This is a genomic window from Chryseomicrobium palamuruense (assembly GCF_042649045.1).
Lineage (GTDB): Bacteria > Bacillota > Bacilli > Bacillales_A > Planococcaceae > Chryseomicrobium > Chryseomicrobium palamuruense.
In genome coordinates, this window is the sequence record NZ_JBHSEF010000009.1 from 452,189 (window position 1) to 498,903 (window position 46,715).

34 protein-coding genes (1 of these 34 cut by a window edge) are annotated in these 46,715 nt (G+C 38.5%); 31 read left to right on the forward strand and 3 right to left on the reverse strand.

Features of this window, described 5'->3' with window-relative positions:
• The 6 genes from ACFO0S_RS03735 to ACFO0S_RS03760 form a co-directional block, all read left to right on the forward strand.
• Positions 1 to 929: the 3' portion of a nucleotide sugar dehydrogenase gene (locus ACFO0S_RS03735; protein WP_378140319.1), read on the forward strand. 349 nt of this gene lie to the left of the window's left edge; the window shows 929 of its 1,278 coding nt (coding positions 350–1,278); the start codon falls outside the window, past its left edge; the stop codon is at positions 927 to 929.
• Positions 930 to 1,199: 270 nt separating this feature from the next.
• Positions 1,200 to 3,995: an S-layer homology domain-containing protein gene (locus ACFO0S_RS03740; RefSeq protein ID WP_378140321.1), complete on the forward strand. Its 2,796-nt coding sequence runs from the start codon at positions 1,200 to 1,202 to the stop codon at positions 3,993 to 3,995.
• Positions 3,996 to 5,677: 1,682 nt separating this feature from the next.
• On the forward strand, positions 5,678 to 6,064 hold the full coding sequence (locus tag ACFO0S_RS03745) for a hypothetical protein (protein ID WP_378140323.1): 387 nt from the start codon (positions 5,678 to 5,680) through the stop codon (positions 6,062 to 6,064).
• Between the two features lie 37 nt (positions 6,065 to 6,101).
• Positions 6,102 to 6,395 carry a hypothetical protein gene (locus tag ACFO0S_RS03750; RefSeq protein ID WP_378140325.1) on the forward strand — a complete coding sequence of 98 codons (294 nt, stop codon included), beginning with the start codon at positions 6,102 to 6,104 and terminating at the stop codon, positions 6,393 to 6,395.
• Between the two features lie 477 nt (positions 6,396 to 6,872).
• Positions 6,873 to 11,756 carry an endonuclease gene (locus ACFO0S_RS03755; RefSeq protein WP_378140409.1) on the forward strand — a complete coding sequence of 1,628 codons (4,884 nt, stop codon included), beginning with the start codon at positions 6,873 to 6,875 and terminating at the stop codon, positions 11,754 to 11,756.
• Positions 11,757 to 12,345: 589 nt separating this feature from the next.
• Complete coding sequence (locus ACFO0S_RS03760) at positions 12,346 to 13,317, forward strand: nuclease-related domain-containing protein (protein ID WP_378140327.1); 972 nt, start codon at positions 12,346 to 12,348, stop codon at positions 13,315 to 13,317.
• 394 nt (positions 13,318 to 13,711) lie between these two features.
• Here the strand turns inward: ACFO0S_RS03760 and ACFO0S_RS03765 are convergent, their stop codons facing one another.
• Positions 13,712 to 14,743, reverse strand: a complete 1,032-nt coding sequence (locus tag ACFO0S_RS03765; RefSeq protein ID WP_378140329.1) for an HD-GYP domain-containing protein — start codon at positions 14,741 to 14,743, stop codon at positions 13,712 to 13,714.
• A gap of 239 nt (positions 14,744 to 14,982) precedes the next feature.
• Between ACFO0S_RS03765 and ACFO0S_RS03770 the strand changes: the two genes are divergently transcribed.
• Positions 14,983 to 15,195, forward strand: a complete 213-nt coding sequence (locus ACFO0S_RS03770; protein WP_378140331.1) for a nucleotidyl cyclase domain-containing protein — start codon at positions 14,983 to 14,985, stop codon at positions 15,193 to 15,195.
• Between the two features lie 229 nt (positions 15,196 to 15,424).
• Positions 15,425 to 17,098, forward strand: coding sequence for an S-layer homology domain-containing protein (locus ACFO0S_RS03775; protein WP_378140333.1), 1,674 nt, complete (start codon positions 15,425 to 15,427; stop codon positions 17,096 to 17,098).
• Between the two features lie 650 nt (positions 17,099 to 17,748).
• Here ACFO0S_RS03775 and ACFO0S_RS03780 read toward each other — a convergent pair.
• Positions 17,749 to 18,651, reverse strand: coding sequence for a C40 family peptidase (locus tag ACFO0S_RS03780; protein WP_378140335.1), 903 nt, complete (start codon positions 18,649 to 18,651; stop codon positions 17,749 to 17,751).
• Between the two features lie 223 nt (positions 18,652 to 18,874).
• Between ACFO0S_RS03780 and ACFO0S_RS03785 the strand changes: the two genes are divergently transcribed.
• From ACFO0S_RS03785 to ACFO0S_RS03895, 23 genes are all read left to right on the forward strand, one after another.
• On the forward strand, positions 18,875 to 20,569 hold the full coding sequence (locus ACFO0S_RS03785) for a DUF4855 domain-containing protein (RefSeq protein WP_378140337.1): 1,695 nt from the start codon (positions 18,875 to 18,877) through the stop codon (positions 20,567 to 20,569).
• A gap of 126 nt (positions 20,570 to 20,695) precedes the next feature.
• On the forward strand, positions 20,696 to 21,571 hold the full coding sequence (locus tag ACFO0S_RS03790) for a hypothetical protein (RefSeq protein ID WP_378140339.1): 876 nt from the start codon (positions 20,696 to 20,698) through the stop codon (positions 21,569 to 21,571).
• Between the two features lie 295 nt (positions 21,572 to 21,866).
• Complete coding sequence (locus tag ACFO0S_RS03795) at positions 21,867 to 22,586, forward strand: YveK family protein (RefSeq protein WP_378140341.1); 720 nt, start codon at positions 21,867 to 21,869, stop codon at positions 22,584 to 22,586.
• A gap of 3 nt (positions 22,587 to 22,589) precedes the next feature.
• A complete protein-coding gene (locus ACFO0S_RS03800) occupies positions 22,590 to 23,294 on the forward strand; it encodes a CpsD/CapB family tyrosine-protein kinase (RefSeq protein ID WP_378140344.1) in 705 nt (234 codons plus the stop codon).
• Between the two features lie 266 nt (positions 23,295 to 23,560).
• A complete protein-coding gene (locus ACFO0S_RS03805) occupies positions 23,561 to 24,337 on the forward strand; it encodes a tyrosine-protein phosphatase (protein WP_378140346.1) in 777 nt (258 codons plus the stop codon).
• 195 nt (positions 24,338 to 24,532) lie between these two features.
• A complete protein-coding gene (locus ACFO0S_RS03810) occupies positions 24,533 to 26,392 on the forward strand; it encodes a polysaccharide biosynthesis protein (RefSeq protein ID WP_378140348.1) in 1,860 nt (619 codons plus the stop codon).
• 69 nt (positions 26,393 to 26,461) lie between these two features.
• Positions 26,462 to 27,337, forward strand: coding sequence for a UTP--glucose-1-phosphate uridylyltransferase GalU (gene galU / locus ACFO0S_RS03815; protein WP_378140352.1), 876 nt, complete (start codon positions 26,462 to 26,464; stop codon positions 27,335 to 27,337).
• A gap of 98 nt (positions 27,338 to 27,435) precedes the next feature.
• Positions 27,436 to 27,759, forward strand: a complete 324-nt coding sequence (locus ACFO0S_RS03820) for a type II secretion system protein (RefSeq protein WP_378140354.1) — start codon at positions 27,436 to 27,438, stop codon at positions 27,757 to 27,759.
• Positions 27,760 to 28,469: 710 nt separating this feature from the next.
• Positions 28,470 to 29,480 carry a virulence RhuM family protein gene (locus tag ACFO0S_RS03825; protein ID WP_378140356.1) on the forward strand — a complete coding sequence of 337 codons (1,011 nt, stop codon included), beginning with the start codon at positions 28,470 to 28,472 and terminating at the stop codon, positions 29,478 to 29,480.
• A 583-nt stretch (positions 29,481 to 30,063) separates the two neighbouring features.
• On the forward strand, positions 30,064 to 31,176 hold the full coding sequence (locus tag ACFO0S_RS03830; protein WP_378140411.1) for a DegT/DnrJ/EryC1/StrS family aminotransferase: 1,113 nt from the start codon (positions 30,064 to 30,066) through the stop codon (positions 31,174 to 31,176).
• Between the two features lie 3 nt (positions 31,177 to 31,179).
• A complete protein-coding gene (locus ACFO0S_RS03835) occupies positions 31,180 to 31,788 on the forward strand; it encodes a sugar transferase (protein WP_378140358.1) in 609 nt (202 codons plus the stop codon).
• Positions 31,789 to 31,831: 43 nt separating this feature from the next.
• Positions 31,832 to 32,737 carry a methionyl-tRNA formyltransferase gene (locus ACFO0S_RS03840; RefSeq protein ID WP_378140360.1) on the forward strand — a complete coding sequence of 302 codons (906 nt, stop codon included), beginning with the start codon at positions 31,832 to 31,834 and terminating at the stop codon, positions 32,735 to 32,737.
• Between the two features lie 29 nt (positions 32,738 to 32,766).
• A complete protein-coding gene (locus tag ACFO0S_RS03845) occupies positions 32,767 to 33,417 on the forward strand; it encodes a PIG-L deacetylase family protein (RefSeq protein WP_378140362.1) in 651 nt (216 codons plus the stop codon).
• Between the two features lie 97 nt (positions 33,418 to 33,514).
• Positions 33,515 to 34,027 (forward strand): GNAT family N-acetyltransferase, encoded by a 513-nt coding sequence (locus ACFO0S_RS03850; protein WP_378140365.1) that lies wholly within the window; start codon positions 33,515 to 33,517, stop codon positions 34,025 to 34,027.
• Between the two features lie 66 nt (positions 34,028 to 34,093).
• Positions 34,094 to 35,086 (forward strand): ATP-grasp domain-containing protein, encoded by a 993-nt coding sequence (locus ACFO0S_RS03855; protein ID WP_378140367.1) that lies wholly within the window; start codon positions 34,094 to 34,096, stop codon positions 35,084 to 35,086.
• Complete coding sequence (locus tag ACFO0S_RS03860) at positions 35,073 to 36,317, forward strand: glycosyltransferase family 4 protein (RefSeq protein ID WP_378140369.1); 1,245 nt, start codon at positions 35,073 to 35,075, stop codon at positions 36,315 to 36,317. The genes ACFO0S_RS03855 and ACFO0S_RS03860 overlap by 14 nt, the downstream gene beginning before the upstream one ends.
• Positions 36,318 to 36,335: 18 nt before the next feature.
• Positions 36,336 to 37,373, forward strand: a complete 1,038-nt coding sequence (locus ACFO0S_RS03865; RefSeq protein WP_378140371.1) for a polysaccharide biosynthesis protein — start codon at positions 36,336 to 36,338, stop codon at positions 37,371 to 37,373.
• Between the two features lie 16 nt (positions 37,374 to 37,389).
• On the forward strand, positions 37,390 to 38,499 hold the full coding sequence (locus tag ACFO0S_RS03870) for a capsular polysaccharide biosynthesis protein CapF (protein WP_378140373.1): 1,110 nt from the start codon (positions 37,390 to 37,392) through the stop codon (positions 38,497 to 38,499).
• A gap of 3 nt (positions 38,500 to 38,502) precedes the next feature.
• Entirely contained in the window at positions 38,503 to 39,627 is a 1,125-nt protein-coding gene (wecB, locus tag ACFO0S_RS03875) for a non-hydrolyzing UDP-N-acetylglucosamine 2-epimerase (RefSeq protein WP_378140375.1), read from the forward strand.
• A 2-nt stretch (positions 39,628 to 39,629) separates the two neighbouring features.
• Positions 39,630 to 40,856, forward strand: a complete 1,227-nt coding sequence (locus ACFO0S_RS03880; RefSeq protein ID WP_378140377.1) for a glycosyltransferase — start codon at positions 39,630 to 39,632, stop codon at positions 40,854 to 40,856.
• Positions 40,857 to 41,582: 726 nt separating this feature from the next.
• Positions 41,583 to 42,929, forward strand: coding sequence for an O-antigen polymerase (locus ACFO0S_RS03885; RefSeq protein ID WP_378140379.1), 1,347 nt, complete (start codon positions 41,583 to 41,585; stop codon positions 42,927 to 42,929).
• 46 nt (positions 42,930 to 42,975) lie between these two features.
• Positions 42,976 to 43,929: a glycosyltransferase gene (locus ACFO0S_RS03890; RefSeq protein ID WP_378140381.1), complete on the forward strand. Its 954-nt coding sequence runs from the start codon at positions 42,976 to 42,978 to the stop codon at positions 43,927 to 43,929.
• A gap of 305 nt (positions 43,930 to 44,234) precedes the next feature.
• A complete protein-coding gene (locus ACFO0S_RS03895; RefSeq protein ID WP_378140383.1) occupies positions 44,235 to 45,554 on the forward strand; it encodes a flippase in 1,320 nt (439 codons plus the stop codon).
• A gap of 203 nt (positions 45,555 to 45,757) precedes the next feature.
• Here ACFO0S_RS03895 and ACFO0S_RS03900 read toward each other — a convergent pair whose 3' ends face one another.
• Positions 45,758 to 46,474: a hypothetical protein gene (locus ACFO0S_RS03900; RefSeq protein WP_378140385.1), complete on the reverse strand. Its 717-nt coding sequence runs from the start codon at positions 46,472 to 46,474 to the stop codon at positions 45,758 to 45,760.
• Positions 46,475 to 46,715: the final 241 nt, after the last annotated feature.

Sequence of the window (46,715 nt, forward strand, 5' to 3'; positions counted from 1 at the left end):
TGGAATCGACAGTACCACCACGTACAGTAGAAGATGTCATGATGCCGGAACTGATCAAAGCAGGCCTTGATATTGGAACAGAGCTATTCGTTTCCCATTCTCCAGAACGCGTCATTCCTGGCCGCGTATTTGAAGAACTGGTTTCGAACGACCGTATTATTGGAGGCATCAATTCGGAATCGGCGAAGATGACTGTTGACCTCTATCAATCTTTCGTGCAAGGAACGATGCACGAAACAGATGCAACAACGGCAGAACTCGTGAAAGTGATGGAAAACACCTATCGTGACGTCAATATCGCGTTTGCGAATGAACTAGCAAAAATCGCAAACACATTAGGCGTCAACATCTGGGAGGCAATTCGCTTAGCGAACTTCCATCCACGTGTAAACATTCACCAGCCTGGCCCAGGAGTAGGTGGGCACTGTATCGCGGTTGACCCGTGGTTCCTAGTAGAACTTGACCCTCAAAACGCACAAATGATCCACTTGGCACGTAAAACAAATGACGGCATGCCGAGCTACACGGCGAACTTAACGAGAGATATTCTAAAAGCCAAAGGCATCGAGAAACCGAAAGTGGCAGTTCTAGGCTTAGCGTTTAAAGGAAACATTGATGATATGCGCGAAAGCCCATCGGTAGAAGTCGTCGAACATATTGAAGCACTTGATCTTGACTATGTGGCATATGACCCACACATTAAGCAAAACAATCTAGAGAAGCAGACGCAAGACATAGAAGAGGCGCTTCAAGATGCAGATGCCGTCTTAGTACTAACGGACCATCAGGCATTCCGTGATTACCAACCGGAGCATCTATCAAAATTCATGCGTACAAAAGTGTTAATTGACACAAAAAACGCTTTGTCCCGGGAGAAATGGGAAAAAGCGGGATATTCGGTTTATGTGTTGGGTGACGCGAAAAACTAAATTTAACCAAAAATAAGACAATGGCATTACAAGTTTCTTCGGAAAATACTTGTAATGCCATTTTATTTTGGTAGAATATGAAGAGAGTTTAACTTTATAGCAATACGAGTAGTTGAGAGGTAACATAACCGTAATCTAAGTAATTTGTCGCGATTTTCGCAATCTTCTAGATTATAGTAGCGCTTCCAACTGTTTATTGCTATAATTTAAGCTGAATCTGTGAGAGTACTCGCGGGCTTAAAAAACATCCACATAGGAGGAATTCTACACATGGCTTACCAACCAAAGTCGTACAAGAAATTCGTTGCAACTGCAGCAACGGCTACTTTAGTAGCAACAGCAGTAGCTCCAACAGCATTAGCTGACTTCACTGATGTGAACGCTAACTACAAAAACGCAGTAACTTACTTAGTAGACCAAGGAATCACTAAAGGTCTTACTGAAACAACATTTGGTGTAACTTCACCAATCAAACGTGGAGATGCAGCGATTATGATCGCAACAGCTCTTGGTTTGAACACAACTACTGCTCCTGACGCTGGTTTCACTGATGTGAACGCTCGTGTTGCTGGTGCTGTAAACGCAATCGTAGCAGCTGGAATCGCTTCTGGTAAAACGTCTACAACATTTGCTCCAGATCTTTACATCACTCGTCAAGAAACAGCTAAAATCATTGCAAACGCTTATGGTTTAACTGGTTCTGGTACAACTAAATTTGCTGATGTAAACTCTAACTGGGCTCCTTTCGTTTCTGCTCTTGAGCAAGCTGGAATTGCACAAGGTCTTAACGAAACTACATTCGGTGCTACAAACGACGTAACTCGTGGACAGTTCGCATTGTTCTTATACCGTGCTGAAGGTCAACCTTACGAAGTAGCAGCAGTTGAATCATTAACATTCAACGCTGAAGGTAACCAATTCGTACTTAAGTTCGCTGAAGCTCTTCCAGAAGGCGCTGACTTAAACTACGTATTAGAAAACTACTCAATTCTTCTAAACGGTGTTGCTCCAACTGCTGCACAACTTGAAGCACTTAAACTTTCTGCTACAGTTTCTGCAGACCTCACAACTGTAACGGTTTCTCACACTGACCTTGACGATCTAGCTTCTACTTTAGGTGGAACTTCAGCTACATTATCTGTTGGTGGAAAAGCTGCTACTTACGTGTTCGAAGTAGACGCTAAAGTAACATCTGCATCTATGTTAAGTGCAACTGTAGTTGAAGTAAAATTCAATAAAGCAGTAGATGAAGATTCATTATTTGCAAACAACACAGGTACATTTTTACCAAACACAGTTTCTTTAACTTCACTTGATAATGTATCACCAGGTGCTATCACTGGAGAATTAAGTGCAGATGGAAAAACACTTTGGATTACAACATCTAACCCAATTTCTAAGCGTTATGATTTAGAAGTTAAGAACTTAGAAACTACTTCAGGTATGGGTGTAACAGCATTCAAACAAATGTACACATTTGCTGCTGATACAACTGCTCCAGTTGTTGTTTCAACTACAAAACCAACTGCAGGTACAGTGAAAGTTACTTTCTCTGAGCCATTAAGCACACTTGGTACACCTAACTTCCGTTTAGCTAATGGTACAATTATCACTGGACCGAACGGTGTAACTTATAACTTTAATGCTGGAGACACAGAAGTAATTTTCACCCTTGGTTCTGATGTTCCTGCAAACGGTCAAGTTATCGCTACTTTCATTGGTGCTCAAGATCAAAACCGTAACTTAATTTCTCCAAACCCAACAACTGTTACTTTACAAAAAGGCGCAGCTGATGGCGTTGCACCTACATTTAATTCTGTAACTCAACTTTCAGCTACTACATTTGCTGTTAAGTTCTCTGAAGAATTAAATGGCACGCCACAAATTACAGTTTCTAACTATAATGTAACAAATATTGTTAAAGATTCAGCTGATACTACTCGTTATATTGTAACTGTTGATGGTCCTTTACGTGGAGTACAGAATGTTAATGCTGCTGGATTCACAGACTTAAGCGGTGTAAATGGAGCGTCAACTACGTTGGTTGCTAACTTCACAATTGATACTGTAGCTCCACGTGTAACTTCAACAAATGTAGTTACTGACGTACCTACAGGCAAGCAATACTTAGAATTTACTTTTGATAAAAATGTAAATCTTGCAAGCGCAACTGTATCTGGTAGCGGAACTTACACGAAAGACTTCATTACAACACCAGTAACTGCTGGTCCAACAGCTGTTTCTTACAAAACTGTAGGTAACAAAACTGTTGCTCGTGTTGAATTGGATGCTTTCTTAGGCAATAACGATGTTCGTGATGCAGCTTACAACTTGAACCTTACATTCTCTAATGTAGCAAGTGAGTCTGCAGTTGCTGTAACTAACCCAACTGTAACATTCACACGTGGCCAAGATGTAACTCCAGGTTCTACAGATAAAGTTTCTGTATCTAGCATTGCTCAAAGCCAAACTGATAACGATGTAGTATTGGTAACATTCAACCGTGCTGTAGACGGAGCATCTGCAACAACTGCTTCTAACTACCGCATCGACGGTGCTACTGTACAATCAGTAACACTACGTGCACCACAAACTCTTAACGGTGCAACAACTCAAGTTGCTGAAGTGAAATTAGCTCCAAACTCAAACGGCTTTACTGGTGTTCGTAACATCAACGTTACTGGAGTAAAAGCTCTAGGATCTACAGTAGTAATGGATCCATACTTCACAAACACAGTTTCATTGAACGAGAACGTTGATCCAACTGTAGTTTCTGCACGCTTAACAGCTAACAACGAAATTACAGTTACTTTCTCTGAAGCAATTCAAGATGGTGCTAACTTAGATTTCGAAGTACTAGTTGGTGGTCAATCGCAAGCTTCACCTGTAACTGTTGACGCAACTCCAGTAAATGGATCTGCTAATACAGTAACGCTTTCAATTCCAACTGTAACTGCAGCACAACTTACTTCAGGATTATCTTTAAAAGCGCTTAGCACTTTAGACATCACTGACGCAGTTGGTAACAAGCCAGTATTTACTTCTAACGTTACTGTAACTCAGTAATTTTAAAAGAAACTGTCAAACTCCCTCTACACATAGTAGAGGGAGTTTTTGTCTTTCTATATTAGAATTGGTCACCAGACCTTGTAAACTTTCCATGGTCTGGTTTTTTGTGAAACGGTACCTGTGCACGAAACAATTCAATACAATTTGCATAATTGGGGGAGGAGCCTGCTGTGACGGGATTCCTCTTTCATAGTTATAGAATTGTAGTGAATTGACTGAATAGTTTGGTGCACAGGTACCTGAAAGGGTAATTTTGGAAAATGAAAAGAGCAGCTTTTCCTTGAAAACCGGTACCTGTGCACGAAACAATTCAATACAATTTGCATAATTTGGGGAGGAGCCCTGCTGTGACGGGATTCCTCTTTCATAGTTATAGAATTGTAGTGAATTGACTGAATAGTTTGGTGCACAGGTACCTAAAAGGGTAATTTTGGAAAATAAAAAGAGCAGCTGTTCCTCAAGCTACTCTTATTCCTGAATTGCTATAGCGAAATCTTAAACACCAAACCTCTTCGATTCTCCACAGGTACCTTCTCAATCGCCTGATGAACCTGAAGTGCATACGCCAATTTATGCTCCGCGCGAATCCTTTCTCTTTCCTCCGTGGGAAGTCGATTACCAAAGAAACAGGCTTAGGACCATTCAATACTTTTGCTTGGATTGTCTTCTCTTATAGATTCACATCTCTGATATCAAAAAAAGCGAGAGTGATTCCTAATTCTTTCGAAACTCGCACATATTCTTTAATCCGTAAAGACGAAAGGCAGGCTAATGGATGGTTTCTAGCATTATAAACACCAATTATCATTGTGAATCCTCGCTCGTTTTATAATCTAGTCCGGAGTAGTATGGGACTTACTATTATCATATCAAGCAACAATGAAGAAGGATACGGGATATAGTGGGTGTCGAACTTTTTAGCATGGATGAAACGGTACCTGTGCACGAAACAATTCAATATAATTTGCATAATTGGGGGAGGAGCCCTGCTGTGACGGGATTCCTCTTTCATAGTTATAGAATTGTAGTGAATTGACTGAATAGTTTGGTGCACAGGTACCTGAAAGGGTAATTTTGGAAAATGAAAAGAGCAGCTTCTCCTCAAGCTACTCTTATTCCTGAATTGCTATAGCGAAATCTTTAAAAACCGGTACCTGTGCACGAAACAATTCAATACAATTTGCATTGTGAAACGGTACCTGTGCACGAAACAATTCAATACAATTTGCATGGTACCTAAAAGGGGAATTCTGGAATATTTTTACGCGCATCTTTAAAAAACCGGTACCTGTGCACGGCGCAATTAGTGAAACGGTGTGCACCGCACTGTGAAACGGTACCTGTGCACGAAACAATTCAATACAATTTGCATAATTGGGGGAGGAGCCCTGCTGTGACGGGATTCCTCTTTCATAGTTATAGAATTGTAGTGAATTGACTGAATAGTTTGATGCAAAGGTACCTAAAAATGGATGGTTTCTAGCATTATAAACACCAATTATCATTGTGAATCCTCGCTCGTTTTATAATCTAGTCCGGAGTAGTATGGGACTTACTATTATCATATCAAGCAACAATGAAGAAGGATACGGGATATAGTGGGTGTCGAACTTTTTAGCATAATCTACGTCAGATAAGGGTATAGGACTACGAAGAACTACATAGGAGGTTAAAACATCATGAAAAAATACGCATGGATTTTAGGTGCCAGTACTATTTTACTTCTAGGAGCTTGTGGAGATGAGGATGTCGCACCGGATACACCAACTGAACAAGAAGCTCAGCAGGCGGATGACATCTCAGACAATGCACCAGGTGTAGAACCTGTAGAACAAGATATCTCAACGAAATATAGCGAAATGGACGAAGTCGCGGGTGCACGAGTGGGTGATCGTGATGGCGTGATCGAGGCGCGCATCATGTTCACAGATACCCCATCAGAAGACGAAGCAAAAGCCATTGCAGAAGAGTTTGCGAAGGAACTGAAAGAGCAGTATACAGATCAACCAGTCACTGTGACAGCTGTGCAATCCGGAAAGACACTTAGCACGCTTGAAATGGAATAGAAGAACGAGAGTTCAGCACGATTTGCTGGGCTTTTTTTTGTGTGAATATACTATTCCAGGTCATCTTCAATGGAAAGCCCAAGGGTTGGAGCTTTTAAATGGAACAATCACAGGAACGTATATTTTTAGTGATGCGAAAAAATGGCGTTTCGATATCCAAATGAATGACATAACATCCTTCATTCAAGTAACCAATTCAGATGAAAAAGCACTTTCCGCTGCCTATGATCTCTTTAAAGAGAGCTTCCCTTCCATTAATGAAGGCGAATTCAAAGAAAAACTAAAAATGGCCATCGAGAATCAACACTCGACACTCGACACTCGTCCTTGAAGACATGAAGTTACAGTTAACGCACAGCGCCACATCATTATTTGTTTCTACGGGAAGTTTTTACTACTATTAAACACGAAGTAAAGACATAAAATAATACTCTTTAAAACCATAGCAGATGTTGCGGTTTTTAGTTTAACTTTAATTTTCGAAGGTATCACTGAATGTCAAAATGGTAACTACCCCCACAAATTCCAAGCCCTCTGCGAATAACTATTCCAAATGCATCCCCCTATCTGAATTAAGTACATACTACTACGAATGTCACGCGGAATATAAAATACATAAACTGATCATTCTTATTTACCCAGTCGCCAGACTCATTTTTATTAAAAAGTGTAAGCGTTTACGAAAAATCAACGTATAATTTACAATTTTCAGATATAATAGGGGTTGCATTTAATCAAAATTGAAAGGATGAAGAATTTGAACACAACTTCTTTACATTTACGTGTATTCAGCAAAATTTTACTCGCTATGATGCTCGTAATCTCTGTCATTGTTCCCTATATACCAGCACAGGCAGCGACAACATCAATCACAGTTGCGGAAGCCATTGCCAATAACTCTGGTTCGGCAACAGTAGAAGGTTACATTGTCGGAGCCGCCATTTCTGGTTCGAACTATGACCAGGAGCCTCCTTTTACTATTTCCACAAACATTGGAATCGCTGACTCACCAGATGAAACTGATGCTTCTAAAATTCTCCCTGTACAACTTCCAACAGGAGCTGTACGTGCAGGACTGAACTTAGTAGACAATCCAAATCTATTTAAAACAAAAGTTCAAATTACAGGTTCACTTTCTGCATACTTCTCTGTACCAGGACTTCGCAGTGCTTCAGCTTATACATTAGTTGAGGAAGGTGAAGACAAAGTCGTTCTAGCAGAAGACTTATTCTTCTCTGAGTACATCGAAGGGGGTTCTAATAACAAAGCACTTGAAATCTTTAATGGAACAGGGGCAGCAGTCAACTTAGACGGCTATGTTGTTGAACTTTATTCTAATGGTGGAACAACGGTTCAAAACTCAGAAACATTATCAGGAACAATTGAAAACGGTGATGTATTTGTTCTATATAATAGTGGTTCAGTAGATGCAGTCAAAGCAGTCGGTGACATCGCTTCGACAACTACGTTCTTTAATGGGGATGACACAGTTCTACTTAAAAAAGACGGCGTTGTCATCGACTCTATCGGACAACTTGGCTTCCGTCCTTCAGGTAGCTGGACAGTAGACGGAGTATCAACTCTAGACCAAACACTAGTCCGTAAAGCAACCATCACTACTGGTGACGCAGATCCAACTGACGTATTTAATCCATCACTTGAATGGGATTCATACCCACGCGACACATTCACATACCTCGGCTCTCACACAATGGAAGGCGGCACAACACCACCTCCTCCAGTTGAAACAAAAGTAGCGAATGTCACAGCAACACCAACAGCAGGAAATGTTGTAGCAGGAACAACTGTTGCGCTTTCGACTGCAACGGCTGATGCAACAATCTACTACACAACAGATGGCTCGACGCCTACAACAGCAAGCACGCTGTATACCATGCCGATTGAAATCAATGAAAACACAACAATCCAAGCAATTGCTGTAAAAAATGGTTTAGAAAAAAGTGACGTTCAAACGTTTACGTATGAAGTCTTATCAGCAATGACAGTTGCGGACGTTCGTGCAGCTGCACAAGGTTCTGCCGTGGTAGTAGAAGCTATTGTTACAACGGACATCGCGAAGTTCGGTAATAACGGATTCTATATCCAAGACGACACAGCAGGAATCTATGTCTTCACATCTGCTGACACAGGTGTAAAAGAGGGTGACCGCGTATCGATCCAAGGGAAACTTGGCATCTATCAAGGCGACATTCAAATTACAAACCCAGTCGTTGCAAAACTAACGGCAAACAATCCACTCCCAGCTGTTCAAGTTGTACCAGCTTCAAGCATCAACAATGATACACTAGGCGAGCGTCTTCTTGTCGAAGAAGCAACGATCTCGAATATCCGTGATGCTGGATTTGGTACAATCGAATTTACAGCAACTACTGAAGATGGATCTTCTGTACTTGTTCGTAACGACAACCGTAACGGCTACACGTATGAAGATTTCATCAAACAATATAAGAATGGTGACGTTCTAAATATCTACGGATTTGCAGGCATCTTTAACGGTACATTCCAATTAAAAACGATTGGTGCGGAAAGCTTCGAACTTTCTGTAAAGCCAGCCGTCTTCACAAACATTTTCCCGGGTAGCGTAAGTGAAGGAACACAAATCGAGTTACTCACAGAGTGGGACAATGCAACAATCTACTACACGCTAGATGGTTCCACACCAACAACAGCTAGCACAGTTTACACAGCACCAATCGAATTAACAGCAACAACAACAATCAGAGCAATCGCTGTGACGGCGAATGCAACATCTGACGTGTTCTCATTTAAATACACAGTACTGAAGACAGAAAATGTAACAATTGAAGAGATCCAAGGAGAAGATCATTATTCTCCTTACACAGGCGCACAAGTAACGGGCGTAACAGGAGTCATCACACACTTCTACAACACAGCCAATTTCTTTATCCAGACGTTATCACCAGACAACAACCCAGCAACAGCGGAAGGGATTGCTGTTAACTTAACAAGCGCAGCATCAAGCTATAGCGTAGGGGATGTAGTTACAGTGTCTGGTATTGTCCAAGAACACTTCTACGAAGGCTACTCTGACAACCGCCAGACAGACCTACCGATTACACGAATCGGAAACTCAACTGTAGCGAAATCAGGTATGGCTGCACTTCCGGACCCAGTTCGTATCGGAGTAGACCGTGACATTCCAACGTCGATTATCGACAACGATGAATTGACATCATTTGATCCACAAGAAGACGGCATCGACTTCTGGGAATCTCTTGAAGGAATGCGAGTTTCGGTACCAAATGCACAAGTCGTGGGACCACAAAAGTATGGCGAAGTAATCGTGGTCAACACAGAAGCAACAAACAACGAATTCAACATTCTTGGTGGTATCAACATCTCTGCGGATGATTACAACCCAGAGCGCGTGATCTTTGATATCGACAATGAATCGTATGTAGCGAAATCAGGAGACCGTTTTGCAGAAGCTCCTGTAGGGGTTGTCGGCTATGGTTTCGGAAACTATAAAGTATTTACTTCTGCCGGACAACTTCCGGAATTGATTGAAGTGGATCACCCAAGTGAAGTCACAACAATCGAACAAGCTGAAGAGAAATTAACAGTCGCTACGTACAATATTGAGAACTTCTCAGCGAACGTATCAGAAACATCGAATGCCAAAGCTGCGCGTATTGCTGAATCATTTGTAGTGGATATGAAGTCTCCAGACATTATCGGACTTGTAGAAGTACAAGATAACGACGGGTCGACTCCTTCCAACAACTCAGATGCATCTCAATCGTATGAGCGTCTAATCGCAGCAATCAAAGCAGCGGGCGGACCTACGTACTCGTACACAGATATCGCACCTGTCTATAACCAAGATGGTGGACAACCTGGCGGAAACATCCGTGTTGGTTACCTATACAATGCAGAACGCGTTGACTTAGTTGCAGGAACGAAGGGTGGATCGACGGAAGCCGTTCAGTGGACAGAAGACGGTTCATTGACACTGAACCCAGGTCGTATCCTTGACCTTCCACAACCAAACACACGTAAACCACTGGCTGCTGAATTTATGTTCAATGGCGAAAAAGTAGTCGTCATCACAGCACACTTAAACTCTAAATCAGGTGACCAAGGTCTATTTGGTAAGAACCAACCACCAGTTCTTGGTTCAGAAGAAGAGCGTATCCAATTAGCTGCAATGATCAATAGTTTCATTCAACGTGGACTTGAAAAAGATCCAAATTTAAATGTCGTAGTAGCTGGAGATATGAATGATTTCGAATTCACACCAACATTAACTGCGCTTAAAGGCGATATCTTAGTCAACATGATTGAACAAGTTCCGGTAGAAGATCGTTTCACGTACTACTACCAAGGAAACAACCAAGTTCTTGACCACATCCTAGTCACTAAGAACTTACTTGCGAACACAGTCGTAGACATTCTTCACATCAATGCAAACAAAATGGAAGAGCATGGCCGTGCATCTGACCACGATCCAATTCTTATCCAGATTGACTTTACAAAAGAAGTAGTTCCACCAATTCCACCACTAACCTATGACCGTTATGTGGAATACAGCAATACGAAAACAGGCAAGATTGTCATTGCGACACCTAAAACTCACTTAACAGTTGGAGACAATGTCCGTATTAATAACGGCATTGAAATCAAATCTCAAGTTGCAGGAATCACAGGTTCCGGACTTGCAGATCGCACAGTCCTGCTGAACCCAAATAAACCAAATGCCCAGTATGACTTTGAAGGCACGGTTGTCAAAGAGGTCGTCATCTCAGGCAAACAACAAACTGAAATTCGCAACGCGGAAAATGTAGGGAAGTTCACCTACGCGAAAGGAGCAAGTGAGAAACAAGTCACGTTCCTTACGACGTCTCCAACCGTAGAGCAACCTGAAACTCCGGATGAGCCAGTTGACCCGGAGACACCTGAGGAGCCGACTGAACCGGAAGAGCCAACGAATCCGGAGGAACCAGGTACGCCATCAGGTGACTACAACACAGCAAATGGCTACTATTCCGGCCTGGAAGGTCTTGAAGGAGACGCACTAAAAGCTGCTCTCCATAACATTATCGATGAACAAATCGTTTTATCCTATAATCAAGTATGGACCGCTTTAAAATATACGGATGAAGACCCTAACAACACGAATAACGTGAAATTGTTCTATTCTGGTATTTCTCGTTCGAAAGACTTGAACGGTGGGAACGTGGGGAACTGGAACCGCGAGCACGTGTGGGCGCAATCACATGGGAATTTCGGGACATCAAACGGTCCGGGAACAGACATCCATCACTTGCGTGCAACAGACGTCCAAGTAAATAGCTCACGCGGCAATTTAGATTTTGACTGGGGTGGAAGCTCAGTCGTCAACTGTCCAGACTGTAAGCGCGATAGCGATTCATTTGAGCCACCAACTTCAGTCAAAGGTGACGTCGCTCGCATGTTGTTCTACATGGCCACGCGTTATGAAGCAGAAGACGGTGTGGACTTAGAACTGAATGAAAAAGTAAACAATGGAACGGCCCCGTACCATGGGAAACTATCTGTACTCCTAGAGTGGCACAAACTGGATCCAGTCGATGCAACAGAAATCGAGCGCAATAACCGCATCTACGAAGCACAAGAAAACCGCAACCCATTCATCGACAACCCACAGTGGGCTGAGATGATTTGGAATTAAACGACAGAATCTGAAAGAGCCTGCAGCTGCAGGCTCTTTTTCTGATGATCGGTGGTATCTCAGTTGATATCCTCCATATCACCCTTAAGAGTGACAAACTCACTATCACGCCGCCCTTCCTAGTAAGTGGTTCGCCCATTAATAGATCTTAAAGTGGGGAAGAGCTTTCTAGGAAACCCTTTCCTAGTCTGTCGTAGTACCACCTATTGAAACCAAACGACCCATTGATTGATACCAAACCCTTCGCCAAATGATACCAAACACCCTTAGAACGGCATACCCCGACCCTCCCCGGACCAAACACTCCCTCAAAGTGACCCAAAACCCTAACTCATTGATACCAAACGCCACCCTCATTCAACCCAAAGCCTCAAAAACTATCCGCAAACATCAACCGCATCTATGATTCCCACCCTCATTTAGCACTTCCTAGAAAGTCCTACCCCCATTTAAGCCATTAAATGCTCAACCCCTTTCTAGAAAGAACGCAGGGGGAAACCCTCTATTATAAAAAGATTACTAAAATCAACGTTCATATTTCCCGTTTAATCAATCAAGTAGTAGACTAAAAGAAGAAGGGAGGAAATATATGCCAGACTATATCAAATTGAAAATGAAGGAACGAACCATCCCCATAGAAATAGAGGGACTTCATGAATTGCTTCGCCGAATACCCGCTACAGATGGGAAAGCAAAAGCCTATTTACTTCAACAACTGGCCCGTATGGAAGCGGGACATAGAGGAGAAGTGAAAGTCGATCAGAAATTGATGACATTGCCAATGCCTTATCTGCACGAGGTGATTCCGAATTTCACGACACGAAATAGCTACGGGTCGCATTACCAATTAGACACGGTGCTTGTGACGAATCGGTACGTACTTTATCTGGAAGTGAAAAATATTCGGGGAACCATTGAATTTACGACAAACCCACAGCAACTGAAACGTACTCTAGAAGGAAAAGTCGATTTCATGTCCTGCCCGCTTGTCCAAACAAAACGAAATCACCAGTCGCTGCAGTATCTCATCCGTCAGTACAACTCGAAACTTCCGGTATTTTCAGCAATTGTCTTCACCAGTTCATCCGCCACAGTTATCTCCCAGCAACATGAGGTACAGATTGTGTACCGTCGCCAGCTTGACCATTACCTCGGTAAGCTGAATACCCTCCCAGAGATCCTGGACAAACCATCATTCCAAAAACTTGTGAAGAAACTTAAACAGGTCACACAAAATTTCCATCCAGAAGCCCTAGTCGTGCGCTATAATATGGATCCTGCCTACCTGCGGACAGGCATATTCTGCACATCGTGTGGAGGTCACATGGTCCCGTCAACTCCATCCTACAAGTGCAGTGCGTGTCATAAAGCGGATCCATTGTCTTTACGACGAACGATCAGGGCATTGTTCACCATTTTAGGGCCGCACCAACAGGTCCGGAATTTTAAACACCATATGGCGCTTTCAAACAAAGGTCCCATCATCCGGTCATTGAAGCATTTACCTACCGAGCGAGTTGGTACCACTAAAAATTCAGTATATTCACTAAAACCCAAATAAACAGTCGCCGCATTCTCCCGTAGAGTGCGGCGACTGTTTCACTCTAAAAGCTGAAGTGGGGAAGAGCTTTCTAGGAAACCCTTTCCTAGTCTGTCGTAGTACCACCTATTGCTACCAAACGACCCCTTGATTGATACCAAAGCCTTCGTCAAAAGATACCAAACCTTCACAGAAAAGCTTGCCCCGACCCTCCCCGGACCAAACACTCCCTCAAAGTGACCCTATCGTCCTCCTCATTGATACCAAACGCCACCCCCATTCAACCCAAAGCCCCCAAAAACTACCCGCAAACACCAATCGCCCCCACATTCCCACCGCACCACTAGCAAGCCCTCCCCAAATAAAGCCCTTAAAGTGTTAACCCCTTTCTAAAAAACACACAAAAAAACAGCCCTTATCGGACCGTCTCCATTGCCTTCATTTCTGCTTTCATCTTTTCCGCCTTATACACGGGTACTTCTTTCTTTAAAACCGCAATGAACGCTTTCACTACTTCCGGGTCAAACTGGGTTCCAGCATGAGTCTGAAGGAGTTGCTTGGCTTCATTAGGCGACCGTTGACTCTGATAAATTCGGTGAGTTGTCACGGCATCGTATGTATCCGCAACTGCTAAAATGCGACCGGCAAGCGGAATATCTTTTCCTTTTAAGCCTTTAGGGTACCCCCATCCATCGTAGCGCTCATGATGATAAAGAACGCAATCATGGACAACTTGATTTTTCATGTACGGTACATTCTGCAAGAGAGCAACACCTTGTTCGGGATGCTTTTTAATTTCTTCAAACTCACCAGGAGTCAATCGGTCCGGCTTTAAAAGAATGTGATCCGGAACGCCGATCTTTCCTATGTCATGCAGGAGACCACCGGTGTATAAATCGCGTTGCATCTCTTTAGAAAGATTCATTTCTTTAGCGATGGCAAGGGCATGTTCAGCCACATGGCGAGAATGTACAGCTGTATAATGATCTTTCATCTGGATGATCTGCAGGAATGAATAGATACTTCGAAAATGCAATTCTCTTCCTTCTTTCAAAGAAACGACTAATTTCGACACAATAATACCTGAACACAAATAAATAATAAATTCAATCACTAACATCACGAGGTAATAATCATTGGAATGTTGGATGTACGAAACGTAATTCAGAAGGGCGAGCGATAGTGTAAATAGTCCAATTAATACTACATTCTTAAACATCAAGCTAAATAATATAATCAAAAGTACGTATAGAGTAAAGCTTCGATGATTTGGCATGGCAATCATTTCAATATAAATAACAAGGGGAGTAAGAGATAACAATAATAGTGTAATCAATTTTTTATTCTCAGAAAACCGCAATAAACAGTCAATCACTACGGATCCGCTTCGAGGCGTAATTAATTGGTGCGTATCAAGTGGTTGAGTATTTGGGTCAATTCGTTTCATGAAAACACCTCATTGTCAAATAATTATATCTACTTAAGAAGAGTATACAATATAAGGGTATAAAAAGTAATGTCTTTTATAAGAACTTTCTTTCTAAAATATAAGCCTTTTGATACACTGAAAATTAATGAATAGTCACATATTACTTTTGGAAAGGACAGTGTCTATGACCTCTACCCTTCCAATTTGGTATCAAGCTTTTCAAAAATCACCTTGTCCCACCTTTATCATTGAGTCTAATGAGAAGATTCCTTCTATTAGAAGCGGCAGGCTATCTTCTCAACGTTCACTTAGGAATCAGTATCGCGATTGCCCCACAAGATACGTGTGATGTGCATGAACTAGTAAGGTTCGCTGACCAAGCCCTTTATCGCTCAAAAGGAAAAGGTGCATCCCCAACCCGCACGACATGGTCCTATTACCATCAAATCAAAAATGATGATCACTCTTGATTCAGAACCCGCCTATTCCTATAGGTGGGTTCAATTTATGGCATAAATAAATGTCTGCTGCATAATCATATATATCTCCAATTCACTTCGCCAAATCCCACCAAAATACCTTAAAAATTTCCTGCCCATCCCCTATATTTCCCTATATACGAAACCCTTACGAGGCCCTATAATAAATGAAGCCGACCACAAAGCCGGTCAAACTAAACACCCCAGGAGGAAACTTTACTTGAAAAAATGGATCAGCAGTCTGACGCTGATGTTTTTGCTCCTGCTCGCACCGACTGTTGGTGCAGCACCGCACACATACACAGACGTACCCAAAACACACCCAGCCTACAACGATATCCAGCTGCTCGTTGAAAAAGGCGTCGCTCAAAAGACCTCAAGCTACAACTTGACCAAAACGATGACGCGTGAAGACGTGGCAGTAATGGTCGCAAAAGCCCTCAACCTAGACGGCACTCAAACCACCACCAAATTCAAAGACATCCCAGCCTCCCACCGAGCATCCGGCTACATTGACGCAGCCGTGAAAGCAGGCGTGATTACCGGATATACAGACGGTACATTCCGTCCACTCGAACCTGTGACGCGTGGCCAAATGGCGGCCTTCCTTGTTCGTGGTTTTAAGCTCAATACACAAGCGGCAGTAAAATTTAAAGACGTCACACCTTCTATGATGGCGTATCCGTTCGTCAGCAAACTGGTGGCAGCCAAAGTCACACTTGGTTATTCAAATGGCACATTCCGTCCAAACGACACCGTGAAAAAAGACCAAATGTCGATGTTCATGGCACGTGCGATTCGCGTAGCGGAAGGGAGCACGCCTACACCACCTGGCGAACTGACTGTAAAAGAAATCGTCCAGCAAAATGACGAAAAAGTCGTCTTACTTGATATGACTTCTCGCTGGGGAGACATGCAGGGAAGTGGTATCTTGATTGGTAATGGCCTGATCTTGACGAATCATCATGTCATTGACCAAGCAACTTCCGGAACGGTCACGTTCTACAACGGAAAAGTTCTAAATCTCGCGGGAATCGTAGCGGAAGATGAGGCCAATGATTACGCCATCCTAAAAGTAGCGGCACCATACTCGACTGCAGGCGTTAAAATCCGCCCATCAAGTTCAGGACTTGCAAAAGGAGATGAAGTGGTGGCTATCGGTAGTCCACTTGGTCTTCAAAACACAGTTTCCACAGGTGTCATCAGCTCGATTCGTAACTGGGAAGGCATGCCGGTTATCCAAACGACAGCGGATATCGACTACGGAAGCTCGGGCGGCGCGCTCTTCAACCGTTTAGGTGAGCTGATCGGTGTCACCACTTCTGGATATGACTCGACAGCGAACCTCAACTTCGCCCTTGCATCAGAAGCATTCTACGCGAATGTACAAAGTTACACAAAACAAAGCTATGCAAGCATTCCAGCTAGTTTTACAGACTACATCAATGAACTAGATGTACCTAATGTCGGCGGTCTCGAAATCGGCATGTCCCAAGCTGAAGTGAAGGCTCTGAACCTAGGTGGCAAATTGGAACAATACGAAGACGCGATGTACTATACAGGTGCAACGATTCTCGGCTCCACGGCGGACATCTACTTAATGTTCATCAATGACAACCTTGTCTGGATCGATATTCTGCACGACGAAGGCTACGGTATCATGGACAAACCAACCGCGGAAGCATACTTTGAGAAAATGTATGCAGAAATGGCTGCTCTCGAAGGAGAAGCGGACGAAATCGACCGAGACTGGACGATGGACGAGTATGGCGCAGAAGCATGGGAAGCCTACTGGATCCGGGAAGATTTCGACATCATGATCGCCGTTGCCATGTACGAGGACGGTTCGATGAGTGGCATCACCGTAACACTTTCTGGACTCTTCGAAGAATAATTAAAAATAATTTTAAATTCAGTGTAACTTTTTTCATACTGTTGCGTACTATATAAAGCCAACCATTGTCAGGCGGAACACAGGCACTGTCCAACCGGTGCCTGTCTTTCCAAGTACATATTTGGTAACCAACCTTTTTATATCTCTTTTGGCCAACTTCCCCCGTGGAAGTTGGTTTTTCTTTTTGTCATGGCGGGGGAGCGACCGAGGGATTGGAAAGACTCCCGCGGTCGCGTTAAGCATACTTCTTTTACTTGATAAAAGCAGGACAACAGACGTGACCGTCGGAGTCACTTAATCCGTCGGTCACTGTACGCTAACCCAGAAGCAGGACAACAGACGTGACCGTCGGAGTCACTTAATCCGTCGGTCACTGTACGCTAACCCAAAAGCAGGACAACAGACGTGACCGTCGGAGTCACTTAATCCGTCGGTCACTGTACACTAACCCAAAAGCAGGACAACAGACGTGACCGTCGGAGTCACTTAATCCGTCGGTCACTGTACGCCAACCCAAAAGCAGGACAACAGACGTGACCGTCGGAGTCACTTAATCCGTCGGTCACTGTACACCAGAACACCAAAAAACCACCACCCTCATTGGGCAGTGGTTACGTTTGAAAATATTCTAGTAGAAACGGGAAACTTTCTTAGTTCCCTGCACGTTCCATAAATAACTTGAGTTCAGTTGTCTTCACGTGGCCATCTACACCAAATCTACCATCGCCCATACCGCGAGTGATCCCGTTTTGTGCTAAGCGGTCGATGTGTGGCTCCATCCAGCTAGGAGAAGGAACATCTGAGAAGCTTACAGAAGCGCCTACTTGTCCTAAGTCATATGCTTTATCCAACATTTTCGCCATTTCTGAACGTTTTACTCTTTCGCTAGGTTTGAACTGTCCAGCGTTTCCAGCAATAATTCCACGCTCTTGAAGAGCAAAAACTGCGTCAGCGTATGATGCAGAAGCACTTACATCACTGAATCCAGCAGCTGAACCAGAAGACTGTAAATTCAAGTCATCTGCGATTGCTACTGCAATCTCAGCACGAGTAGAATACTGAACTGACGCCGCTGCTGTTGTAACCGTTCCAGCAGAACCGAAGTTCGCTACACGTTTTGCGCCAATATAACGCTTGCCCCAGTAGTAAGGGTCGTTGATAGAATCAATGGCGATTCCTTTTGAGTTTGTTGCACCGATCATTCTTCCGCCGCCAATGTAAATCGCAACATGAGAAATACCAGAGCCGGATGTGTTAAAGAAAACGAGGTCTCCAGCTTGTAAGTTCGCTTTTGAAACCGTAGTTCCAGCGGCCCACTGTGAACGTGAGTCACGTGGAAGTGAAATCCCTAAGTTTTTGTAAACTAATTGTGTATACCCTGAGCAATCAAATCCTGCTGCAGTTGTTCCGCCGCTGCGGTAAGGTGTTCCGATATATTTAGAAGCTTCTGCTGTTAATTGTGCAGAAGATGCTGCGTCCGTGGTTAGTGTGCCAGTAAATAACGATCCGACTAAAGCTGCGCTTAATGCCGTGACTTGAATCAATTTCTTCATTTCCCTGGTAGTGCTCCCTTCGAGTTCAAAAGTTTCTCTGTAAAAAATCTCTGCGCTTAGCTTAACACGGATACCCACTTTTTAATTTTACAGAAATATTTCATTTGTGTTACATAGGTTTAGGACGCTATCAAACAGGTAATAATATATAATTTGACACAAATCAATCAACAAAATATGGTAAACTATCAAAAGAAACCAAATGACACCATGGAGGAACGACATGAAAAAGTGGATTACACTCATTGCCGCACTACTCGCAACACTTCTTTTCGCTTCATCTGCCTCGGCTACCTACTATAAAGACGTCACGTATACCCACTGGGCTTATCAAGATATTCAGTTCATGACGAAGCACCGGATTATCAATGGCTATTCAACGGGCCAATTCAAACCTGGAGCGACAATTACTCGAAAAGATGCCGCTGTCATGATGGTAAGAGCTTTGCAGCTAGATGACGTAACGAAACCTGTCCCGTTAAAAGACATGCGCAACACATCACCGGGCTACCGAGAAGTGCAAATTGCGCTCCAGCAAAAATGGTTCTCTACATATGAAGACGAATTCAAGCCAAATGCAATCTTGACACGCGATGAAATGGCGAAAGCTCTCGCCACCGCCTTTGCGTATGAAGGAAACGGCACATCCGTCTTCACTGACGTCCCATATAATCATCCATATTATCCATACATAGATGCTATCCTTGCATTCGAAGTAACGGAAGGTTACACCGACAAAACCTATCGTCCACTAGAACTTGTCACTCGTGCCCAGTTCAGTGCATTCTTATCCCGAGTATTCCATCAACCGATTGCGTATGAACTGCGTTCCGGGGGAGAAGTCGTCTATACAGATGCCTCTCTTGACCGTACCATTGATATGGCGGCCTTCTATAATGATGGAACTATCCATCCGCAAGATAACCGGTTCATGAACTTTTCACAAGAACTCTCAAGCGCCAACAAAACCGATATCAAAGCAGGGGCTCTTATCTATAACGGTCTGACCGAGAATGACTCGTTCACAACAGACTTCTTTGATTCGTATTTAAGCTATCAAGACCCTTCCGGAAGCGCGCAGGCGATGTTTGATTCGTTCGTCGTGCTCGGACTTCGCTATCCGGGCGGAGAATTTGCCGAAACGGCTCGTAACAACGCCCATTACCGTGACTACCAGTGGTACATCGAACGTACCTATCAGCAAGACGGGGCTCTTCACCAATTGAACGAAGCAGCGAAACTGCAGAACCGCCAAGTAGATGTCTATTTGACGATTCCATATCCAAAACGTAACGGCATCATTGAAGACTTGAATGGTCGCCAATTTGAAGTCGACAACTATACTCGAAGCGATCTGACGCGTTGGTATGTGGATCAAATGATCACACGATGGAACCAAGCAGGATTCTCGAATATCAACTTCAAAGGGTTCTACTGGTTGAATGAAACGGTTAAAGTCGATAGCGATGGTGCATTACTGAGCTCACTGAGTGCGCATATCCGCAAATACCAAAAGAAGTTTGTCTATGCACCACACGCAACGTCAACCAACTTTAAAAAATGGCAAAACTATAGTTTTGACGCAGCATTCCTTCAACCAAATGCGTTCAGAACAAGTGTCAAGAACAAAGAAGAACGGTTACACCGTGCGTTTGTCAATGCACAGATTTACGGAAGCGGGATCACGCTTGAAGTAAATTCATATGGTCCGCATCAAATCGATGAGGGGCAAGAAGCATGGGATCTCTATATGAACTTCGCTGCCAGATATGATTTGAAAAATTCAAGTTTCTTATTCTATCAAGACCGAGATATGATTCACCGGATGCGCACATATGATCATCCGACATACAACCAATGGTACAAAGATATCCAATTGAACTTGTTCCAACCGAACGATATTACAGAAGGACAATAGGCCTATAAAAAATATATTGATGCCAAAAAATAAGTCGTATTTCCCAACTATGGGTCTATACAGTGTCAGGAATCAGTATGATATACTAATTTTTATGAGATTCTATAGCTAGAGGGTGAACATACGATGGAAGAAACAGTTCGAAAAAAACGTAAAGTAAAGGTCGTCCCGAAGAAAAAATCACGAAAGAAACTATGGGTTATTTTGGGCTCCATTCTGACTTTATTGTTACTGGCAGGGGGCACCGTGTATTATTTCTTGGCGTTAAAAGAGTACGACATTGCAGATACGGAAGTCGAAGAAATTGTTCGTGAACCGTACGTCATTGAATTACCAGACGGTACAGTACTGAAAATCGACGACCAAGGAAATGTCATCGAAGACGGAGAGGCAGAAGGTAATAACTTCGCTTCTGCGGATACGTCATCGAGTGATTCTAATGGAACATCCACTGGTGATGCTTCATCAAATGATTCGTCTGGTTCAACTGACAATGGGACTGGGTCGACAGGTTCAGGAACAACGGGATCTTCAGGATCCGGTTCTTCTGGAGGAAGTGGTTCCGGCTCAGGCGGTGGTTCCACTGGAGGTTCTTCTGGAGGAAGTGGTTCTGGCTCGAGCGGTGGTTCCACTGGTGGTTCCGGTGAACAAGCAACGGTAACTGTTGCAAGCATCAAATCAAAATATGAGCCAACATTTGCTGCACTTGAAGGACAAGCCGACACAAAACTAAACGCTTTGATCGGTCGTGCGAAAACGGAATATGTATCAAAAAGTAACACAGAAGAAGGCGTCAGTTATGCTTACTTCTTCAACAAATACAACGCTGCCGCTCGTGAACTTGAAGCCAATACAGACGGGGCCTTCTACGCACTTCTTGGTGCTATCAAGAATGACCTGAAGAAAAACGGCTTCTCCGAAGGCTACGCTGACAGCTTCGTCTCCGACTACGAAGCCCGTAAAGCCGAACGCCGCAACAGTATCCTTTCACAAGTACGCTAACGTTGGATAAGTAAGAAGAGCATTTATTCAAAAAAGAATGAATTATAAAGAATTCGTTTTTAATTGCTATATAGAAATATCGAGAAAAGGACCGACTCCTAGAGCATCAGAGGATTCCGAAGACCTCGCAGTGGGGAGCAAAGCACAAGCTTTGGGTAACCACGAGGAGGCTTCGGGATACGTGCTCAGGAATGCGGTCCTTTTCCTTTTCATGAAATTTTGTTAATGTTTGACACTTCCTATGCTATACTACTACAAGTAAACCAAATGACCGATAAAGGAGACACAGGCACGAATGGAAGAAACGATTAGTTTGCAAGACCTATTTAAAGTGCTGAAGAAGCGATTGTGGATGATTATTTCCCTCATTGCATTAGGCTTGCTTGCGGCCGGCTTAATCAGTTACTTAGTATTAACACCCGTCTACCAAGCTACAACACAGATTTTAGTGAATAAAAAAGAAGAGACGACCGAGCTTCCTCAGTTCTCCTCACAAGACATTCAAACAAACCTGCAATTAATTAATACATATAACGGGATTATCAAAAGCCCGGCCATTTTAAATATAGTGATTGAACGTTTAGCGCTGGATACAACGCCCACTCAATTAACGAATTTAATCACAGTAAACAATGAACAAAACTCACAAATTATCAATATCAGTGTGCAAGATACCGAGCATTTTAGAGCGGTAGATATTGCGAACATGACTGCAGAAGTATTCCAAGAAGAAGTCGTTGAACTCATGAACGTGAATAATGTCAACATTCTATCACCTGCAGTACATATGGACAATCCATCTCCAATCAAACCAAATCCAATGCTGAACATGGCCATTGCAGCTGTTGTTGGATTAATGCTAGGCGTAGGTATCGCATTCTTGCTTGAGTATTTAGATACAAGTGTTCGCACAGAGCAAGATGTAGAAGAAAGTCTAGGTCTTCCGGTATTAGGACTGATTGGATCGATTCCGGAAGAAACAGGTACGAAGACAACACGCAGGAAGAAGGTGTAGCTGATGGCAAAGAAAAATAAAGTCGTGGTCGAACAATCACGAAAAATTGTTGTCGAAACACACCCGAAATCATTAATCAGTGAACAGTATCGGACGACACGTACGAATATCAACTTCTCTGTCCCTGCTGGTGAACTTCGTACATTGTTGTTTACGTCTTCTGTTCAAGCAGAAGGGAAATCGACGACGTCTGTTAACTTGGCTCATTTGTTTGCGCAAGAAGGAAAGAAAGTCATATTTATCGACTGTGATATGCGGAAACCGACGCTTCACTTGACGATGCACAGTGACAACACAATGGGTCTTTCCAACTTTTTGACGGCCCAAGGTACGCTTGACCAAGTAATCAAGCATACAGAGGGATCGAACCTTTCGTTCATTACAAGTGGTCCAATCCCACCAAACCCATCTGAACTGATTGCGTCGAATAAATTTAATGAGCTAGTTGCTACATTGAAAGAAGAGTATGATATGGTCATTTTTGATGCGCCACCACTTCTTTCTGTTACCGATGCACAGATTCTAGCCAATAAAGCAGATGGCACAATTTTGGTCATCCGCTCTGGTAATACGGATAAAGAGAGCGCACGTCGTGCAAAAGAACTTCTTGAGGCATCGCAGGCGAAAGTACTGGGTGTCATCCTTAATCAATACAAGTTTGAGAAAGAACATTACTACTATTACCAATATTACGGTGAAGAAGAATAAGAGCATGCGTGCTCTTTTTTTTATAACTACATTCAAACCTTGGGTCTGTGAAGAGACAATTTAAAATCCGCGCAAACCACTTCGCTTTCCTGAGCGAGAATCCTCAAGCCTCCTCGTGGGTACCCGAAGCTTGCGCTTCGCTCACCACTGTGGGGTCTTGAGAATCCTCTGATGCTCTAGGAGTCATCGTGGCTTGCGTGAATTTATTCTCTTGCTAAAGAATGAATGTAGTTAGAAGAACATTTCATGAGAGAGGAGTCTATACAATGATCGATATGCATGCACACATCATTTGGGGAGTGGATGATGGGCCAAAGACGTTTGAGGAGACGCAACAGTTGATTCGACTAGCAGAAAAAGAGGGGATAGAGCAGATTGTTGCTACTTCTCATGCACTGCATCCTTCGTACCATGCGGACATAGAAGAAGTGAAAGAAAAGCTCCAGCTGCTTACGGAGTGGATTAAGAGTGAGAACATACAGATGCAAGTATATTTAGGACATGAAATACGCGTTACAGAAAACATCATGGTTGAGATTAAGAGTCAACAAGTAGCGACATTAAATAATACGAATTATGTCCTGATTGAATTTCCATCTGCAACTGTCCCACTCTTTGCAAAAGAAATTGTGAAACAACTAGTGAATCAGGGGTATTTCCCGATTATTGCCCATCCTGAACGAAATAAGCTTCTTGCAAATCAACCGGCTAAGTTAAAAGAGTTGATTGATTTAGGAGCCTATGCACAAGTGACAGCAGGCACAATAGCAGGGGCATTTGGGAAAGACGTGCAAAAGATTGCTTTACGAATGATTGATGAAGGACTTATACATTGTTATGGGTCTGATGTACATAATGATTCAACACGAGATTTCAAATTCGACGACGGGTTATCCTATTTAGAAAACAAAAATCGACAAGAATTCGTAGAGTACTTGCTCGAAAATAACGAAAGACTGTTGGAAAATAAAGTTTTACTGAAAATTGAGAAGAAAGAAACGGTTTTAAATCGATTATTTGGATTTAAATCAAAAAAATTGTAATTCAGACATATATTTAGAAGGGGTGTTTGTCGAATTGCGCGGTTTGTATGGAAATTTAATAAATAAACAAGTGAATTGTCGCATTGACTTTCGATTTAACTATTGGGATGGTGTAAAAATCCATATAATACATTCCGAAGAACCTAGGTTAATGGTATAATTCCTACAAGATTATAAGGGAAAGGAGGCTACCATGTGTCGCTGAAACGACGGATGTCTGCTCTTATTTTCATAGATTCAATTATTGTCTTATTTTCAATTTTTATCGGTTATTTCTTCTTATATCCTGTCGATAATCCTTTCGCGCAAAGTTATTTGCTCGTTAGTTCACTCGCGATTTTTATGGCCCATAATGCATTTGCGATGTTCTTCGGACTCTATAAGAAAGTCTGGGAGTATGCATCCATTCGAGAACTGGTGTCGATTGCTTTAGCAGTTACATTGTCGATTGTTGTAGTAGCAGCAGCACAACTTATCTTCACGGGGAATGTGATGATGCGGGCATTGATCATTACGTGGATGTTACATATTATCTTGATCGGTGGGTCACGACTATCATGGCGAGTCTTCCGAGATAGTGTCGTCCCTCGTGTAAAGAACACGAACAAGAAACGCACAATTATTATCGGAGCGGGTTCAGCAGGAACCATGGTCGCTCGTCAGTTACTACGTAGCTACGACTCTCCATTACATCCGGTGGCGTTTATTGATGACAACAAAAACCGAGCAGGTCTTGAGATTCTCGGCATGCCGGTATTAACAGATACAGCACAACTAAAAGAACATGTGCATCAGCTGAATGCGGAGCATATCATTATTGCGATTCCTTCTCTCGATAAGACGACTTCAGCTGTTCTTCAACAGCGAGCGGTGGATACGGGTGTGAAGGTGCAGGCGATGCCACTGATTGAAGACTTGTTAACTGGGAAAGTATCAGTGAGTGATATCAAAGATGTCAAGATCGAGGATCTTCTTGGACGTGAAGAAGTCCAACTGGATCTTGGCGCCATCTCTGAGAAACTGACAGGCAAGACGATTCTTGTCACGGGTGCCGGAGGGTCGATTGGTTCGGAGATTTGTCGGCAGGTGCTACGTTTTAATCCGAAACAATTGTTGTTAGTCGGGCACGGAGAGAATTCCATTTACTTAATTGACATGGAACTCCGAGATAAGGTTCCCGCAGGAACGGAGATTCTTCCTATTATCGCCAATGTCCAAGACCGAGAGCGTATTTTTACCATAATGGAAACATACAGTCCGGATGTGATTTATCATGCAGCAGCGCATAAGCATGTTCCACTGATGGAGTCGAATCCGTTCGAAGCGGTGAAGAACAATATTTACGGGACGAAGAATGTGGCTGAAGCAGCGGATACATTTGGTGTCGGGCATTTTGTTTTAGTATCTACTGATAAAGCAGTCAATCCACCGAATGTCATGGGGGCGACGAAGCGATTTGCGGAGATGATCGTGCAGAATTTAGCGAAGACGAGTAAGACAAACTTTGCAGCAGTACGATTCGGAAATGTGTTAGGGTCACGTGGTTCAGTGGTGCCGCTGTTTAAGAAGCAGATTGCAGCAGGTGGGCCGGTGACGGTGACGGATGCAGAGATGACAAGGTATTTTATGACGATACCGGAAGCATCACGGCTTGTGATTCAGGCAGGGACGTTAGCCAAGGGTGGCGAGGTGTTTGTGTTGGATATGGGTGAGCCGGTGAAGATTGTGGATTTGGCGAAAAATGTCATACAGTTGTCAGGTTATACGGTGGACGAAATAGGTATCAAATTCTCGGGGATAAGACCAGGTGAGAAGATGTATGAAGAGCTACTTGATCCGGCGGAGATTCAACAAGGTTTCGTATTTCCTAAGATTCATATTGGGCGGGCGACGCCGATATCGAGCAGTGAACTTGCGTATGTGTTAGAAAAAATACCTGGGATGACTCCTTCGGAGTTGAAAGGCGTTTTGGTTGGGTTGGCGAATCGGAAGAATGTGGGGAGTTTGATGGAGAGGAAGCAGGTTGTGGAGGCTGAGGTTTTGCAATCTGTTTGAGGGCGGTCCTTCGGACTTTTTAAGAGATTTAAAGAAGCATCACCTTCGGTGCTGTAGGAGGAAAAGAGAATGGTAAAAGTTAAAAAAGCAATCATTCCTGCTGCAGGATTGGGGACAAGATTCTTACCTGCAACTAAGGCAATGCCAAAAGAGATGTTACCGATTGTTGATAAACCAACGATTCAGTACATAGTTGAAGAGGCAATAGCATCAGGAATTGAAGATATTTTGATTGTAACTGGTAAAGGGAAGCGAGCGATTGAAGATCATTTCGATAATTCGTTGGAACTAGAGCAGTTATTAGAAAGTAAAGGGAAATTGGATGTTCTGGATGAAGTGAAAAAGTCAGCGAATGTTGAGATTCATTATATTCGTCAGAAGGAACCAAGAGGGTTAGGGCATGCAGTATGGTGTGCACGTAAGTTTATTGGGGATGAACCATTTGCGGTTCTGCTCGGTGATGATATTGTGGATGCGGAAGTGCCAGGGTTGAAGCAGTTGATGAATGAGTATGATAAGTTGGGACGTTCGGTGATTGGAGTTCAAACGGTTTCACCGGAGCAGACGCATCGGTATGGAATTGTTGACCCTTCGGTTCAGGACGGGAGACGTTATCAGGTAAATCGTTTTGTGGAGAAGCCAGAAGCAGGTACAGCACCTTCTAATCTGGCGATTATGGGTCGTTATATTTTGACTCCGGAAATTTTTGATATTTTGGAGAATCAGGAGACGGGTGCTGGTGGAGAGATTCAGTTAACGGATGCAATTCAGACGTTGAATGAGTCACAGTTTGTGTATGCGTATGACTTTGAAGGTACACGGTATGATGTGGGAGAGAAATTAGGGTTTATTCAGACGACGATTGAGATGGCTTTGAAGCGGCCGGAGTTGCGAGATGACCTGCTCGCTTATTTAGATAAGATTGTTGTGAAAGAGACTATATAATAGAAGGAACTCCTGCTAAACCTTCGGTATTTATAATAGATGAACCAGGATTGAATATGTGCAATGAGGTGAGGAGTATTAATCAAAAGGGTTATACTTTGGTCGAGTTGTTAGCGGTAATTGTGATTTTGGGAATTGTAGCATCTATTGCTACCTTTGGTATTAGTAATTTAATAGAGGCTAAGAAAGCTGGTGTATGTGATAGTACGAGGCTCGAATTGAAAAATCATTATGAAAGACATTTATCGTTACATAATGTGGATCATTCTCAAGTGATTTTTGATGAGTTTTTTAGAGAGAATATGGATGGTGTGATATGTCCTGAGGATGGTTTGATTGTTTATGAAGAAGGCGATGTAGAATGTTCAATTCATTCGGATCATGAGGATTCTGATGAAGAGGAAGAGGTGCCATTTTTGTAAGAGAGTTAATCCAGTCAGGTGCGGTGTGCCTGGCTGGTTGTTTTGTTATTAGGTGATGTCTCCTAATCTTTATCAATGGAGGTACTCGACTACTTTGTGGGAGTGATCCTTAGGCTAGTGTTGCCGGGGGAGTGGTGTGAGGGTGGGTTAGATGCCTGGTAAGCTCGTTTGAGCTGCTATTTGGTTTGGATAAACCTTTTCGGGTTTTGAGAAGGATTGAATGAATCAATGGAAGTGAGAATGTTACAGAGATAAACACAAGATATAGTGTGTGGGGAGTAAGGGAAATCAATGAATCACACGATATATAGATTTTATCTATAGTGTATACTGGTTATGGGGCCACTATGATGTAGATAAATTAGATACAAAACGCCCTTTTATAAATATATGGGTTATGAAAATGTTGATTTAACAGGCTTTTTAAGTAAGAGTATTCTGAAAACAGATTGAACAAATTCAAAGAATGGAGAACGCTATTAAGATATAGTTATAGAATGCTAGAATTACCAAGGATTTGGGCTGTTTTTTAAGAAAGTTTAAGTGTTTAAAAAGGGTGTAGGTAATACCATTCAATCGTAATGGGTTAAGTAATAAAATGGAATTAAGTGTTTATTGAATGGTGATGATTGATTGTGGAATGAGACGTGAGAATGTATGGTAGATAGAACCCATGGAAGTTAATGAATCTATATAAAGTAGGTGATCTGATGGATTCGAGAATAATCATGTATCAGTCTGTAGATGGTTTAACTAAAATAGAAACAAATTTTGATGGAGATACGGTATGGCTTTCAATAGACCAAATGGCTGATCTATTTCAGAGGGATAAGTCTACAATTTCACGACATATAAAAAATGTATTTACTGAAGAAGAGCTCGAACGTGATTCAGTTGTTGCAAAATTTGCAACAACTGCGACTGATGGTAAAACATATCAAGTTGACTACTATAACCTCGATGTTATAATCTCAGTCGGTTATCGGGTAAAGTCACTACGTGGGACACAATTTCGTATATGGGCTAACGGTATCTTAAAAGAGTATTTACAAAAAGGTTTTGCTATGAATGATGACCTCCTTAAGAATGCGGGAGGGGGTAATTATTTTCAGGAACTTCTAGAACGCATTAGAGATATTCGATCAAGTGAGAAAGTCTTCTATCGTCAAATACTTGATATTTATGCAACGAGTATAGATTATGATCCAAGAACATCTGAATCAACAGAGTTTTTCCAGATAGTACAGAATAAAATGCACTATGCAGCTCATGGTCACACAGCTGCAGAAGTTGTATATTTGCGTGCCGATGCAGAGAAGGAATTCATGGGAATGACATCTTTTGCTGGGAAAAGTTTAAGAAAAGCGGATGCCTCTGTTGCCAAGAATTATTTAAGTGAAGATGAGATGAAAATTTTGAATAGATTAGTTACTGCTTATTTAGAATTTGCTGAGCTACAGGCAATTAGACAAAGGCCTATGTATATGAAGGACTGGATAAAGAAATTGGATGACTTCATTAAAATGAGTGGTAGTGAATTGTTAAATCATGCGGGAAAAATTAGCCACGAAAAGGCAAAGCTTAAAGCAGAATCAGAGTATCAAAAATATAAAGAACATAGTAAAGATCAATTAACGCAAGTTGAACGAGACTTTATTGAACATGTGAAGACTACTCAGAAGCAGCTTGAACAAGGAAAAGGTAAGAAAGGTGGGAGATGAAAAATGTCGACCACCTCAGAATAGCTTTTGTTCTTATCGAAAAAGATAGGAACAGCTACGGACGTTGAAAATACGGCGTTTTGATGGGTTTGTTCTGATGTTACTAATTCGGTAAAAATGTATTTGATTGAATGTATATATGGAAGTGACTATCGTAATAAGATAAGACGCTGGAAGCCTTGGGACATAAGTGTTTCGGGTGTTTTTGGTAGTTTTTAAGGTTTGATTGAATGGTAGTTTAATAGGAAGAAACAAGGTAGAAATTAGTGTGGAAATGAAAATACTTCGTGATTGAATGTAGTTGATTGAATAGATATTACGAGGTGAGTATTGGAAATCGATAACAAAACACAATATGTAGTAGTTAAGTTGGTTTTATAACGGTTAAACATACTATATATTGATATTTTTATCTATTTCTCATATTGCATATTTAATGCGAGGTGGCTATCAGTAGTAGATAACAATTTTAGTGGTTTAGTAGTTGTTTGGAATGCAAGAATAACAGATTCCAATTAAGTCCTAATCTACTAAAATAATAACTTAACAAGGGAAGGAAGTCTAGAAGATGGAGTCTACAAAAGTGAAAGAAAGAATATTCCTCTCTTCACCACATATGAGTGATGAGGGTTATGAAATGCAATATATAAAGGAGGCTTTTGATACAAACTGGATTGCGCCCCTTGGTGAAAATGTAAATGGATTTGAAAGAGAACTAGCTGAGAAGGTTGGCTCTAAAGCTGCTGCAGCATTGTCTTCAGGAACAGCTGCTATTCATCTAGCTCTTAAAGCAGCAGGAGTGGGAGAAGGGGATATTGTCTTCTGTCCAACACTTACTTTCTCTGCTACTGCAAATCCAATCATCTATCAAAATGCTATTCCTGTATTTATCGATAGTGATTATGAAACTTGGAATATGAGCCCAAAAGCATTAGAAGAAGCTTTTGAAAAGTATCCAGAAGTAAAGGCAGTACTGGTAGTTCATCTATATGGTCTGTCAGCAGATATGGATAAAATTATGGAGATTTGTAAGAAGCATAATGTAGCGGTTATTGAAGATGCTGCTGAGTCTCTGGGTACTTACTATAAAGGTAAGCATACTGGGACTTTCGGTGACTATGGCATCTTCTCTTTTAATGGAAACAAGATTATTACAACTTCCGGGGGTGGAATGCTGGTTTCCAATAATGAAGAGAGAATTGCCAAGGTGAGATTTTGGGCAACTCAATCAAGGGACCAAGCTAGACACTATCAGCATAGCGAATTAGGGTTTAATTATCGAATGAGTAATGTTGTTGCGGGGATTGGTAGAGGGCAGCTTAAGGTGTTAGATCAGAGAGTTGCAAAGAAGAATTATATCTTAGAATTTTATAAGAGGGAGCTTGGTGGGCTTAAAGGTGTTGAATTCATGCCTAGTAATGAATGGGATGAACCGAATTATTGGCTAAGTTCCATTACGTTGACTGGTAAAGTACGACCAATTGATATATTTAATGCATTGGAAACAGAGAATATTGAGTCAAGGCCGATTTGGAAACCGATGCATATGCAGCCATTCTTTGAGAAATATGATTTTGTTGGTGAAGGTGTTTCGGAGAAATTGTTTGAGAATGGTGTTTGTTTGCCCTCTGATACGAAAATGTTGGATGAAGACTTAGAAAGAGTCGTTAAGATAATTAAAGGGTTGTGGGGATGAGCGGTGAGAACTTTAAACTTATTTATTAAAAGGTTAGTGGATATCATAGGAAGTGGTTTAGGATTGCTTATTATATCACCCCTGCTTCTTATTGTGGTTTTACTTATTAAACTCACAATGCCCGGTCCTATCTTCTTTAAACAAGAACGTGTAGGGAAAAATAAACGGTTATTTCAAATTTTAAAGTTCCGTACGATGAAGGTTGATACGGAAGCAGAAAAAGATTTAGATTTCTCAAAGGACAAAGATAGGTTAACAAGCATTGGTAAAATTCTAAGGAGGACAAAGATTGATGAACTTCCTCAACTTATTAATGTGTTGGTAGGTGATATGAGTTTAGTTGGACCTAGGCCAACGGTAATGAAACAAGTAGAGAAATATACAGAGTATCAGTTGAAACGACTTAACATGAGCCCAGGAATGACAGGACTTGCACAAGTGAACGGAAACATTACATTACCGTGGGAACAAAGGATTCAATATGATATTGAGTATATAGAAAATTTTTCAGTTTTACTAGATTGTAAAATACTCTTTAAAACAGTTGCTATAGTTTTATTTGGTGAAGAACGTTTCAATAAAGGGAAAAAACAAAATCAAAAAGTAATGTAGTTAATGATTAATATGTCAAAGTTTACTATTCGAGGAGATTGATATGAGGTCTATTCTAATTGGTTCTGTTGGTTCGAGTAAGGTGTTATTAGAAGAAATGATAAAGGTGAATTTTCCGATTGATATGGTTTATTCACTAGATGAAAAATATTCCTTGAATGTTTCGGGTTATGAACCAATCCATGAGTTGGCGGAAGCTAATAATATACCTTATAGGAAATTCAGGAAGATAAATGATGAAGAACATGTAAATGAAATAAAAAATATTAATCCAGATTATATATTTGTAATTGGATTGTCTCAGTTAGTAAAACGAGAGATTATAGATTCTGCGAAAAAAGGAGTAATAGGATTTCATCCTACGCCACTACCAAAGTATAGAGGTAGAGCAGCACTAGTATGGCAGATACTACTAGGTGTTACAGAGTCAGAGTGTTCACTTTTCTTTATCGATGAAGGTATGGACTCCGGCGATATTATTGGTCAGGAAAAATACACTATTACAGAAGAAGATTATGTAATAGATGTTATATATAAGTCTAGAGAAGCATTGAAAACATTGAGTAGAAGAGTACTTCCTAAAATTAAGGATGGATCGATAAAACCGATGCGTCAAAATGAGGAAGAAGCAACTTATTTATTAAAAAGAACACCTGAGGATGGAGTAATCAACTGGAATGAGCCAATTTCTAATATTTACCGGCTTATTAGAGCGACTTCAAAGCCTTTCCCGGGAGCTTTTTCCTACTACGATGGAAAAATTAAAACTATATTTTGGAAAGCTGAATGTATAGAGAATACCAAGTACATTGGAATACCAGGGCAAATTGCCAATATATCAAATGAATTTATAGATATTGTTTGCGTTGACGGTCTTCTTCGGGTTCATCATCTTGAGACGAATGAGGATGTGAAATTTATAATTGGGCATAAGTTTAATAAAAGTTAAATAGTTTGAAAATATATAGAGGTGGATATATGAAAATTTTAGTATTTGCACCACATAATGATGATGAGGTTTTGGGTGTAGGCGGAACGATGGCAAAGTATTCCAAGTTAGGTCATGAAGTGTATGTTTGTGAGGTTACGAGTGGAGATAATCCAGAAAGAGTTAAGTTGATTCAGGAAGAAGCGTTGAAGGCTCATAAATTGTTAGGAGTGAAAGAAACATTCTTTTTAGGATTACCTGTAATCCAATTAAGACATACACCAACTGTGAATATTAATTCTAAAATATTAGAAGTTGTTGAAAAAATAAAACCGAACATAGTATTTATACCTCATAAAGGTGATATGAACTTTGACCACGCAGAGGTAACATATAGCGCTATGGTAGCCTTACGCCCATTTAATAATCCTCAATTAAAAGCAATATATGCTTATGAAACATTATCGGAAACTGAGTGGAATACTCCTACTGTAGATAACGCATTTATTCCAAATGTCTGGAGCGACATTACTGATACGATAGGTCTTAAACTTAAGGCGATGGATTGTTTTAAAACACAAATTAAACAATTTCCACACCCTAGATCTTTAGATGCGATTGAAGCTCTTTCAAAGTTTAGAGGTTCAACAGTTTGTGTTGAAAATGCAGAGAGTTTTATGTTAATGAGGAGCATTTTATAGAAAAATTTATATTGGATAGTTTAATAGGATTATTAATATTTTGTTAATTATGGGTAATATATAAAGGCTTTTTATACGTAATGGAAGGGATGGGGAAATGATTAAAGGAGAAAAAGTATATCTTAGGCCTATTCTCAAGCAAGATATTACGTTCTTAAATGAATGGAAAAACGATGAGGAAACTTATCGATATTTAGGTGGGGGGTTTATGCCAACATCTATTGATCAACAAGAAAAGTGGATGGACTCTATGATAGATACTACAGGTAATAATAAGCGATTTATCATTTGTGATAATGAAAATTCACCTATCGGAATGGTAGGTTTATATAGTATTAATTGGATTCATCGTACCTGTGAAATAGGCCTTTACATTGGAAACAAAAGTACTCAGGGTAGAGGATACGGAAAAGAATCATGTAGATTAATCGAGCAGTTTGCGAAAGAGTATTTAAACTTGAGGAAAATAAAGTTAAATGTTGTATTGGATAATGAATCAGCTACACATATGTGGCACTCCCTAGGTTATGAAAAAGTAGGAAAATTTAAAGATGAACGATTTATTAAAGGTGAATATAAGGATTTAGTATTAATGGAAAAATTCATTTGATTATAGCAATGTAGCTAATTAAATCAGTTGATTTTTAGCAGTCTAACATTTGGGAGGATCTGACTAATGGGTAACGATTTAAATATACTAATACTAAGCTGCGGGACAAGAAATAAAATTGTACAGTACTTTAAAAAAGAACTAGGCAACAATGGGCTTGTTATTGCTACTGATTGCAGCAATTTGGCACCTGCTTTATATGAAGCAGACAAACACTTTATTGTTCCAAGAATGGGAGATGAGGGATACCTAGATGTTATTCTTTCTATTTGCAAGGAGAATAATATTAAAGCCGTCTTATCATTGATAGATCCTGAACTTAGTCTTCTCGCAGAACACAAGCAAGCATTCCTAGATATTGGTACGATGCCTATTATCTCAGATTCGAATGTAGTTGATATGTGTTTTGACAAGTATAAAATGTTTGAGTTTTTGGTTCAGAATGGATTCCAAACTGTTAAAAGTTATGTAGACAAAGAGCAGTTTTATATGGATGTGGAAGCTGGAATTATTAACTATCCAGTATTTGTAAAGCCTGTTAAAGGGAGCGCAAGTATCAACATAAGCAAGGTTACTTCCAAAGAAGAAATTGAACTATTGTTTGGTAGATTTGATAATTTAATGATTCAAGAGTTTATGGACGGAACTGAATACGGAGCAGATGTTTACATCGATATGATCTCTGGTGATCCGGTAGCCATATTTACAAAGGAAAAGTTAAAAATGAGGGCCGGTGAAACTGATAAGTCGGTCTCGATTAAAGATAATCAGCTATTTGAACTAATTAAGAAGTTCGTAAAGGTGATTGGATTTAAAGGTATTATTGATATTGATATTTTTAAAGTTAAAGGAGAATATTACATCTCTGAAGTTAACCCTCGTTTTGGTGGAGGCTACCCACATGCTTTTGAAAGTGGGGTAAACATACCAGAGATGATTATTAATAATATAAACGGAAATATGAATGTGGATGTAATTGGCGAGTATGAAGAAGGAATTAATATGATGAAGTTTAATGAAATAATAGTCATGAGGAATAAAGTAATTGCCTTCACATAATGCTGAAACTAGTGATCAGGGTGAAAAAATGAATATCTTATTTTTATCAATTGGTCGTTTAAATGATTTGGAATTTAGAGGAATATATACTGATTTGCTAAGACAATTTAGAGATAAAGGGCATAAGGTATATGTTGTTAGTCCAAGAGAAAAAAGATTGAATAAACCGACTGAGTATGTAAATGAAAATGGAGTACAGTTTCTTAGAGTCAGAATTGGTAATATTACCAAAACGAACGTTATTGAAAAGGGAATTTCAACCATTATGATAGAAAGCTTATTTTTAAAGGCGATTAAGAAACATATAAAGGATATAAAATTTGATTTAGTTATCTATTCAACTCCACCGATAACATTTGGAAAAGTAATTGGCTATGTAAAAAAAAGGGATAATGCAAAATCCTATCTATTGTTAAAAGATATCTTCCCTCAAAACGCTGTTGATCTAAACATGTTTAGTAAAAACAGTCTTATTTATAAATATTTTAGGTTAAAAGAAAAGCAGCTGTATGCTCAGTCAGACTTTATTGGATGTATGTCACAGGCGAATGTGGATTTTGTCTTAAAAAATAATGCTGAAGTTCCAACTGATACAGTTGAGGTCTGCCCAAATAGTATAGAACCTTTAACGATAGAAAAAGATGAAACCAAGGTTAGGAAAATTAGACAAAAGTACAATATACCTTTTGATAAAACAGTATTTGTATATGGAGGCAATCTTGGAAAGCCTCAAGGTATTGATTTCTTAATTAAGTGTTTAAAGGCCAATAAAGATAATAATCAAGTTTATTTTGTTATTGCCGGATCAGGTACAGAGTTTAATAAACTTAAAAGCTTTTTTAATAGTGAAAAGCTAACTAATGCACAGTTATTTGCTCAACTACCAAAAGATGATTATGAACTTCTAGCTAATTCATGTGATGTAGGGCTAATTTTTCTAGACAAACGCTTTACAATACCAAATTTCCCATCCAGACTTCTCTCATATATGCAGGCATCTATGCCTGTTTTAGCGGCAACTGATGTAAATACTGATATTGGAAAAGTTATTGAGCAAGGTAAATTTGGATTTTGGTGTGAGAGTAATAACACTGAACAATTCAATAAAACACTGCAACAGTTGTGTGATAAAGAACTAAGAAAACAAATGGGTGTTAACGCTAGAAGGTATTTAGAAGAAAACTATACAAGCAAGCACTCATATGAAATCATAATGAGACATTTCAAATAATAGAAAAGAGGTAACCATATGTTCAAAAATAAAACTCTATTGATAACAGGTGGAACAGGTTCTTTCGGCAATGCAGTTATGGAAAGATTCCTAGATACTGATATAAAGGAAATTCGCATATTTTCGCGAGATGAGAAAAAACAAGATGATATGAGAAAGCATTATAAAAATGATAAATTAAAATTTTATATTGGGGATGTAAGAGATTTAGCAAGTGTTAAAAATGCTATGCATGGTGTGGATTATATTTTTCATGCAGCGGCATTAAAACAAGTTCCCTCATGTGAATTTTTCCCACTCGAAGCTGTAAAAACTAATGTAATGGGCACTGATAATGTATTAACAGCTGCTATTGATTATGGAGTAAAAAAGGTAATCTGTCTTTCAACCGATAAAGCTGCGTATCCAATTAATGCAATGGGAATTTCAAAAGCAATGATGGAAAAGGTATTTGTTGCTAAATCGAAAACTGTTGATTCAGAAAGGACACTGATTTGTGGAACTAGATATGGTAATGTGATGGCCTCACGTGGCTCAGTTATACCATTATTTATTGAACAAATTAAAAGTGGTCAGCCTTTAACAGTAACTGATCCTAATATGACAAGATTTCTTATGAGTTTAGAAGAAGCAGTTGAGTTAGTAGTATTTGCATTTCAAAATGCTGAGGCAGGAGATATCATGGTTCAAAAATCTCCAGCTAGCACTATTGGAGATCTTGCTAAAGCTGTTAAAGAATTATTTAATGCGGATAATGAAATTAAAATTATTGGAACTCGTCACGGAGAAAAGCGTTATGAAACACTTCTTACAAAAGAGGAATACGTAAAAGCAGAGGATTTACCTGGCTTCTATAGAGTTCCCGCTGATCAAAGAGATCTTAACTATGATAAGTATTTTGCTGAAGGTGACCAAAAACTTACTACTGTAGAAGAGTATAATTCGGATAATACACAAATCCTTACTATTGAACAAATTAAAGAAACACTACTTAAATTAGATTATGTACAAAATGAATTAAAAGAGTGGAATAATAAAGTTCACGTTATGAATTAAAGGGTGGTTTTGAGTGATGAATATTCTTGTAACAGGAGCAAAAGGGTTTGTAGGAAAAAACCTTATAGCTGAGCTTAAAAATAAAGGGTATAGTAATATTTTTGAATTTACTAGAGAAAGCGATTTATCATTACTTGAGAAGTATACAAAAAAATGTGATTTTGTTTTTCATTTAGCTGGGGTTAATAGACCTAAAGATGAAAAGGAATTTATGGAAGGTAATTTTGATTTAACTTCTCAGTTACTAGAATTATTAAAAAAACATAATAATAAAGCCCCTGTGCTTCTAACCTCATCTATTCAAGCAGAAAAGGATAACCCATATGGAAGAAGTAAGAAAGCTGGAGAGGATTTATTATTAAATTATTATTATGAGACTGATGCTAAAGTATATGTATATCGACTTCCTAATTTATTTGGTAAGTGGAGTAAACCAAATTATAATACAGTGGTAGCTACATTTTGCCATAATATAGCTAGTGGCTTTGATATACACATTAATAACCCGGAGTCAGAGCTTAATCTTTGTTATATAGATGATGTGTTAGAAGAATTTATTAGAGCTCTAGAGGGAAGGCCGACTGTTCAAGATGATTTTTGTGTTGTACCTGTTACACATAATATTAAACTTGGAGATTTAGCGGACCGTATAAAGAGTTTTAAAGCAAGCAGAACAAATTTAAGTATCCCAAATATGGAGGATGCTCTAACTAAAAAGCTTTATAGTACTTACTTAAGCTTTTTACCAGAAGATCAATTTTCTTATGATCTTAAAATGAATTCCGATCATAGAGGCTCTTTTACAGAATTTATGAGAACATCTGAAAGAGGACAAGTTTCTGTAAATGTATCAAAACCTGGGATTACAAAAGGAAACCATTGGCATCATACTAAAAACGAGAAGTTTTTAGTTGTAAGTGGAGAGGGTTTAATCCGCTTTAGAAAAGTTGACTCTAAAGAAATTATTGAATATAGGGTAAGTGGTGAAAGGTTACAGGTCGTAGATATCCCAACTGGATATACACATTCAATTGTAAACGTAGGGGAAAGTGATCTCGTAACAGTAATGTGGGCTAATGAATGTTTCGATCCAGAAAGGCCAGACACTTATTTCGTGGAGGTATAAATAATGAAGAAATTAAAAGTTATGACAGTTGTTGGTACTAGACCAGAGATTATAAGATTATCGGCTGTTATTAATAAACTAGAAGAATCAAACGCAATTGATCATATTCTCGTTCATACAGGGCAAAATTATGATTACGAATTAAATGAGGTATTTTTTAAAGATTTTAATCTAAAGAAACCAGATTATTTTCTTAATGCAGCTACGGGAACAGCTGTAGAAACTATCGGTAATATTTTGGTTAAAATTGACCCGATTTTTGAAGAGGTAAAACCAGATGCTTTCTTGGTTCTTGGTGATACCAATAGCTGTTTAACTGCAATTGCCGCTAAAAGAAGGCATATTCCGATTTTTCATATGGAAGCAGGAAATAGATGTTTTGACCAAAGGGTACCAGAAGAAACCAATCGTAAAATAGTTGATCATACAGCTGATATTAATTTAACTTACAGTGATATAGCTAGAGAATATCTTCTTAGAGAAGGTTTTCCTTCAGATCAAATTATTAAAACTGGAAGCCCAATGTTTGAAGTTCTGAACTCCAGAAAAGACGATATTGAGAGTTCAGATGTATTAGAAAGATTGGACTTAAAAGAAGGTAAATACTTTGTGGTATCAGCTCATAGAGAAGAAAATATTAATTCCGAAAATAATTTCTTGGATTTAGTTGAAAGTTTAAATGCGATTGCAGAAAAATACAATAAGCCCGTAATTGTGAGTACACATCCAAGAACTAGAAATATGATTGAGGCTAAAAAAGTAAAATTTAATCCTTTAGTGAAGACAATGAAACCTTTAGGATTTAATGATTATGTAAAACTTCAGATAAAAGCTAAAGCTGTTCTTAGTGATAGTGGAACGATTAGTGAAGAATCTTCTATTCTGGGCTTTAGAGCACTTAATATTAGACAAGCTCATGAAAGACCGGAGGCTATGGAGGAAGCTTCAGTAATGATGGTAGGTTTACAAAAAGAGAGAATTTTACAGGGGCTTGAGGTTCTAGAAACTCAAGAAAAAGACACATTAAGGCTTGTTGGGGATTATAATATGCCGAATGTTTCTGATAAAGTACTCAGAATCATTCTTTCCTACACAGATTATGTAAATAGAGTCGTTTGGGGGAAGTAGTTTTGTATACTAATTTAGATATTGTATTTCTAGGGGGATTGTTTCCTAAAGAAAAAGAAGATGAAATTTTAGGAAACTCAATTGGTGGTATACAAAACGCTGCAAACAATTTGCAATGGGAATTAGTTATGGGACTTAATTCTAATTTAGAAAAACCAGTGAAAATAATCAACTCCTTATATATTGGCTCCTTCCCAAAACGCTATAAAAAGATAGTTATTGATACTTATAATTTCTCCAATTATACGGATAACCGGGATAATATCAACGTTGGATTCTTAAATATAACAGGGATTAAAAACATTAGTAGATACATTACATTAAAGCCATATTTAAAAGATTGGGCCTTATCTACAAGCAATAAAAAGAAAATTATTATTGCATATGCCATGACATCAACTTTTACACACCTACTAGAATATGTAAAAAAGGTGAATAGTGATGTAATAACTTGTTTAGTTGTTCCAGATTTACCACAGTATATGAATTTATCCGGAAATAGGAATTATATATATAATAATTTAAAAAAAGTAGAATTAAAGTTAATCAATAGAAATATGGAATATATTGATTGCTATGTTTTATTAACGAATTATATGCGTCAAGCATTAAATATCAATGTTCCTTCTGTGGTGGTAGAAGGAATCTCAACTAATATTTTTGATAAAGTTGATTATATACCACAAAAAGAAGGAATTAAAACTGTTTTATATAGCGGTGGTCTGAATGAAAAATATGGTGTTGTAGATTTAGTAAAGGCATTTGAAAAACTGCCTGCAAATAATTATAGATTGATAATATGTGGTTCAGGAGAAGCTGAAGAGGTTATTCGAAGAGCTTGTAAAAGAGATAAAAGAATTATATTCAAAGGTTTGTTAAAAAGAGATGAAGTGCTTCAATTACAGAAATCTTCAACTATACTAGTTAATCCGAGGCCGAACAATGAAGAATATACCAAATATAGTTTTCCTTCTAAAATAATGGAGTATATGTCATCAGGTACCCCTGTAATTGCGTTTATGTTAGATGGAATGCCAAAAGAATATGGCGATTATATATATCCAATTATTGAGGGAAAAGATGGACTTTTTTTGACTCTAGATAAAACATTATCTAAATCGGAAAAAGAATTATATGAAAAGGGTTCTAAAGCAAAAGAGTTTGTACTATCACAAAAAAATAATGTGAAACAAGTTGAGAAGATATTAAATATGATAAACAAATTATGAGGTAGATTTAGTAATAGAAGATTGGGGAGTATCAAATTAATTCAGTAATTAACTATTGAGTAAAAATAGAGAACGGATTTACACGTAAGGATGGACATGGTGTCTTGTATGAAAGAGCTCGCTATTGAAATGCGGGCTCCTTGAATCGAGAGCCAGCGACTAGTGTCCCATGTTGAGTTATTTGTAGCATAATTACAAGATAATCCTTTCAATAAAAACCCGTTAAAGATAGTTATAATTATAAAAAAAGATTTTTCAGCTAAAAATATTGACTGTTACATGAGATAAAATTGAAATAAATAAGTTCTTTTCTTATCGTTGTGGATAGATTTAATTTGAACATGAGGGCTATAATAAGTCATATCTATAATATTTTTTTGTTAAGTATCTTTTATAATGGATTGTTATATTGGCTCATTACCAAATCACACAGTAACGTACAACTAAAATGATCTTTCTAAAATTCCCCCATATTTTACAATAGCGTTAAGAAGTATTTATTGAATAGTTGAATTGAACTTTAAAAGGTTATATCCCATTAATAATCTAATCTCCCAATATTTGTTGTACGGTACTTCGGAAAGTATAGATCTTAGTTTTTGCATTTTTGGATGTTTAACCAGAAATCATATATATCTTATTTCTGAATATCATTTAGTTCATTAAAAATTCTGCATCATCTCCATTATAAAAGAATCTGTTTATTGTTATTTAGGAGCGGAACATATGATTATATTATTAATTTTGGTTTTCTGTTTGTTTTACTTATTTGTATATTTTTTAATAAAAAATAGACCAAATAGGTTTCCACTCACTTTTTATGTGGTATGGTGGCTTTTTTGGTTAATTATTTCTTCCTTTAATCCATATAATTTATATAACGTCTCCTTTCAAACCTATTTGTTATTGTTAGTAAATATTTTTATGTTTACGATTGGGTATTTTTTAGTAATCTCTAAGAAAAAAAAGCTGAATCAACCTAAAATTTTTTCATTTGATATTAATAATAAGTGGATATTTATTTTGCAATTGCCTTTATTATCAATACTTTTCTATTACTTTATTAAATATAATATGCTTCTAAATAGCCTAAATATAATTGAAGCAAGGAATATTAAATATCAAATTGGTTTTTTATTTTCTACTCCATTGGAATATATGTTTAATATCATAATTATCGAACCATTAATGTCAATAACTATGTTATTGTTTTCTATAAAGTTGTTTAGGAAAAAATCAAAAGATTTTACAACCTTATTAATGGCATTTAACATATTTCTTAGTAGTCAAATTGGCCTAGGAAGGCTAGTTTTTTTTGAATTAATGGTATATTTGTTTGTAACATACATTGTTTTTAAATCAATGTCCATTAAAGAAAATGCTCAAAAATTAAAGGGAAAAACTTATTTAAAGGAACAATCCCATAAGGGAAAACTAAAAGCAGTAACGCTAATAATATTAATATTTGTGCTAGTTACAGGAATGGCATATATAACAATGCTAAGAAGAGGTATTAGTGTTTTTACAATCGATACATTAATGGAGGGTTATTCACTTCTATTTCGTCAAACGATTGTTTATTTTGTTGGTCCGTTTAGATCATTAGATTATCTAATTAACAGTGACATTATAAATATATACGGTTTATTTTGGGGTAAATTAACATTTGGAGGGATTGAAAACCTAGTTGGGTATATATTCCTCTTCCTAGATCCCAACTACAAAATTGCTAATTATGTTATTGGACCATTAACTCAAAATCCAATTACGATTGGGAATGGTGTAGAATTCAATGCATTTTATACATCCCTTATGAATTATTATCTAGATTTTAATATTATTGGAGTTTTGATTATTCCACTAATCTACGGAATGATTAACGCCTATATCACAAATTTATTTCTAAGAAAGACAAATATTGTTACTTTAATGCTATTTATATTTATAACATACCAATCTATTGCATCCTCTTTTAGATGGAACTTCCAATTCCCAGGCTCATGGATAGTGATATTAATATTGGTGATTTTAGGGATAATAATTAAGAAAAATAATTATTTAAAAGAGAAATAAAAAGGAATCTCACTGATTACTTAATCTCTCTTTTGGAGGACTAATAATGAACAAACTATTAACTATCGTCATTTGTACTTACAACGGTGAAGCCTATTTATCTGAAGTTATTGAATCCATATTATCCCAGGAGGGCCTTGGTGATATTGTTCATAAGATATTAGTAGTTGATAATGCATCAACTGATAAAACTAAAGAAATAGTTACTAAATACATGGAGGAAAATCCTATAATTGATTATATATATGAATCTAATAAAGGAGTCAGTAATGCCCGTAAACATGCTGCTAACGTTATTACTCCATGGGTAGCCTATGTAGATGATGATAATATATTACTACCTAGATGGTTAATAAATAACAAAAAATATATAGAAGAGAATCCGACTGTAGGAGTTATTAACGGAGCAAGTATACCTCTACTTAGGTTTCAACCAACGGAAAATCAAAAAAAGAATTTAAAGATAATATATCCGAATTTAGCATGTACTCATTATGATTATAATGAGTATATACAAGGCATTGATTCAAAATTAAAATTTCCATTTGGTGCAGGTATGATACTCAGAACAAAGGAAATAGAAAATTTTTTGGATAAAGGCTGGACAAGAAATGTGGGAAGAAGTGGTGAAGAATTAGGCTCTGGAGAAGATGGTGAAATTGCATATGCAGTTTTAAAAGAAGGATATGATTATGGTTTTAATATGAACGCAGCGTTATGGCATATAATTCCACAAAGAAGGCTAGAGAATGATTATATAAATAAATTATATAAGGGTTTAGATATTGGATATTATAAATATGTTTCATATAGTGATAATTACTTAAAAAGAAGAATAAGTATTGTATTTAGATTTATTTTGGGAATTTTAGTACACCCCTTACGGATAATATTAACTAACGATCCAATAAAAAAAGAGGTCCTTAGAAAAGGACTAGTTTCAAAAATAAGGTTTATTAAGCTTTCTTTAAAAGATTTAATTGTATTCAGAAGAAGTTAATGTAGATTTATTATGAAAGTATGATGCTAGAATTGTTTCATAGAAACAATAAAGTTAATTATTGATTATTTCTATTTCTTCTTTGGGCATCATACTAAAGAAATATCTATCTTTTTCCTCGGGTGTATTACACAGAATAAGTGAAGGCATTTAAGAAGTATTATATAAAACATATTGCCGTTAATATTATCATACACAAAAACTTAGGTTTAATTATTAGGTTTTCCTTAGTCTCAATAGGAAATGCTTATGCGTAATAATTTCTGGATTTGCAATAGAGTTCTAATATAGTTAAGAGGGAAAAAATGATAAGAAGAGGAATATTTAATAACGAGGCGATTACAAAAATTATAAAGAATTCAAGTTGGTTAGTCAGCGATAAAGTTATTACTATGATAGTAGGAGTTTTTGTTACAGCAATAGTCGCCCGTTATTTTGGTCCAGAGAAATTTGGGCAATTTAATTATGCACTTGCTTTTGTTACTTTATTTACTGCAATATCCACACTTGGATTAGAAACATTAACTGTAAAATCAATATTAGATAAAAAGTTTGATGAAGGAACTATATTATGTACTAGTCTTATACTCAGAATAGCAAGCGGTGGAATATTAACCATATTTTCTATTATAATTATTAAAATCATTGAGCCATCTGATTTTAATCTTCATATTTTGGTGTTAATTATGTCTATTGCTATGGTAATTAAGGCATTTGAAGTCATAGAGTATTGGGTGCAAGCGCATCAAAAGGCAAAAATATCCTCAATTATCCGTATGGTCGTCTATATTATTTCTTCAGGGTTAAAGATTTTTCTTGTTTTTATGAATGGAACAGTTCTACAATATGCAACTATACTAATTATTGATGCACTATTAATTGGATTTGCATTAATGATTGCATATTTTAAATTTCGAGAAAATAGTTCACTATGGCGATTTAATTTTCAATATGCTAGGACTATATTATCCCAAAGCTGGCACTTAATAATTTCAGGTTTAATGGTTACATTATATATGAGAATTGATCAAGTTATGCTCGGATCAATGGCAACTGACACAGAACTAGGAGTTTATTCAGCCGCAGTAAGAATTGCAGAAATGTGGTACTTTATTCCAATGGCACTTATAATATCATTTAAGCCAGTAATTATGAAAAATAAGAAAGAAAATGAACATAAATACTTTAATTCCATTCAGATATTGTATTCTATAGTGACATGGATGGGCATCTTATTTACCCTGATAATATTAATATTCTCGAAATTGATCATTTCTATACTTTATGGGGAACAATTCTTACAAGCAGCAAATATTCTCTCTATAAGCGTCTTTGCTGGAACACTAGCAATGCTTGGTTCAGCACGTAGTATCTGGATGATAAGTGAAGGGCTACAAAGATATACAATTATATATACTATTGCTGGTTTGATAGTAAATGTTACTTTAAATTTAATATTTATCCCGAGGTTTGGTGGTTTTGGAGCTGCGACTGCGACTCTTGTGGCACAGGTAGTAAATATCTTAGTATTGTTTTTATTTAAAGAAACCCGAATATCTACAATTATGATTATAAAATCATTTCGTCCAATTAATTTGTTTAAATATTTAAAGTTAAATAAATAAGATAGATATAACTGCAACATAAAACATAACTGAAGGTTTTAAGTTTATAAATTGGGAACCGAAAGTGTGAATTGTTACCCGCTGGGCTGTCTTATTAGGCAGCTTGGCGGGTATCTTTTTGTTGCTTTATACTTTAGTGCGTTAATTTATTAAATATATTTTAACGAATACTATTTTGCAAGCTCCTGAATATTCCACTTAATTTAATCCTTCCTGTATCTACATAATATTTCTTCCTTTATAATTCTCCCATTTTCAAGATCAATTAGCATTACAAATAAGTTAGCTCGAAGAGATAATGGCGGTCTCTTCATAATCCTATTAAATAACTCCTCACTGTTTATTACAATGGTGAATTTATCAGTTTCTGACAGCTCATACATTGAAATTCGTCCATAAAGGTGAATAAAATTCATAGTGGAAAAATGGCGGCGTTCAGGGATTACTGGAACGAATTCAAAATACCATTTGTTGTACTCTTCGTAGTCAACGTTAAGTACCATATCCGGGCGAGTAAATCTTCCTTCATGCTTTTCAACACTCCATTTAAATGGCCTTTCATAAAGATCTGCTAAAATAACTTGTATAAATCTTTTTTCCAGTTCATTCATACGATGCCTAATATTCATCGGCGATTCTCTTTCAACTACCACTTCTCTATTTTCATCAACTTCATTTCTTGCCAAATGCCCTGCGGCAATCATCATATCTTGATATGTAACCTCATTATGAGCTTTTGCTGCAAACTTCGATATTGTTTCAGGGGTTGGAGGTGAGGCAATCATTTGTCGGAGGAACCTTGAAATGTGAGCAGCACTTACACCAGTTTCATTGGCGAACTGATTAATAGATCTTTCACCTTTTGCTCGTTCAAGAAGATTGGCAAACTCCTCTTTATTGAATTGTTCCTCAATATTCATTAAAATTCACCTCGCTTTTTCTTATATTATTATTATATTTTAACCATTAAGTGTAGTCAATAGTCAATTAAAGTTGACTAAATTAAAAAACGGTACCTGTGCACGGAACAATTCAACACAATTTGCATAAAAAAAGAGGAGCTTGATATAAGAGGCTTTATCTCACATATTTATAGAATTGTAGTGAATTTACAGAATAGTTTGGTGCACAGGTACCTAAAAGGGGAATTCTGGAATCTAT

Bases quoted from the DNA above. Each gene is read 5' to 3' on its own strand.
- ACFO0S_RS03900 (WP_378140385.1), bottom strand. From the start codon at position 46,474: ATGAATATTGAGGAACAATTCAATAAAGAGGAGTTTGCCAATCTTCTT.
- ACFO0S_RS03840 (WP_378140360.1), top strand. From the start codon at position 31,832: ATGAGGTCTATTCTAATTGGTTCTGTTGGTTCGAGTAAGGTGTTATTA.
- ACFO0S_RS03855 (WP_378140367.1), top strand. From the start codon at position 34,094: ATGGGTAACGATTTAAATATACTAATACTAAGCTGCGGGACAAGAAAT.
- ACFO0S_RS03800 (WP_378140344.1), top strand. From the start codon at position 22,590: ATGGCAAAGAAAAATAAAGTCGTGGTCGAACAATCACGAAAAATTGTT.
- ACFO0S_RS03825 (WP_378140356.1), top strand. From the start codon at position 28,470: ATGGATTCGAGAATAATCATGTATCAGTCTGTAGATGGTTTAACTAAA.
- ACFO0S_RS03885 (WP_378140379.1), top strand. From the start codon at position 41,583: ATGATTATATTATTAATTTTGGTTTTCTGTTTGTTTTACTTATTTGTA.
- ACFO0S_RS03895 (WP_378140383.1), top strand. From the start codon at position 44,235: ATGATAAGAAGAGGAATATTTAATAACGAGGCGATTACAAAAATTATA.
- ACFO0S_RS03845 (WP_378140362.1), top strand. From the start codon at position 32,767: ATGAAAATTTTAGTATTTGCACCACATAATGATGATGAGGTTTTGGGT.
- ACFO0S_RS03890 (WP_378140381.1), top strand. From the start codon at position 42,976: ATGAACAAACTATTAACTATCGTCATTTGTACTTACAACGGTGAAGCC.
- ACFO0S_RS03870 (WP_378140373.1), top strand. From the start codon at position 37,390: ATGAATATTCTTGTAACAGGAGCAAAAGGGTTTGTAGGAAAAAACCTT.
- ACFO0S_RS03770 (WP_378140331.1), top strand. From the start codon at position 14,983: ATGAGAAGATTCCTTCTATTAGAAGCGGCAGGCTATCTTCTCAACGTT.
- ACFO0S_RS03740 (WP_378140321.1), top strand. From the start codon at position 1,200: ATGGCTTACCAACCAAAGTCGTACAAGAAATTCGTTGCAACTGCAGCA.
- ACFO0S_RS03795 (WP_378140341.1), top strand. From the start codon at position 21,867: ATGGAAGAAACGATTAGTTTGCAAGACCTATTTAAAGTGCTGAAGAAG.
- ACFO0S_RS03785 (WP_378140337.1), top strand. From the start codon at position 18,875: ATGAAAAAGTGGATTACACTCATTGCCGCACTACTCGCAACACTTCTT.
- ACFO0S_RS03780 (WP_378140335.1), bottom strand. From the start codon at position 18,651: ATGAAGAAATTGATTCAAGTCACGGCATTAAGCGCAGCTTTAGTCGGA.
- ACFO0S_RS03760 (WP_378140327.1), top strand. From the start codon at position 12,346: ATGCCAGACTATATCAAATTGAAAATGAAGGAACGAACCATCCCCATA.
- ACFO0S_RS03790 (WP_378140339.1), top strand. From the start codon at position 20,696: ATGGAAGAAACAGTTCGAAAAAAACGTAAAGTAAAGGTCGTCCCGAAG.
- wecB (WP_378140375.1), top strand. From the start codon at position 38,503: ATGAAGAAATTAAAAGTTATGACAGTTGTTGGTACTAGACCAGAGATT.
- ACFO0S_RS03755 (WP_378140409.1), top strand. From the start codon at position 6,873: ATGATGCTCGTAATCTCTGTCATTGTTCCCTATATACCAGCACAGGCA.
- ACFO0S_RS03765 (WP_378140329.1), bottom strand. From the start codon at position 14,743: ATGAAACGAATTGACCCAAATACTCAACCACTTGATACGCACCAATTA.
- ACFO0S_RS03745 (WP_378140323.1), top strand. From the start codon at position 5,678: ATGAAAAAATACGCATGGATTTTAGGTGCCAGTACTATTTTACTTCTA.
- ACFO0S_RS03850 (WP_378140365.1), top strand. From the start codon at position 33,515: ATGATTAAAGGAGAAAAAGTATATCTTAGGCCTATTCTCAAGCAAGAT.
- ACFO0S_RS03865 (WP_378140371.1), top strand. From the start codon at position 36,336: ATGTTCAAAAATAAAACTCTATTGATAACAGGTGGAACAGGTTCTTTC.
- galU (WP_378140352.1), top strand. From the start codon at position 26,462: ATGGTAAAAGTTAAAAAAGCAATCATTCCTGCTGCAGGATTGGGGACA.
- ACFO0S_RS03805 (WP_378140346.1), top strand. From the start codon at position 23,561: ATGATCGATATGCATGCACACATCATTTGGGGAGTGGATGATGGGCCA.